General features: G+C 61.1%; 54 protein-coding genes (2 of these 54 cut by a window edge). 27 read left to right on the top strand and 27 right to left on the bottom strand.

Annotation, left to right across the window (positions count from 1 at the left end; genetic code table 11):
* The 3 genes in view from J5278_RS01335 to dnaQ are tightly spaced (at most 1 nt apart) and all read left to right on the top strand, a layout consistent with a single transcriptional unit that may run on beyond the window.
* Positions 1 to 288: the final stretch of a shikimate dehydrogenase gene (locus J5278_RS01335; protein WP_209185433.1), read on the top strand. It extends 576 nt beyond the left edge of the window; 288 of the gene's 864 nt are visible here — the last part of the coding sequence; its start codon lies off the left edge, out of view; it ends in the stop codon at positions 286 to 288.
* Positions 285 to 887 (top strand): dephospho-CoA kinase, encoded by a 603-nt coding sequence (gene coaE, locus J5278_RS01330; RefSeq protein ID WP_209185434.1) that lies wholly within the window; start codon positions 285 to 287, stop codon positions 885 to 887. The genes J5278_RS01335 and coaE overlap by 4 nt, the downstream gene beginning before the upstream one ends.
* A 1-nt stretch (position 888) precedes the next feature.
* Positions 889 to 1602, top strand: a complete 714-nt coding sequence (dnaQ, locus tag J5278_RS01325) for a DNA polymerase III subunit epsilon (protein ID WP_209185435.1) — start codon at positions 889 to 891, stop codon at positions 1600 to 1602.
* Between the two features lie 57 nt (positions 1603 to 1659).
* Here the strand turns inward: dnaQ and secB are convergent, their stop codons facing one another.
* Complete coding sequence (gene secB / locus J5278_RS01320; protein WP_111222128.1) at positions 1660 to 2136, bottom strand: protein-export chaperone SecB; 477 nt, start codon at positions 2134 to 2136, stop codon at positions 1660 to 1662.
* Positions 2137 to 2227: 91 nt separating this feature from the next.
* On the bottom strand, positions 2228 to 2734 hold the full coding sequence (locus tag J5278_RS01315) for an FxsA family protein (protein ID WP_142828708.1): 507 nt from the start codon (positions 2732 to 2734) through the stop codon (positions 2228 to 2230).
* A gap of 140 nt (positions 2735 to 2874) precedes the next feature.
* Between J5278_RS01315 and J5278_RS01310 the strand changes: the two genes are divergently transcribed.
* The 5 genes from J5278_RS01310 to gyrB all read left to right on the top strand — a co-directional run bounded on the left by J5278_RS01310 (position 2875) and on the right by gyrB (position 8208).
* On the top strand, positions 2875 to 3576 hold the full coding sequence (locus tag J5278_RS01310; protein ID WP_209185436.1) for a Tim44/TimA family putative adaptor protein: 702 nt from the start codon (positions 2875 to 2877) through the stop codon (positions 3574 to 3576).
* Positions 3573 to 4691: a murein transglycosylase A gene (locus J5278_RS01305; RefSeq protein ID WP_209185437.1), complete on the top strand. Its 1119-nt coding sequence runs from the start codon at positions 3573 to 3575 to the stop codon at positions 4689 to 4691. Before J5278_RS01310 ends, J5278_RS01305 begins: the two co-directional genes overlap by 4 nt.
* Positions 4691 to 5266 carry a Smr/MutS family protein gene (locus J5278_RS01300; RefSeq protein WP_142828703.1) on the top strand — a complete coding sequence of 192 codons (576 nt, stop codon included), beginning with the start codon at positions 4691 to 4693 and terminating at the stop codon, positions 5264 to 5266. Before J5278_RS01305 ends, J5278_RS01300 begins: the two co-directional genes overlap by 1 nt.
* On the top strand, positions 5263 to 5628 hold the full coding sequence (locus J5278_RS01295; protein WP_142828701.1) for a helix-turn-helix domain-containing protein: 366 nt from the start codon (positions 5263 to 5265) through the stop codon (positions 5626 to 5628). Before J5278_RS01300 ends, J5278_RS01295 begins: the two co-directional genes overlap by 4 nt.
* A 144-nt stretch (positions 5629 to 5772) precedes the next feature.
* Positions 5773 to 8208: a DNA topoisomerase (ATP-hydrolyzing) subunit B gene (gyrB, locus tag J5278_RS01290; protein ID WP_142828699.1), complete on the top strand. Its 2436-nt coding sequence runs from the start codon at positions 5773 to 5775 to the stop codon at positions 8206 to 8208.
* A 75-nt stretch (positions 8209 to 8283) separates the two neighbouring features.
* Here gyrB and J5278_RS01285 read toward each other — a convergent pair whose 3' ends face one another.
* Positions 8284 to 8883 (bottom strand): nitroreductase family protein, encoded by a 600-nt coding sequence (locus tag J5278_RS01285; RefSeq protein WP_142828697.1) that lies wholly within the window; start codon positions 8881 to 8883, stop codon positions 8284 to 8286.
* Between the two features lie 208 nt (positions 8884 to 9091).
* On the opposite strand from J5278_RS01285, the gene J5278_RS01280 reads away from it, so the two are divergent.
* The 10 genes from J5278_RS01280 (at position 9092) to J5278_RS01235 (ending at position 19085) form a co-directional block, all read left to right on the top strand.
* Positions 9092 to 10045, top strand: a complete 954-nt coding sequence (locus tag J5278_RS01280) for a glutathione S-transferase family protein (protein ID WP_209185438.1) — start codon at positions 9092 to 9094, stop codon at positions 10043 to 10045.
* A gap of 185 nt (positions 10046 to 10230) precedes the next feature.
* A complete protein-coding gene (locus J5278_RS01275) occupies positions 10231 to 11073 on the top strand; it encodes a fumarylacetoacetate hydrolase family protein (RefSeq protein ID WP_209185439.1) in 843 nt (280 codons plus the stop codon).
* A gap of 176 nt (positions 11074 to 11249) precedes the next feature.
* Entirely contained in the window at positions 11250 to 12521 is a 1272-nt protein-coding gene (locus J5278_RS01270; RefSeq protein WP_209185485.1) for a polyhydroxyalkanoate depolymerase, read from the top strand.
* A 142-nt stretch (positions 12522 to 12663) separates the two neighbouring features.
* Positions 12664 to 13098 (top strand): DUF2852 domain-containing protein, encoded by a 435-nt coding sequence (locus J5278_RS01265; RefSeq protein ID WP_142828691.1) that lies wholly within the window; start codon positions 12664 to 12666, stop codon positions 13096 to 13098.
* A gap of 76 nt (positions 13099 to 13174) precedes the next feature.
* The gene (locus J5278_RS01260) at positions 13175 to 13936 is read left to right on the top strand and encodes a M48 family metallopeptidase (RefSeq protein ID WP_209185440.1); all 762 of its coding nucleotides are present in this window, start codon (positions 13175 to 13177) and stop codon (positions 13934 to 13936) included.
* A gap of 75 nt (positions 13937 to 14011) precedes the next feature.
* Positions 14012 to 14680, top strand: a complete 669-nt coding sequence (locus J5278_RS01255; protein WP_209185441.1) for a phosphoribosylanthranilate isomerase — start codon at positions 14012 to 14014, stop codon at positions 14678 to 14680.
* Between the two features lie 2 nt (positions 14681 to 14682).
* Positions 14683 to 15903 carry a tryptophan synthase subunit beta gene (gene trpB / locus J5278_RS01250; protein WP_142828685.1) on the top strand — a complete coding sequence of 407 codons (1221 nt, stop codon included), beginning with the start codon at positions 14683 to 14685 and terminating at the stop codon, positions 15901 to 15903.
* Between the two features lies 1 nt (position 15904).
* Complete coding sequence (gene trpA / locus J5278_RS01245) at positions 15905 to 16744, top strand: tryptophan synthase subunit alpha (RefSeq protein WP_142828683.1); 840 nt, start codon at positions 15905 to 15907, stop codon at positions 16742 to 16744.
* Positions 16745 to 16792: 48 nt separating this feature from the next.
* The gene (gene accD / locus J5278_RS01240; protein ID WP_142828681.1) at positions 16793 to 17701 is read left to right on the top strand and encodes an acetyl-CoA carboxylase, carboxyltransferase subunit beta; all 909 of its coding nucleotides are present in this window, start codon (positions 16793 to 16795) and stop codon (positions 17699 to 17701) included.
* A 31-nt stretch (positions 17702 to 17732) separates the two neighbouring features.
* Positions 17733 to 19085 carry a folylpolyglutamate synthase/dihydrofolate synthase family protein gene (locus J5278_RS01235; protein WP_142828679.1) on the top strand — a complete coding sequence of 451 codons (1353 nt, stop codon included), beginning with the start codon at positions 17733 to 17735 and terminating at the stop codon, positions 19083 to 19085.
* A gap of 51 nt (positions 19086 to 19136) precedes the next feature.
* Here J5278_RS01235 and trxA read toward each other — a convergent pair whose 3' ends face one another.
* The 12 genes from trxA to J5278_RS01175 form a co-directional block, all read right to left on the bottom strand.
* The gene (gene trxA, locus J5278_RS01230; protein ID WP_111222142.1) at positions 19137 to 19457 is read right to left on the bottom strand and encodes a thioredoxin; all 321 of its coding nucleotides are present in this window, start codon (positions 19455 to 19457) and stop codon (positions 19137 to 19139) included.
* 75 nt (positions 19458 to 19532) lie between these two features.
* Complete coding sequence (addA, locus tag J5278_RS01225; protein WP_209185442.1) at positions 19533 to 23084, bottom strand: double-strand break repair helicase AddA; 3552 nt, start codon at positions 23082 to 23084, stop codon at positions 19533 to 19535.
* Positions 23077 to 26274, bottom strand: a complete 3198-nt coding sequence (gene addB / locus J5278_RS01220; RefSeq protein ID WP_209185443.1) for a double-strand break repair protein AddB — start codon at positions 26272 to 26274, stop codon at positions 23077 to 23079. Before addB ends, addA begins: the two co-directional genes overlap by 8 nt.
* Positions 26271 to 27008 carry a nucleotidyltransferase family protein gene (locus J5278_RS01215; RefSeq protein WP_209185444.1) on the bottom strand — a complete coding sequence of 246 codons (738 nt, stop codon included), beginning with the start codon at positions 27006 to 27008 and terminating at the stop codon, positions 26271 to 26273. Before J5278_RS01215 ends, addB begins: the two co-directional genes overlap by 4 nt.
* Positions 27009 to 27020: 12 nt before the next feature.
* Positions 27021 to 28529, bottom strand: a complete 1509-nt coding sequence (gene tsaE, locus J5278_RS01210) for a tRNA (adenosine(37)-N6)-threonylcarbamoyltransferase complex ATPase subunit type 1 TsaE (protein WP_247749241.1) — start codon at positions 28527 to 28529, stop codon at positions 27021 to 27023.
* 5 nt (positions 28530 to 28534) lie between these two features.
* Positions 28535 to 31117 carry a PAS domain-containing sensor histidine kinase gene (locus J5278_RS01205; protein ID WP_209185486.1) on the bottom strand — a complete coding sequence of 861 codons (2583 nt, stop codon included), beginning with the start codon at positions 31115 to 31117 and terminating at the stop codon, positions 28535 to 28537.
* A gap of 200 nt (positions 31118 to 31317) precedes the next feature.
* Positions 31318 to 32718: an adenosylhomocysteinase gene (gene ahcY / locus J5278_RS01200; RefSeq protein WP_142828668.1), complete on the bottom strand. Its 1401-nt coding sequence runs from the start codon at positions 32716 to 32718 to the stop codon at positions 31318 to 31320.
* A gap of 168 nt (positions 32719 to 32886) precedes the next feature.
* A complete protein-coding gene (locus J5278_RS01195) occupies positions 32887 to 33162 on the bottom strand; it encodes an HPr family phosphocarrier protein (protein ID WP_111222148.1) in 276 nt (91 codons plus the stop codon).
* Positions 33163 to 33181: 19 nt separating this feature from the next.
* Positions 33182 to 33583: a PTS sugar transporter subunit IIA gene (locus tag J5278_RS01190; protein WP_209185446.1), complete on the bottom strand. Its 402-nt coding sequence runs from the start codon at positions 33581 to 33583 to the stop codon at positions 33182 to 33184.
* A gap of 154 nt (positions 33584 to 33737) precedes the next feature.
* Positions 33738 to 34184 (bottom strand): HPr kinase/phosphorylase, encoded by a 447-nt coding sequence (locus J5278_RS01185; protein WP_209185447.1) that lies wholly within the window; start codon positions 34182 to 34184, stop codon positions 33738 to 33740.
* Positions 34184 to 35959, bottom strand: coding sequence for a sensor histidine kinase (locus J5278_RS01180; RefSeq protein ID WP_209185448.1), 1776 nt, complete (start codon positions 35957 to 35959; stop codon positions 34184 to 34186). Before J5278_RS01180 ends, J5278_RS01185 begins: the two co-directional genes overlap by 1 nt.
* A gap of 77 nt (positions 35960 to 36036) precedes the next feature.
* Positions 36037 to 36771: a response regulator transcription factor gene (locus J5278_RS01175; RefSeq protein ID WP_202617211.1), complete on the bottom strand. Its 735-nt coding sequence runs from the start codon at positions 36769 to 36771 to the stop codon at positions 36037 to 36039.
* A gap of 353 nt (positions 36772 to 37124) precedes the next feature.
* Here J5278_RS01175 and J5278_RS01170 point away from each other — a divergent pair, with 353 nt between their 5' ends.
* The 4 genes from J5278_RS01170 (at position 37125) to J5278_RS01155 (ending at position 41286) form a co-directional block, all read left to right on the top strand.
* The gene (locus J5278_RS01170; RefSeq protein WP_142828811.1) at positions 37125 to 38735 is read left to right on the top strand and encodes a phosphoenolpyruvate carboxykinase; all 1611 of its coding nucleotides are present in this window, start codon (positions 37125 to 37127) and stop codon (positions 38733 to 38735) included.
* Between the two features lie 118 nt (positions 38736 to 38853).
* Positions 38854 to 39291 (top strand): alternative ribosome rescue aminoacyl-tRNA hydrolase ArfB, encoded by a 438-nt coding sequence (arfB, locus tag J5278_RS01165; protein ID WP_142828663.1) that lies wholly within the window; start codon positions 38854 to 38856, stop codon positions 39289 to 39291.
* Positions 39292 to 39352: 61 nt separating this feature from the next.
* On the top strand, positions 39353 to 39961 hold the full coding sequence (locus J5278_RS01160) for an alpha-ketoglutarate-dependent dioxygenase AlkB (protein ID WP_142828661.1): 609 nt from the start codon (positions 39353 to 39355) through the stop codon (positions 39959 to 39961).
* Between the two features lie 26 nt (positions 39962 to 39987).
* Positions 39988 to 41286, top strand: a complete 1299-nt coding sequence (locus tag J5278_RS01155; protein ID WP_209185449.1) for a glycosyltransferase family 87 protein — start codon at positions 39988 to 39990, stop codon at positions 41284 to 41286.
* Here the strand turns inward: J5278_RS01155 and coaA are convergent.
* The 7 genes from coaA to hisB are packed head-to-tail and all read right to left on the bottom strand — an operon-like array spanning position 41174 to position 45840.
* Positions 41174 to 42169, bottom strand: a complete 996-nt coding sequence (coaA, locus tag J5278_RS01150) for a type I pantothenate kinase (protein WP_209185450.1) — start codon at positions 42167 to 42169, stop codon at positions 41174 to 41176. The genes J5278_RS01155 and coaA overlap by 113 nt on opposite strands.
* Positions 42166 to 42489, bottom strand: coding sequence for a phosphoribosyl-ATP diphosphatase (locus tag J5278_RS01145; RefSeq protein ID WP_209185451.1), 324 nt, complete (start codon positions 42487 to 42489; stop codon positions 42166 to 42168). The genes coaA and J5278_RS01145 overlap by 4 nt, the downstream gene beginning before the upstream one ends.
* Before the next feature lie 19 nt (positions 42490 to 42508).
* The gene (gene hisF / locus J5278_RS01140) at positions 42509 to 43297 is read right to left on the bottom strand and encodes an imidazole glycerol phosphate synthase subunit HisF (protein WP_209185452.1); all 789 of its coding nucleotides are present in this window, start codon (positions 43295 to 43297) and stop codon (positions 42509 to 42511) included.
* On the bottom strand, positions 43294 to 44043 hold the full coding sequence (hisA, locus tag J5278_RS01135; protein ID WP_209185453.1) for a 1-(5-phosphoribosyl)-5-[(5-phosphoribosylamino)methylideneamino]imidazole-4-carboxamide isomerase: 750 nt from the start codon (positions 44041 to 44043) through the stop codon (positions 43294 to 43296). The genes hisF and hisA overlap by 4 nt, the downstream gene beginning before the upstream one ends.
* Positions 44044 to 44071: 28 nt before the next feature.
* A complete protein-coding gene (gene hisH / locus J5278_RS01130) occupies positions 44072 to 44722 on the bottom strand; it encodes an imidazole glycerol phosphate synthase subunit HisH (RefSeq protein WP_209185454.1) in 651 nt (216 codons plus the stop codon).
* 3 nt (positions 44723 to 44725) lie between these two features.
* Positions 44726 to 45205 (bottom strand): DUF2628 domain-containing protein, encoded by a 480-nt coding sequence (locus J5278_RS01125; protein WP_209185455.1) that lies wholly within the window; start codon positions 45203 to 45205, stop codon positions 44726 to 44728.
* 26 nt (positions 45206 to 45231) lie between these two features.
* Positions 45232 to 45840, bottom strand: coding sequence for an imidazoleglycerol-phosphate dehydratase HisB (hisB, locus tag J5278_RS01120; RefSeq protein ID WP_209185456.1), 609 nt, complete (start codon positions 45838 to 45840; stop codon positions 45232 to 45234).
* 211 nt (positions 45841 to 46051) lie between these two features.
* Between hisB and hslV the strand changes: the two genes are divergently transcribed.
* The 4 genes from hslV (at position 46052) to J5278_RS01100 (ending at position 49711) form a co-directional block, all read left to right on the top strand.
* On the top strand, positions 46052 to 46582 hold the full coding sequence (hslV, locus tag J5278_RS01115; protein ID WP_209185457.1) for an ATP-dependent protease subunit HslV: 531 nt from the start codon (positions 46052 to 46054) through the stop codon (positions 46580 to 46582).
* Between the two features lie 45 nt (positions 46583 to 46627).
* Complete coding sequence (gene hslU / locus J5278_RS01110) at positions 46628 to 47935, top strand: ATP-dependent protease ATPase subunit HslU (protein ID WP_209185458.1); 1308 nt, start codon at positions 46628 to 46630, stop codon at positions 47933 to 47935.
* A gap of 161 nt (positions 47936 to 48096) precedes the next feature.
* Positions 48097 to 48462, top strand: a complete 366-nt coding sequence (locus J5278_RS01105) for a hypothetical protein (RefSeq protein WP_209185459.1) — start codon at positions 48097 to 48099, stop codon at positions 48460 to 48462.
* A gap of 295 nt (positions 48463 to 48757) precedes the next feature.
* The gene (locus J5278_RS01100; RefSeq protein ID WP_209185460.1) at positions 48758 to 49711 is read left to right on the top strand and encodes a DUF1402 family protein; all 954 of its coding nucleotides are present in this window, start codon (positions 48758 to 48760) and stop codon (positions 49709 to 49711) included.
* Between the two features lie 193 nt (positions 49712 to 49904).
* Here J5278_RS01100 and J5278_RS01095 read toward each other — a convergent pair whose 3' ends face one another.
* Entirely contained in the window at positions 49905 to 50579 is a 675-nt protein-coding gene (locus tag J5278_RS01095; RefSeq protein WP_142828638.1) for a L,D-transpeptidase, read from the bottom strand.
* Between the two features lie 174 nt (positions 50580 to 50753).
* Here J5278_RS01095 and J5278_RS01090 point away from each other — a divergent pair, with 174 nt between their 5' ends.
* Positions 50754 to 51242 (top strand): MmcB family DNA repair protein, encoded by a 489-nt coding sequence (locus J5278_RS01090; RefSeq protein WP_142828636.1) that lies wholly within the window; start codon positions 50754 to 50756, stop codon positions 51240 to 51242.
* A gap of 4 nt (positions 51243 to 51246) precedes the next feature.
* On the opposite strand, the gene J5278_RS01085 is transcribed toward J5278_RS01090, so the two are convergent.
* The 4 genes from J5278_RS01085 to J5278_RS01070 form a co-directional block, all read right to left on the bottom strand.
* Positions 51247 to 51828 (bottom strand): ActR/PrrA/RegA family redox response regulator transcription factor, encoded by a 582-nt coding sequence (locus J5278_RS01085; RefSeq protein WP_142828634.1) that lies wholly within the window; start codon positions 51826 to 51828, stop codon positions 51247 to 51249.
* Between the two features lie 84 nt (positions 51829 to 51912).
* On the bottom strand, positions 51913 to 53223 hold the full coding sequence (locus J5278_RS01080; protein ID WP_219258298.1) for an ActS/PrrB/RegB family redox-sensitive histidine kinase: 1311 nt from the start codon (positions 53221 to 53223) through the stop codon (positions 51913 to 51915).
* Positions 53224 to 53251: 28 nt separating this feature from the next.
* Positions 53252 to 55717 carry an ATP-dependent helicase HrpB gene (hrpB, locus tag J5278_RS01075; protein WP_209185462.1) on the bottom strand — a complete coding sequence of 822 codons (2466 nt, stop codon included), beginning with the start codon at positions 55715 to 55717 and terminating at the stop codon, positions 53252 to 53254.
* On the bottom strand, positions 55714 to 56162 hold the 3' portion of the coding sequence (locus J5278_RS01070) for an ornithine cyclodeaminase family protein (protein WP_209185463.1). Its footprint extends 505 nt past the window's final position; the window shows 449 of its 954 coding nt (coding positions 506–954); its start codon lies beyond the right edge, outside the window; it ends in the stop codon at positions 55714 to 55716. Before J5278_RS01070 ends, hrpB begins: the two co-directional genes overlap by 4 nt.

Here is a 56162-nt window from a genome sequence, read left to right as displayed (position 1 = left end):
GGCTTGTTCATCAATACCACCTCCCTTGGCATGGATGGAGGAGGCCCGGTGCCAGCAATCGATTTCACGACGATGGCGAGGGACGCCGTTGCCACAGATATCGTCTACGTGCCGCTGAAGACGGAAATTCTTGTCCAAGCCGAACGGCAGGGAATCGCCACGGTCGATGGTCTCGGCATGCTGCTACACCAGGCGGTGCCGGGATTTGAAAAGTGGTTTGGCCAGCGCCCTGAGGTTGATGACCGTCTGCGGCAGTTGGTTATCGCAGACATGGAAGCGCACAAATGATCCGGCTTGGCCTGACGGGCTCGATCGGCATGGGCAAGACGACAACGGCCAGGCTGTTTGCCGATGCCGGCATTCCGGTCAACGATGCCGACAAGGCGGTGCACGAACTGTACGCGGGCGAGGCGGCACCTTTGATCGAGGGAGCTTTTCCGGGAACCGTTGCAGGCGGTATCGTTGACCGGCAGTTGTTGTCTAGGCAGCTGGCGGCCAACCCGGCTGGCTTCAAGACACTCGAAGCCATAGTCCATCCGCTGGTGCGCCGCCGCGAACTGGCATTCCTGGGTGAGCAGGCCCTGGCCGGCGCCGATATCGTTGTGCTCGACATTCCCCTGTTGTTCGAAACGGCAAGCGCGGATCGCGTCGATCGCATCGTCGTCGTTACTTGTGATCCACAGCTTCAGCGCCAAAGGGTTCTTGCGCGACCGGGCATGACGGAGGAGAAGTTCAATATGATTCTCTCTCGGCAGATGCCGGACGCCGACAAGCGCGCGAGGGCGGATTTCTTGATCGATACCGGAAACGGTATCGAGGCGGCCCGCAGCCAGGTCGCGGCGATCATTGCCGCCTTGAGGGCGGGCACGACGGACAGGGATTTGTGACATGCGCGAAATCATCTTCGATACGGAAACGACAGGCCTCGACAGCCGCACCGACCGCATCATCGAAATCGGTGGCGTCGAACTGTTCAACCATTTTCCGACGGGACGCACCTTTCACATGTACGTCAATCCGGCCGGCCAGAAAGTCCATCCGGACGCGCTGGCGGTGCACGGCATTACCGACGAGTTCCTCGCCGACAAGCCACCCTTTGCCGACGTCGCCGGACCGATGCTCGAATTCTTTGGCGACGCCAAGTGGATCGCCCACAATGCAAACTTCGACATGGGCTTTATCAACGCAGAGCTGGCGCGTCTCGGTATGCCGTCGATCCTGCCTGAGATGGTTATCGACACCCTGTCTCTTGCCCGTCGCAAAAACCCGATGGGTCCGAATTCTCTCGATGCCCTCTGCCGCCGTTATGGCATCGACAATACCCACCGCACCAAGCACGGCGCGCTGCTCGACTCGGAATTGCTGGCCGAAGTCTATATCGAGATGATCGGTGGCCGGCAGACTGCCCTGGGTCTCAGCTCCGATAAAGGCGGCCAGAGCGGTTCAGATAACCGGATGGAAAATGACGACGTGGTTGTCGCGGTGCTTGCGAGACCATCTCCGCTGCCGGACAGGGTAAGCGATCTGGAGCGCGAAGCACATCGGGCGCTGCTCGCCAAGCTCGGAGAAAAGAGCATTTGGCTGAAATACGGTTCTGCCTGATAGATATAAAAAATGCCCGGACAAGCCGGGCACATGTCTCATGATATCGATCGAGGATCAGTTCGGAACGGAGCTGACCTGCGCACGTGTCTGTTCTTCGGCAACGCGCTGGGTGAACATCGTCGCGAAATCGATCGGGTCGATGATAAGCGGCGGGAAGCCGCCGTTGCGGGTGACGTCGGCAATGATCTGGCGCGCGAACGGGAACAGCAGGCGTGGGCATTCGATGAACAGCAGTGGCAGCATATGCTCCTGCGGAAAGCCAACGACCCGGAAAACGCCGCCATAAACCAGCTCGGTGTGGAATACGGTCTTGCCATCATCCTTGGCATCGGCATTCAGCGTCAGCACGACGTCGAAATCGGTGTCAGAGAGCGGGTTGGCATTGACGTTGACGTTGATATTGATTTCCGGCGGCTTGTCGCGGGACTGCAGCGAGCGCGGCGCACCGGGATTTTCGAAGGACAGATCCTTCGTGTACTGGGCAAGAACGGATAGGCTGGGGGCGGTCTCGCCGTTGATTTCGTCGGCCATGGCACTTCCTCGCGGCTCAAAATGGTGTCGCCATCTAACATTTCATGCCGGGGCTTACAACCCTTCGGCAGCCGGCCCAAAACAGGGGCGCTCAGTCCTTCAGACGCTTGTGATCGGACCACGGAGAGCCTGGATTCGGGCCGCGCCGAAAATCATCTGCGTCGAGATCGACCACGGGCCCCGAGCTGTTCGGCTTTTCCGGCGCGCCGCGCGAGCGATTGAACGCCGGCGAAGACCCCAGGATGACGATGCGGCGGCTGAGAAACTTCCAAGCGAGATCGCGCACGCCAGGAATGAAGAGAAGCAGGCCGAGGATGTCCGTGAAAAAGCCGGGTACCAGCAGCAGGAACGCAGCCACCACCACCATCGCACCATGCACGAGATCGCGGGCAGGCGCTGCGCCGTCGCGGCTTGCCATCGAGAGCCGCCTCAGGATGCTCAATCCTTGGGACCGGAGCAGGAAAGCGCCGACAACAACACTGAGGACGACGAGGCCGAGCGTGGCCCAGATACCGATCGCCTTGCCGACCACGACGAAGCCGGCGATCTCCACCAGGGGGAGCAGCAGGACGAAGGCAGGCAGAAGCGAAAGGCGCATGGTCTCTTCCTCGAATGAGTAACTCGGCTGCCGTTCAGCATAGCAGATCACAAAGATGAGGACCTGCTATTTGAATGATGGCATTATGCTGACTATATGGGTGTTGAAACTTCGAATGTGAACAGTGGTGCCGGAGCGATATGGGTTCGAATGACTTTGTGACGATTTTCTTTCTGGTCGCAGCGGTGCTGATCTTCCTTCAGTTGCGCAGCGTGCTTGGTCGCCGCACGGGCACCGAGAAGCCGCCGCGTGATCTGTACACTCCGCGCGATGCTGTCAAAGGTCCCGATGCACCGGATACCGGCAAAGTCGTTACCCTGCCGCGTCGCGACGCCGTCGATGACGAAAATCGCTTTGCAGCCGTCGACGCCTTCGCCAAGCCTGAAACGCCGCTGAACGCGCAGCTGCGCGAAGTGGTGAAGATCGACCCGTCCTTCGATCCGAAGGAGTTCGTCAAGGGCGCCCGCATGGCCTACGAGATGATCGTCATGGCTTTTGCCGATGGCGACCGGAAGGCGCTGAAGGGTCTGCTGTCCAATGAGGTCTACGAGGGCTTCGACGCAGCGATCGCCGATCGAGAAGCACGCGGTGAGAGGGTCAAGTCCAGCTTCGTCGGCATCGACCGGAGCGATATCGTGAGTGCCGAGGTCAAGGAGACCGATGCATTGGTCACCATTCGCATCGTCAGCCAGATGATATCGGCGACATACGACAAGGCCGACGTGCTGGTCGATGGCGATGCAGAGCAGGTGTCGGAAGTCAGCGACCTCTGGACATTCGCACGCGACACGCGCTCGCGCGATCCGAACTGGAAACTTGTGGCGACCGAATCCGAACAATGAGTGTCCGATCCGACGATTTTTTGCTGGAGCCGACAACCTTTGACGATCTGAAAGGCTGGGGGGATGACGATCCCTCCGGCCTTTTCGATGCCATGCGGGCCTGTTATCGGCACGTCACTGAGACAAAGTCCTACCGAGCCGGGTCGCTCGGGCTGACGACGGCGGACCTGCTGCCGCTGCTGGAAGCGGCAAATGACATCGAGCCAGCCGACGCAGCAGAGGCCAGGGCTTTTTTCGAAGCCAATTGCCAGCCGTTTTTCATACGCCGAAGCGGAGACCGGAGCGGGTTCGTCACGGCATTCTTCGAGCCGGAGATAGAAGTGTCCGCAACACCGGATGCCGTCTATTGCTATCCCTTCTACCGCCGCCCGGACGATTTGGTCGATCTCGACGACAGCAACCGACCGGCCGGGCTGGACGCGTCCTACATGTTCGCGCGTCTGAGGTATGGCGAGATCGATGCCTATCCGGACCGCGGCGAGATCACCTCTGGCTATCTTGCGGGCAAAGGCCTTGAGATAGCCTGGGCCAAATCCAGCGTCGATGTGTTCTTCGTGCATGTCCAGGGTGCCGCGCGGCTGCGCTATCCGGATGGAACGCTCTGCCGTATCACTTATGCCGCCAAGGCCGGCCATCCGTTCTCGGCTGTCGGTCGGCTGCTGATCGACCGTGGCGAACTGGACCGCGCGACGATCTCGATGCAGACGATCCGGGACTGGCTCTACGCCCATCCGGGAGAAGTCGACGAGGTTCTCTCACACAATCGCTCCTACATTTTCTTCCGCGAGGCCGATGTCGCCGATCCGCAGGCCGGGCCAATCGCAGCGGCCAAGGTGCCGCTGGTGGCGGGCCGGGCGCTCGCCGTTGACAGGCTGATCCATACCTTCGGCTTCCCCTTCTTCATCCGCTCGGAAAGCCTCACCCACCTGGACAACGGCGGACCGTTCCAGCGGCTGATGCTGGCGCTCGACACCGGTTCGGCAATTGTCGGCCCCGCACGTGGCGACATCTTCACCGGCTCGGGCTATGAAGCCGGAGAACTGGCGGGCACCGTCCGTCATGACGCCGATTTCTACATTCTCGTGCCCAGGGCGGCTGCCGCGAGGTTCAGCTGATGGCGAAGGACCGCAAGCTCAGCCCGGAGGAACGCATTCTCTGGAGCAAGGTCGCCAAGAGTACCCGGCCGCTGCCGCAGCATATGGCCGAGATGCAGGCGCTCGATATCTTTCTGACCGAGCAGCAGGCCGCCGAAGCGCAGCGCGATGTATCATCACCTCCGCCTCCGAAGATGCCGATTTCGCAACAACCCCTGCCGATGCCGCAAAAGCCGCAGCCGTCCGCCAGCAAGCACCATCCGCTCGAGCGGCCGGTGAAGCGCAAGATCGCCAAGGGCCGGCTTCCGCTGGAAGCAAGGATCGACCTGCACGGCCTCTACCAGGACGAGGCGCATGATCTGCTGCTCGATTTCCTGGTTCGGGCCCATATGCGCGGTCTGCGCCATGTGCTGGTCATAACAGGCAAGGGAAGCTCGATGGGCAGCGAAGGCGCTCTGAAGCGGGCAGCACCCTTGTGGTTCTCCAAGCCCGACTTCCGCTATCTCATCTCGTCCTATGAAACGGCGGCCCAGCATCACGGCGGCGAAGGCGCCCTCTATATCCGCCTGGCAAGGCGTCCGGGAGATGCGCCATGACGCCATTCGGCGAAGCGGTGCGCAAGCTCCGCGAACGCAAGGGCGTGACGCAGAAGGAAATGGCGGCCGCGCTCGACGTGACGCCCGCCTACCTCTCGGCGCTGGAACACGGCAAACGGGGTCTCCCGACCTTCGTCATGCTGCAAAGGATTGCCGGCTATTTCAATATCATCTGGGACGAGGCCGAGGAGCTGTTCATGCTGGCGCGCGGTTCCGACCCGCGTGTCGTGATCGACACGGCGGGGATGGCGCCGCAATATACGGCGCTCGCCAATCGCCTTGCCGGACAATTTCGCTTTCTCGACCAGGATGCTGTAGAAGCACTGGAGGCCATCCTCGAAAAGGCTCGGAAAACTGGCTGAAATCAGCCTTAATCCCCTGCTTTATAGGTATTTTCGGGGCCATGTATTTGGCATTGACTATGAAATACCCCTATAGTTCGGGGAGGAAAAACGATGATTCGCAAGGATCGTCGCGACCTGCGATAACACGAAAGACTTCAAGCCATGACCGATATTCCCGCGACCGAAAATGCCGCCAATCCTGAATATGGCGCTGACTCCATCAAGGTCCTGAAGGGCCTCGATGCCGTGCGCAAGCGGCCCGGCATGTATATCGGCGACACGGATGACGGCTCCGGCCTGCATCACATGGTCTACGAAGTTGTCGACAACGCCATCGACGAAGCGCTCGGTGGTCACGCCGACCTGGTAACCGTAACGCTCAACCCCGACGGCTCGGTGACGGTGACCGACAATGGTCGTGGTATCCCGACGGATATCCACACCGGCGAGGGCATATCCGCTGCCGAAGTGATCATGACCCAGCTGCACGCCGGCGGCAAATTCGACCAGAACTCCTACAAGGTGTCCGGCGGTCTGCATGGCGTCGGCGTCTCCGTCGTCAACGCGCTGTCGGTCTGGCTCAAGTTGCGCATCAAGCGCCAGGGCAAGATCCACGAGATCAGCTTCACCCACGGCGTCGCCGACGCACCTCTGGTGACGCTTGGCGACAGCGGCGGCGAAACCGGGACGGAAGTCACCTTCCAGCCCAGCACCGAAACCTTCACGATGATCGAGTTCGACTTCGCGACGCTCGAGCACCGGCTGCGCGAACTCGCCTTCCTCAATTCCGGCGTCCGCATCCTGCTCACCGACAAACGTCATTCAGACGTCAAACAGGTGGAAATGCTTTATGACGGCGGCCTCGAAGCCTTCGTCGTCTATCTCGATCGCGCCAAGAAGCCGCTGGTCGACAAGCCCGTTGCCATCCGTGGCGAAAAGGACGGCATCGTCGTCGAAGTGGCGATGTGGTGGAACGACAGCTACCACGAGAACGTACTCTGCTTCACCAACAACATCCCGCAGCGCGACGGCGGCACCCATATGGCCGGTTTCCGTGGCGCCCTGACCCGTCAGATCACCTCCTACGGCGAGACCTCCGGCATCAGCAAGCGCGAGAAGGTGACCCTGACGGCAGACGACTGCCGCGAAGGCCTGACAGCCGTGCTCTCGGTTAAGGTCCCGGATCCGAAGTTCTCCTCCCAGACCAAGGACAAGCTGGTTTCCTCGGAAGTTCGCCCGGTCGTCGAAAGCCTGGTCAACGAGGCGCTCGGTACCTGGCTCGAAGAACATCCGACCGAGGCCAAGATCCTGATTGGCAAGGTCGCGGAAGCCGCCATGGCCCGCGAAGCCGCCAAGAAGGCCCGCGAACTCACGCGCCGCAAGGGCGCCCTCGACATCGCCTCGCTGCCGGGCAAGCTCGCCGACTGCTCAGAGCGTGACCCTACCAAGTCCGAAGTCTTCCTCGTTGAAGGGGATTCCGCCGGCGGCTCGGCCAAGCAGGGTCGTTCGCGCGAAAACCAGGCGATCCTGCCGCTGCGAGGCAAGATCCTCAATGTCGAGCGTGCACGCTTCGACAAGATGCTCGGCAGCCAGGAAATCGGTACGCTGATCATCGCGCTCGGCACCGGCATCGGCAAGGACGAGTTCAACGCCGACAAGCTGCGCTACCACAAGATCATCATCATGACGGACGCCGACGTCGACGGCGCCCATATTCGCACGCTGCTGCTGACCTTCTTCTTCCGCCAGATGCCGGAGCTGATCGAGCGCGGCCACATCTACATCGCCCAGCCGCCGCTCTACAAAGTGTCGCGCGGCAAATCGATCCAGTATCTGAAGGACGAGAAGGCGCTGGAAGAATATCTGATCGGCCAGGGCCTCGACGACGCCAGCCTGCGGCTCGGCAGCGGCGAAGTCCGCTCCGGCCAGGATCTGCGCGAAGTCATTCAGGACGCGCTGCGTCTGAGAGCCCTGCTCGAAAACCTGCATTCCCGTTATAACCGCGCCGTCGTAGAGCAGGCGGCAATTGCCGGCGCGCTCAATGCAGACGTGGTCAGCGATCCCGCCCGGGCCGCGACGATCGTTGCCGAAGTTGCCCGTCGTCTGGACATTATTGCCGAAGAAACGGAACGTGGCTGGATCGGCGACATGACCGACGAGGGCGGCTTGCGTCTGGAACGCACCGTGCGCGGGGTCAAGGAAGTCATCACCCTCGACATGGCGCTGATCGGCTCGTCCGATGCCCGCCATATCGACCAGCTCGGCCCACGCCTGAAGGAAATCTACGACGTGCCGCCGAAATTGGTGCGGAGAGACGGCGAAACGGAAATCTCGGGCGCCCGTGCGCTGCTGGAAGCCGTCTTTGCCAGCGGCCGCAAGGGTCTGTCGATGCAACGCTACAAGGGCCTCGGTGAAATGAATGCCGAGCAGCTCTGGGAAACGACGCTCGATCCGAACGTGCGCTCGCTGCTGCAGGTTCGCGTCAACGACGCCGTCGATGCCGACAGCCTGTTTGCCCGGCTTATGGGCGATGAAGTCGAGCCGCGCCGCGAGTTCATCCAGGACAATGCGCTCAACGTCGCCAACCTCGACATCTAATCTACCAGCGACCAGACATGGAAAAGCCCGCGCCGCAAATCTGCAGCGCGGGCTTCGTTTTGTCGGGATCAGGGATTACTTGGCGATGAACTTGCCGTTGAAGGCGACCTCGGCCAGCGGCTTGCGCGGGCTCGGGACTTCGCGTTCGCGCAGGCCTTCAGGCAGCTGGTTCTTGTCGCCGATCTTGCCGATGGCGACGGCGCATTCGACGCGGAAACCGTCCGGAATGCCGAGTACGCCCGGTACCTTGTCGAAGTGAACGCCGGTCATGCCGTGCGCTTCATAGCCGGAGAGATGGGCCTGCAGGGCAATGTAGCCCGATGCGGTGCCGGCGTCGAAGGAGTGGCTGTAGATCGGCTTCTGGTCGTCGGCACCGAGTTCGCCGGAATGCGTGCGGGAAACGATGAACAGCAGCGCGGATGCAGACTTAACCCAGCTCTGGTTGAAGTCGATCAGCAGGCTGAGGAACGTGTCCCACTGCTCCGAGCCGCGCAGCGCGTAGACGAAACGCCAGGGCTGGTGGTTGTAGGAGGAGGCTGCCCAGTGGCCGGCTTCGAGGATCGTCAGCAGATCTGCTTCCGGCATGGTCTCGTTGTTGAATGCACGGGGCGACCAGCGATCCAGGAAAAGGGCGTCGATCGGATGGTTGGATTCGCGGCTGTTGCTGCTTGTCATGGTTTTTCTCTCTGAAACGGTCTGCGCTGGGAGCAGCGCTTGTGTTTGGATGGAGTGCCCGACGATGTATAGCGTGCCGCCCGCCATAGTCCAGATCGCCAGCGCTTCTGCGGATGGCGCAAGGGTGACGGTCTGTTTCAACAATGTGTGATGTGGCCTTCGCAGGGACCGGGTAGAACAGCAATTCTCGCACGCGAAGGAGAAGAACATGCTGGTCGACGGAAAGTGGACGGAAGATTGGCAGCCGGTGCAGGCAAAGGACGAAAAGGGTGGCTTTGTCCGCCAGACGTCCAGCTTTCGAAACTGGGTGACGCCGGATGGCAGCGCCGGCCCGACCGGTACCGGTGGGTTTGCTGCCGAACCGGGCCGCTATCACCTTTATGTTGCGCTGATCTGCCCCTGGGCATCTCGGACGCTGATTGGCCGGGCGATGAAGAGCCTGGAAGCTGCCATCGATATCTCCATCGTCGAACCTGCCCTCACAAAGCAGGGCTGGCAATTCGGCGACTATCCCGGCGCGACCGAGGACAGCGTCAACGGTGCCCGCTATATCCACGAACTCTATACCATGGCTGATCCGCATTTTACCGGAAGGGCGACAGTTCCCGTCCTCTGGGATACCCGGATGAACACCATCGTCAACAATGAATCGTCCGACATCCTGCGGATGATGAATGACGGCTTTGGCGGTCTCGCAACCCTCTCGACCGATCTTTATCCGAATGACCGGCGCGAAGAGATCGACGCCTTCAATGCGCGGATCTACCCGTCGCTCAACAACGGCGTCTATCGGACCGGCTTTGCGACGACGCAGCTCGCCTACGAGGAAGGTTTCCGGGATGTCTTCGACTGTCTGGATTGGGCCGAACTCCAGTTAGAAGGCAAGCGCTTCCTCTTTGCCGATCACCCGACTGAAGCAGATATCCGTCTGTTCGTGACGCTGGTGCGCTTCGATGTCGCCTATCACGGCATTTTCAAATGCAATCTCAGGCGCCTCTCCGATTACTCAAATCTCAGCGCTTTCTGCCGCAGCATGCTCGATTGGCCCGGCATCGCGGAAACGGTAAGTTTCGACCACATCAAGCGTGGATATTACTCGATAGAGACGCTCAATCCATCCGGCATCGTTCCGGTTGGCCCCGCGCTCAAAGAGCTGTTCTGATTGCCAAGCCATCGGATATTACACTTAGGCAAGTGATATATCCTTTCCCATCGCGTCGCTTTGCCGGTTGCCTTCACGGGCTGTCGGCGTAAAGTTCGACACGCAATCCACGGGTGACACAGGTGAATGTTTCGTTCATATATGGCGAAACGCGCTTCTGAAGACATGGCAGGAAGGACAATACGATGAAACTGATGCGAGTCGGCGAGCCCGGCAAGGAAAAGCCGGCCCTCCTGGACAAGGAAGGCAAGATCCGCGATCTGTCGGCGCATGTTGCCGATATCGGCGGAGAGGCGATCCATCCGGATAGCCTGGCAAAGCTTGCCCAGATCGATCCCGCCACATTACCGGAACTGGCAGCAGGCCGTATCGGCGCTTGCGTCGCGGGTACCGGCAAGTTCATCTGCATCGGTCTCAATTTTTCGGACCACGCCGCAGAGACCGGCGCAACTGTGCCGCCTGAGCCGATCATATTCATGAAGGCCACTTCCGCCATCGCTGGTCCGAATGACACGGTTCTCATTCCGCGCGGCTCTGAAAAAACAGACTGGGAAGTCGAACTCGGCGTCGTCATCGGCAAGACGGCTAAGTATGTCAGCGAAGCCGACGCACTCGATTATGTCGCCGGCTACTGCGTTTCGCATGACGTCTCGGAGCGCGCTTTCCAGACGGAGCGCTCCGGCCAGTGGACCAAGGGAAAGTCCTGCGACACATTCGGCCCGATCGGCCCCTGGCTGGTCACGAAGGATGAAGTTGCCGATCCGCAAAATCTCGGCATGTGGCTGAAAGTCAACGGCAAAACTATGCAGGATGGATCGACCAAGACGATGGTCTACGGCGTCGCACACCTGGTTTCCTACCTCAGCCAGTTCATGTCGCTGCAGCCGGGCGACGTCATCTCGACCGGTACGCCCCCAGGCGTCGGAATGGGAATGAAGCCGCCGACTTACCTGAAGGCCGGCGACGTGGTCGAACTAGGCATCGAAGGTCTCGGCGACCAGCGCCAGACGTTCGCCGCGGACGTTTAAGTTCAACGACCACAAACCACACCATGCCGGAGATCAATTCTCCGGCATTTTAATTTATAGGCACTCAACTGTGTCTAACTTTGGCAGAATGTGATAGGGACCTCGATAATACTGCCGCTGATCCGCACGAAGGACCAGCCATTCTTTCGGCCGCAGTCGAAAAGGTAATGTCGGTCATGTACTATCATCTCTACGAACTAAACCATGCGGTCATGGCGCCCTTCCGGGCTGCTGCCGGCATGATGCGCCAGGCTTACGATAATCCGCTCAATCCCATGGCCGAAACCGCGTTCGGCAGGACGATATCTGCCAGTCTCGAGGTCTTCGAGCGCAGCACGCGGCGTTACGGAAAGCCCGAGTTCGGGCTGGCGCAGACAGTCATCGACGACAAGCCCGTGGTCGTCACCGAGGCTGTCGTCTGGCAGAAGCCGTTCTGTCGTTTGCTCCATTTCGAAAGGGACCTGCCAGTCCCCCGTCCGTCCGATCCGCGGATCCTGATCGTGGCGCCGATGTCCGGCCATTACGCGACGTTGCTGCGCGGTACGGTGGAGGCGCTGTTGCCCGGCGCCGATGTCTATATCACCGACTGGACCGATGCCCGAATGATACCCGTCGAAGAGGGCGACTTCGATCTCGACAACTACATCGACTATATCGTCGCCATGCTGCATCACCTCGGACAGGATACCCATGTCGTGGCCGTTTGTCAGCCATCCGTGCCGGTGCTCGCTGCAGCCGCCCTCATGGAAGAGGCTGGCGATCCGCTGTCGCCCGCGTCCATGACGCTGATGGGCGGTCCGATCGATACGCGCATCAATCCGACCGGTGTCAACAAGCTCGCCATGGACAAGCCCATCGAGTGGTTTGCCGATAATGTGGTGATGAACGTTCCGTGGCCGCTGCCGGGCTTTGGGCGGTCGGTGTATCCGGGCTTCCTGCAGCTTTCCGGCTTCATGTCGATGAACCTCGACCGGCACGTCATTGCCCAGAAGGATTTCTTCATGCACCTCGTCAAGAACGACGGGGAGCCCGAAAAGCATCGCGAGTTTTATGACGAGTATCTGGCGGTCATGGACTTGACCTCGCAGTTCTACCTGCAGACGGTCGAGCAGGTGTTCATGAAACACGCCTTGCCGAAGGGCGAGTTGCACCATCGTGGTCACCGCGTCGATCCATCTGCGATCCGCAAGGTGGCGCTCTTGACGGTCGAGGGCGAAAACGACGACATCTCCGGCGTCGGCCAGACCCAGGCAGCGCAGACAATCTGCAGCAACATCCCCGACGCGATGCGCATGCACTATTTGCAGCCAGATGTCGGTCACTACGGTGTCTTCAATGGCTCTCGCTTCCGCCGCGAAATAGCGCCGCGCATCCTGGCTTTTGCCAAGGCGCACTCGAGAACTGCCGATGTCCCGAAGCGGAAGGCCAAGGGCTCAAAAACGGCCTAGGCGCGAAAAACGGGATTTTCGATCCGGAATGATGAGTATTTGCGATTTTAAAGCACTTCCTTATTGAAGCCGGAGCCCGTTATTACCACATCGATTTGAGCGGCTCCGGCATTCAGCCGGCCGCCTTACGAGGTATTTCACGATGAATCAGTCAGCATTGATTCGGCCGGAGTGGACCCCGGCGACCATCGCGCTCATGGTCCTGGGCTTCGTGGTTTTCTGGCCGCTCGGTCTTGCTATGCTCGCATACATCCTCTTCGGCGATCGCCTGAGAGGCTTCAAACGGGACGTCAACCAGGCAGCCGATGGCATGTTCAGCGGTTTCCGCCGCAACGGCCGTCGTTACCGTCAGCAGTTCAACAGCGAGAACGTCGCTTTTGACGACTGGCGCCAGGCAGAACTCGACCGCCTGGACCAGGAGCGCCGCAGGCTCGACGAGACCCGCGCCGACTTCGACAACTACGTGCGGGAATTGCGCCGCGCCAAAGACCAGGAAGAGTTCGACCGCTTCATGCGTGACCGCACAGCGGCGCGACGCACGGATCAGGGCTCCGGCCAGGAGTTCCGAACCTCCTGACGCATTCGACAGCCGGCATCGCGAGATGCCGGTTTTTCTTTGCAAGACGCTGCAGCGAATCATATAAACCGGATCGATGTTTCCGCTTCTTTCAAAAGTCCGCAAGACTGCCCGGCCGCCGCCTGCTCCGGAGACGAGGACGCTCGACCTTGCAGGAAGGCAGATGCCGCTGACGATCCGCAAGCACGAGCGCGCTACCCGTATTACACTGCGCATCGAGCCGGGTGGCCGCGCCTTGAAGATGACCGTGCCGCATGGCGTGCCGCCGCGCGAGATCAACGCCTTTCTCGACCGCCACCAGGGCTGGCTCATCACCAAGTTGTCGAAGTTCGAGCCTGATGCGAAGCTGCGCGATGGCAGCGAGATCCTGATCCGTGGAGTGCCCCACCAGGTTGAGCATTCAGGCAGCCTGCGTGGCATCACCGAAATCCTCGAACTGGACGGCGAGCGCATCCTGCGTGTCAGCGGAATGCCGGAGCATGCCGGGCGGCGCATTGCAGCCTTCCTGAAGAAGGAAGCGCGCGCCGATCTGGAACGCCTGGTGAAATTGCACGCCGGCACCATCCGCGCCGATGTGGCATCGATCACCATGAAGGATACGCGCAGCCGCTGGGGCTCCTGTTCGTCGCAGGGCAATCTCAGCTTTTCCTGGCGGATCCTGATGGCGCCGCCCGAAGTCATCGACTATCTGGCTGCCCACGAGGTGGCGCACTTGAAGGAAATGAACCACGGCCCCCGCTTCTGGGCGCTGTGCAAAGAGCTTTGCCCGCACATGGAAGAAGCAAAAGCCTGGCTGAAGCGGCATGGCACCCACCTTCATGCCATCGATTTCGGCTAGCGCGGCAGGCTCTGAAATCCAGCAACTGTCGCGAATGGGCTCGACTCTTTTGCCATTTCGTGTCACTTGCCTGCCATGAAACCCGATATCAAGATTTGCGGATTGAAGACGGCCGAGACGGTCGATCGCGCTGTCGCGCGCGGCGCCACACACATCGGTTTCATCTTCTTTGAAAAAAGCCCGCGCTACATCGAGCCCGATCTGGCAGGCGTGCTGGCTGACCGCGTTCGTGGCAAGGCCCTCATCGTCGCCGTGGTGGTCGATCCGGACAATGACGATCTCGATGAGATTATGAACCTGGTTAGGCCCGACGTGCTGCAATTGCATGGCCATGAAAGTCCCGAGCGGGTTCTGACCATCAAGGCCCTCTACGACGTGCTTGTAATGAAGGCCTTTTCCGTGCGGGATGCCGAGGACCTCAGGCGTGTGGAGGCCTATATCGGCATCGCAGATCGCTTCCTGTTCGATGCCAAGGCACCCAAGGGTTCGGAACTGCCTGGCGGAAACGGCGTTGCTTTCGACTGGAGCCTGATGGCGTGGCTTGACGGCCGCGTCGACTACATGCTTTCGGGAGGCCTCAACAAAGACAACGTCGCCCTTGCGCTCGCCTCCACCAAGGCCTCGGGTATCGATATATCGTCCGGTGTGGAAAGTGCGCCGGGCGTCAAGGATCTGACCATGATCGACGAATTTTTCGACGCGGTTGCCTCGGCTCGCATGCCGGCAACAGCCTCAGGGAGTTGACAGTGAACGAGACGCCAAACGTAAATTCCTTCCGCGCCGGGCCAGACGAAGATGGCCGCTTCGGTATCTTCGGTGGACGATTCGTCGCAGAGACGCTGATGCCGCTGATCCTCGCCCTGCAGGCCGAGTGGGAAAATGCCAAGACCGATCCGACCTTCAAGGCCGAGCTCGATTATCTCAACACCCACTATATCGGTCGCCCAAGCCCGTTGTATTTCGCCGAGCGGCTCACAGCCGAGCTTGGCGGCGCGAAGATCTATTTCAAGCGCGACGAACTCAACCACACCGGATCGCACAAGATCAACAATTGCATCGGGCAGATCCTGCTCGCCAAGCGCATGGGCAAGACCCGCATCATCGCAGAAACCGGCGCCGGCCAGCATGGCGTGGCTTCGGCTACCGTTGCTGCTCGCTTCGGGTTGCCCTGCGTTGTCTACATGGGCGCAACCGATGTCGAGCGCCAGGCGCCGAACGTGTTCCGTATGAAGCTGCTCGGTGCCGAGGTCGTTCCCGTCACATCCGGCCACGGTACCCTGAAAGATGCCATGAACGAGGCGCTGCGCGACTGGGTCACCAACGTCGACGACACCTACTATATGATTGGAACTGCGGCCGGACCGCACCCCTATCCGGAAATGGTTCGCGATTTCCAGTCTGTGATGGGCCGCGAAGCCAAGGAACAGATGATGGCCGCAGAAGGCCGCCTGCCGGACATGCTGGTGGCAGCAGTCGGCGGTGGCTCCAATGCGATCGGCCTGTTCCATCCGTTCCTCGATGACAAGAGCGTCCAGATCGTCGGCGTCGAAGCCGGCGGCAAGGGCCTGGAGGGCGAGGAGCACTGTGCGTCGTTGACGGTCGGTTCCCCGGGCGTGCTGCATGGCAACCGCACCTACCTGCTGCAGGACAGGGACGGGCAAATAAAGGAAGGCCACTCGATCTCCGCCGGCCTTGACTATCCCGGCATCGGCCCGGAGCATTCATGGCTGAAGGATATGGGCCGCGTCGAATACGTGCCGATCATGGACACCGAGGCTCTGGCAGCCTTCCAGATGCTGACTCGCCTCGAAGGTATCATCCCGGCACTCGAGCCTGCCCATGCGCTGGCCGAAGTCATCAAGCGTGCGCCGAAGATGGATAAGGACCAGATCATCGTGATGAACCTCTGTGGCCGAGGCGACAAGGATATCTTCACCGTTGGCAAAATTCTCGGCGTGGAGCTCTGACATGACCGCACGGATGGACAAACGCTTCGCCGACCTGAAGACCGAGGGTCGCCCGGCGCTGGTTACCTATTTCATGGCTGGCGACCCAGATTACGAAACGTCGCTCGGCATCATGAGGGCGCTGCCGGAAGCAGGCTCCGACATCATCGAGCTCGGCATGCCTTTCTCGGACCCGATGGCCGATGGTCCGGCAATCCAGATGGCCGGTCAGCGGGCGCTGAAGGCAGGCCAGACGCTGAAGAAGACGCTGCAGCTTGCCGCCGATTTCCGTAAATCCGATGACGCCACGCCGATCGTACTGATGGGCTACTACAACCCGATCTATATTTACGGCGTCGAGAAATTTCTCGATGACGCGCTGGCATCCGGCATCGACGGCCTGATCGTCGTCGACCTACCGCCGGAAATGGATGACGAGCTCTGCATCCCGGCTATCCGCAAGGGCGTTAATTTCATCCGTCTGGCAACACCGACGACGGACGACAAGCGCCTGCCGATGGTGCTTCGCAATACTTCGGGCTTCGTCTACTACGTATCCATGAACGGCATCACCGGCTCGGCTATGGCCGATCCGTCACTTGTCTCGGCTGCCGTCCGCCGTATCAAGAGCCATACCGACCTGCCTGTTTGCGTCGGCTTCGGCGTCAAGACGGCCGAGCATGCGCGGGTCATCGGTGCGGCTGCCGATGGCGTCGTCGTCGGCACTGCGATCGTCAATCAGGTTGCGAATTCGCTGACCGCGGATGGCAAGGCGACTGCCGATACCGTGCAGGCGGTGGCAACCCTTGTTCGTGGTCTTTCAACCGGAACCCGCTCGGCGCGCCTTGTTGCCGCCGAATAGTTCCCCCACATTGGCCTTGGTCAATTCAGTCATTCAGGAGATCTCGATTTGAACTGGATCACGAATTACGTTCGCCCGCGGATCAATTCCATGCTGGGCCGTCGCGATGATATCGCCGAAAATCTCTGGATCAAATGCCCGGAAACCGGAGAAATGGTCTTCCACAAGGATCTGGAAGACAACAAGTGGGTCATTCCTGCTTCCGGCTTCCACATGAAGATGCCGGCAAAGGCCCGCCTGATCGATCTGTTCGACAATGGCGAGTACGAGGCCCTGGTGCAGCCGAAGGTCGCCCAGGATCCGCTGAAGTTCCGTGATTCGAAGAAATACAGCGACCGTCTGAAAGACAGCCGCGTCAAGACCGAGCAGGAAGACACGATTCTCGCCGGGGTCGGCAAGCTGCAGGGACTGAAGATCGTTGCCGTCGTGCACGAGTTCAACTTCATGGGCGGATCGCTCGGTCTCGCTGCCGGCGAGGCGATCGTCAAGGCATTCGAGCGCGCTATTGCCGAGAAATGCCCGCTGGTGATGTTCCCGGCTTCGGGTGGTGCCCGCATGCAGGAAGGCATCCTATCGCTGATGCAGCTGCCGCGCACGACGGTCGCAGTCGACCTCCTCAAGGAAGCAGGCCAGCCCTATATCGTCGTATTGACCAATCCGACGACCGGCGGCGTCACTGCCTCTTATGCGATGCTGGGAGACATTCACCTGGCCGAACCCGGTGCCGAAATCTGCTTCGCCGGCAAGCGCGTCATCGAACAGACGATCCGCGAAAAGCTGCCGGAAGGCTTTCAGACGTCGGAATATCTGCTCGAACACGGCATGGTCGACATGGTCATTAAGCGTCATGATATCCCGGATATGCTGGCACGACTGTTGAAGATCCTGACCAAGCAGCCGGCGACCGCCTCGCTTGAACCGAGCGAGATCGTGCTGCCGATGGCTGTCGGCGCCTGAGTCGACGAAGACCGAAAAGCGGAGGTGCGGAATGGGCTCCATAGATCACTCCACCAAGAGCCAGGCCGAACAGGTGATCGACGAGCTCCTGGGCCTGCACCCCAAGGGCTTCGACCTTTCGCTCGACCGCATCACGCGGCTGCTTGAGCTTCTCGGCAACCCGCAGACCAAACTGCCGCCGGTGATCCATGTCGCCGGCACCAACGGCAAGGGCTCCGTTACAGCGTTCTGCCGGGCGCTGCTCGAAGCGGGCGGCAAAAGCGTTCATGTCCATACGTCACCGCATCTGGTAAACTGGCATGAACGCTATCGCATCGGCGTCAAGGGCGGTCGAGGACAGCTCGTCGACGACGCCGTCTTTGCCGATGCACTGCGCCGCGTCGCTGATGCCAATGCCGGCCAGAAGATCACCGTCTTTGAAATCCTGACCGCAGTCACCTTCCTGCTGTTCTCGGAACAGCCCGCCGATGCGGCGATCATCGAGGTCGGTCTCGGAGGCCGCTTCGATGCGACCAACGTTATCTCCGACCCCGCCGTGTCCGTCATCATGCCGATCTCGCTGGATCATCAGCCTTATCTCGGCGACCGCGTCGAGTTGATTGCCGCTGAGAAGGCGGGGATCATGAAGCGCGGGCTTCCGGTCGTCATCGGCCACCAGCAATATGATGCTGCGCTAGAGGTCTTGACGACGACGGCCGAGAGGCTGCATTGCCCGACGGCAGTATTCGGCCAGGACTTTTCGGCCCATGAGGAATACGGACGGCTGGTCTACCAGGACGAGTTCGGCCTTGCCGATTTATCGCTGCCACGTCTGCCGGGACGCCACCAGCACGCTAACGCTGCTGCCGCCATCCGTGCCGTCAAGGCCGCCGGCTTCATCGTCACTGACGCCATGATGGAAAAGGCGATGACTACGGTCGAATGGCCCGGCCGACTGCAGCGCCTGACTGAAGGCAAGCTCTTCACTCGCGCGCCGAAGGGTGCCGAAATCTGGGTGGACGGAGGGCATAATCCGGGTGCTGGCGAGGTGATTGCCGAGGCGATGGCCGGCTTCGAGGAGCGTCAGGCCCGACCGCTGTTCCTGATCACAGGCATGATCAACACCAAGGATCCGATAGGTTACTTCAAGGCGTTTGCGGGTTTGGCGGAGAAAGTGTTCTGCGTGCCGATCGCCCATAGCGATGCGATGATCGATCCCGTCGTTCTCAGCCATGCGGCCTATGATGCCGGACTGGTCGCCGAGCCGATGTCGTCGGTCGGCGATGCGCTCGACGCAATCATGCGTGCTATGTCCCCGGATACCCTGCCCCCTCGCATCCTGATGGGCGGCTCGCTCTATTTGGTTGGCGAGGTATTGGCCGAAAACGGAACTCCACCGCAATAAAAAAACCCGGACAATGCCGGGCTTTCAACTCTGGTCGCTCTGGCGACGCAATCAGGCGGCGTTGGAAATCCAGCTTGCCAGCGCAGACTTCGGTGCAGCACCAACCTTGATATCGGCAACTTCACCAGCCTTGAAGAGGGCGAGCGTCGGGATCGAGCGGACGCCAAACTTGGCGGCGAGTTCGGGATTTTCATCGATGTTAAGCTTGGCCACCTTGACCTTGCCGGCCATCTCAACGGAAATCTCTTCGAGGCTCGGAGCAATCATCTTGCACGGGCCACACCATTCAGCCCAGAAATCAACCACGACTGGTTCTGCAGAATCTAGAACTTCCGCTTGGAAGTTCGAGTTATCGACTTTCACGGTAGCCATAAAAATGCTCCTTCACCGGAATTAACTGTTGAACCACATGTGATGTTGCGGTGCCGAATTTCAAGCTTTGGTATTTCACTTTGTCATGAGTTCGGCAAGCGCCGATCTGAGAGCTGCCTCCGACAGCGTGTGGACAGTCGCGTTCTCGGAGTAGACCAGCACGCAATCGATGCGCTTGCCCGGATAGAGCGGCGCCAGGATCTCGCGGTATATCGCCAGCTGAGCCTTGTGCGCGAAGGGTATGGCTTCGGCTGTAGCCGGCGGCACGCGATTGGTCTTGTAGTCGAGGATCACCACGCGATCGTCCAGCACCGCCAGCCGGTCGATACGGCCGGAGACCGCATAGGTCTGACGGTCGAGTGCAAGCGTCCCCATAATGGAAACTTCGGCTTGTGCGTGGCTACTGAAAACCCCCAGCAGGTCCTTGTGCGCCATCAGCGCCAAAACTGAGGCGACCAGCGCCTGGCGCTCCGTTGCCGGCCAGAAGCGCGTCGTCCGTTCGGCGTAGCGCGCGGCGGCCTCAGCGCGTTCGGCTGGAGGCAGATCCGGCAGCATCTGCACCATACGGTGGACCAGTCGGCCCTTTTCCAGCGCACGATCGGATGCACCCTTGTCGCCGAACAGCGGGGAAGCGACCGCCAGATTCCCGGCTTCGTCATCGATGATGGTGCCTGCTCCCGACGGGCTCAGCGGACGCGGGAGATGGCGGGGGGACGGAAGCGGTTGCAGCAGGGCAGGCGGCAGCGCCGTTTTGTCCCTTCGTGCCTCCGTCGACACTGCGGTTTCGAGATCTTTTGCCATTCCCCCGACGCGCCAGCGCAGGCCGGTCCAATCGCCGTCAGGTCCGGTGAAAGTGGCCTCAGTACAACGCTCGGGATGTTGTGCGAGGGTGGTCGCGATCATGCTGTGCCAGATGTCGGGGTTCTGTCGCACGCCGCGATAGCCGCAGACGATCAGTCTGTCAGCGGCCCGCGTCATGCCGACATAGAGCAGCCGGCGATATTCCTCCTCTGCCTGGCCCTGGATACGGCTGGCATTGGCCTGGGTCAGCGTGTTGCCGAGCGAACTCAGCGGCAGCCAGGCCGGCATCGGCACTTCTTCGCCGCGCCCCTCCAGCAGCCGCAGCTTCGGCAGATGGCTGGAAGTGAAGGATTTCGAGCCGCCATCGACGAGAAAGACAATCGGCGCCTCCAGCCCCTTGGCGGCATGCACCGTCATGATCCGCACCTCGTTGCGGCCCTTGTCCTGTTCGCGCTTGACGACCGGTGCTTCCAGTTCCAGCGTCGAGACGAAGGATTGCAGGCCGGGCAGCCCGGATGTCTCATGGTCGAGCGCGAATGTCAGGAACTCGTCGAGGATATCGCTGACTTCGCTGCCAAGCCGAGCCAGGAACTGACGCCGACCGCCATGGCTGCCGAGAATTCGCGCAAAGAGATCGTGGACCGAGTAGGTCTTCGACAGTGCCATGAAGAGTTTCAGTCGCTCGACTGCATCGGCAAAGGTATCGTTGCCGTCGGCTGCAAAGGCTTGGAGATGCTGCCAGACGCTGGTGCCATCGCCGCGCAGCGCCGCCACCATGAACACGTCGTCCTCGGAGAGGTCGAAAAGCGGGCTTTTCAGCACCGCCGCCAGCGACAGGTCGTCCTCCGGCAATAGCAGGAAGCGGCCGAGCGCCAGCAGATCCTGGATGGCGATATGGCTGGTCAGCACCAGGCGGTCGGCGCCGGCGACGGCAATGTTGCCACGTTTCTTCAGCGCACGGGTGAGGGCATTGACGAAAGCATCGCGCTTGCGCACCAGCACGAGGATATCACCCGCCTCTATCAGCCGCGTCTTACCCTTGTCGATAATGCTCTCGCGGCCGACCAGTGTATCCATCACATGAGCCATACGCCGCGCGAGAACTGCGGCCGGCGCGCTTTCAGGCGTCGAATCGAAGGGCGCCGTCCAATCCTCTTCCTTGGCGGCAGGCTCCGGCGCGATCATGTGCCAAAGGTCCACTTCCCCCGGATGACCGATACGACTGGAGCGATGGACGACGGCCTCATCGGTGGCGCTGAGGCCCCTGGCATTGTCCGGCGTCGAAAAAACGTGATCGACGGCTGATAGCACGTCAGATGTCGAGCGGAACGACAGCGGCAGCCGCACCGGCGAAAACGCCTGGCCACTGGCAAGCACGCGACGCCGCGTACGGTCGCTCTCCTCGGAGAAACGCTCCGGTCGCGCGCCCTGGAAGGAATAGATCGACTGCTTCTCGTCTCCGACCGCAAACAGCGTCCGCAGCGTCGGCCGGGCGCTGGCGCCGGAGAAAAAATCTTCCGCCAGAGACTGGATGACACTCCACTGGATCGGGCTGGTATCCTGCGCCTCGTCGACGAGAATATGGTCGATGCCCTGGTCGAGCTTGTAGTGGATCCACGGGCCGACACCGCTGCGCATCAAAAGATCGGCCGTTTGGGTGATCAGGTCCTCGAAATCGAGCTGGCTGCGCTGTTTCTTGAGTTCGGCATAATCGGCGTTCAGCCGGTCGGCAAGCGTCAGCGCGGCGCGTGTAGCGCGGTACATCTGCATGCGTTTCAGCCTGTCCCGGCAGTCCACGACATGGGCGCGCGCCGTCACGATGGCATCCGTCAGCTCCGGCGCCTCGGCCAGCATTGCCTTGACAACGAACTGGCCATCGGATTTTGGCTCGCCCTTGGCGGTCAGCATGACCTTTTCAAGGATTTCCACACGCTCGTTGGGATCTAGCGCGCGCATGACCAGCCTCAGGCCGTAGGCGATCTCCTGGGCCTTGCTCCCACCCTTGCTGTCCGCGAGCTCAAGATAGCGGTCCAGCATCGCACCTGACAGTCCCCTCAGCGGCCAGAACTGCTGTGCGATGTCGGCTTCCGTCTCGGTCGCCGACAGCCCCAGCCGCTGGCGCATCACCTTATCGAGGCCGCCGCGCTGTTCCGCATCGAGCGCGAAGCGACGGATGGCGTTACGGTGGGCAATGATCTCGCCCAGCAGCGTCTCGAGACCGGCTTCGTCCCCGAGATCGAGCACATGAGCAAAGGCCTCCGCCAGAGCAGCATCGTCTTCAGGCGTCGTTGCGGTTAGCAAGGAGCGTCGGGCGTCCGCCAGTAGCGTCGTCGCAGCGCGGTCGTCGAGCACCGAAAAATGACCGGCGACATTGGCTTCGAGCGGAAACTGGTGCAGTAGCGCCTCGCAGAAGGCATGGATAGTCTGGATCTTCAGCCCGCCCGGCGTTTCCAAGGCCTTTGCAAAAAGCCGCCGCCCCTCTGCCAGCTTGAAGACGTCCGGCACAGCACCCTCGACATCGGTAATGCGCTTGATCAGTGCTTCGTCCGGCAGTGTTGCCCATTCGGCAAGCCGGTCGAAGACGCGGTTCGACATCTCAGATGCTGCTGCCTTGGTGTATGTCAGGCACAGGATCGCCGAAGGCCGCGCGCCGGCCAGCAGCAGCCGGATCACGCGCTGCGTCAGGACATGCGTCTTGCCGGAGCCGGCATTGGCCGAGACCCACGCAGACCGGGTCGGATCGGAAGCCAGCGATTGCTGGACGGTCGTCCAGCCGATCCAGCTGCCGGCATCGTCGCCTTCCGGAAGCTCTGCGAGTTCACTCATCGTCTGCAGCCTCTTCCGCTTCGGCTGTCGACCATTCCGACACCCGCGCCAGATGGTCGTAATCGCCGCCGAATTCCTGCTGCTGGGCCGGGATCAGCCGCGAGGCGAAACCTTTTTCGCCGGATCGCAGCAGCAAAACGAACTGGCTGAGCTGTTCGATCGATTCGTGGCCGAGATCGAGCGCCGATTTCGGCTGTGTCCGGGCGCTGGCCTTGGCGAGCTCGTTGTTGACCTGATCCTCCCTGAATCGATCGCCCGGCCGTAGGCGCACGTAAAGCAGGTTTTCCGGCGTCAAAGTCCCGACATCGCGAAAGGCACCGGCCTGCAGCGCGTAGGCCTCGAGTGCCAGCTGCGGATCGAGCAGCGCCCGGGCCTGCTGCGGCGTAGGATTGAAGCCGGTCTTGTAGTCGATGATATCGGCCGCCTTGCCGCCCTTCAGGTCGATCCGGTCGGCAACGCCGGTCAGCCGGATGCCGGCGGCTTCGAGATCGACGGCGGCGCGGACTTCGGTAAATGTCTGGCGGATCTGCGGCTGCCGGGCCTTTTCCCAGTTGAGAAAGGCACGTGCGACCTCGCGAAAGCGCGGGCGCCAGACTGCATCGATATGCGGCGGCAACTGCTCGGCGTCGAACAGCTCCGTCAGGATGCGCTCCATTGCCTTCAAGGCATCCGGCGCCGTTGCCAGATGGCCCTCGCGGGTGAAGCGATCGACAATCCGGTGATAGAGCGTGCCGCGCTCGGCAGCGCCGGGGTCGCTGTTGAAAGGATTGACCGGGTCGAGCCGGAGGACGCGGCGGGCATAGATCGCGTAGGGATCGCGCCTCAGGCGTCCGACCTCGCTGAACGAATAGCTTTTCGGCTGCATCGCTGCCGGTGGCTTGGGCGAGGGGCGCTGGGCGGGTGCCTGGCGGTCGCCGGCATCGATCAGTGCTGCCCAGTCGCGAAAACAGTCGCCGCGCACCTTCAGCTCTTCTGCAAATTCCTTGCCGCCCAGCGCCATCAGCCTCTGCAGCCAACGCGAGGCGACTGTGGGCGTAGAGCCCTGGCGCAACGCTCTAGAATAGATGAGGTCCGCCGTGCCGTTTGCCATCTCGAAGTCATGGGCCAGCTGGCCGATGCGTCGCTCCGGCGGCTCCAGGCCGATCTCCGTCTTCATCATCCGCGACACGAATGGATTGTTGGCCGTCTGTCCGGGCCACGAGCCCTCGTTCAGGCCGCCGAGGATGAGGGTGTCGACGCTCTGCAAGCGGGCTTCCAGCGTGCCGAAGATGAACAGCCTGGGATGGCTGAGCGCCCGGGGCTTGACGGCCTGGCCGGCGGAAAGCGCCATCATGATGTCGATCCACTGCGGGCCGTCGGCTTCCATCTGGCCATCGGTCGCCATCACTTCGCGCAGCACGGTCGCCAGCGCATCGCCCGCTTCGGAAGACCAGAGCGCCGCAAGGTCGCCCTTCTCGTCGGCAACCACCGCTTCCAGAGCTCGCCCGGTGCGTTCGGCCCATTCCGACAATGTGAAGCTGGTCGTCAGCCGCCGATCCTCAGGACGGCGTCGGAGCAGGGCGCCAGCCAGCGGTTCGGTCGCGAGCCGCACACGATTGGCAAGTAAGGCCGCAATGTCAGCCGCTTCCGGCGGCAGGCTGTCGCGCCATCTCGGCGCATGGCGATCGTTCTCCTGGTCCGCCAATCGCTGTTCCAGAAGAGGCTCCAGCGTATTGATGTCGACCTCGCCGACGCCTCCGCGCAGGGCCAGCAACTCCAGCGCGTCGACGGCATGATCCAGCACGGATCGTTCCAGCCCGAAGCTCGCAAGGGGGTGTTTGAGCAGGCTGACGATGGCAACGGGGTCGCCGGGCCTGAGCGTTGCCTCGAGCAGCAGCGTCAACAGGCTGCCTTGCGGGGTGGAGGACAGGGGCGTGCCTGCCGAATCATCGGCAACGATGCCGAAGCGGGCAAGTTCAGCCGTCACGCGACGCGCCAAGTTCCGGTCGGGCGTAATCAGCGCCGCCTGGCTTTCATTGCCGTTACGGCCAGGCTTTTCCAGCGCCAGCCGCAGGGCAACCGCGATGGCCGTCGCCTCTTCGCGCTCGTTCGCAGCCTCGATCAGCGAGACATCGGCGAACGCCGCGCGAAACGCGCCGGGCGGCAGCGTCTTTTGCCAATCTCCCCAACCGCTCGTAGCCTTGGCTGGCGCCAGCGCACGGGACAGGATTTCGGCACGCCGCTGCAGATCGACCGGCGCCGTCTCTATGGTATCGACCTCGGCCCGCTCCGTTTTCAGTTGCCGCAACAGGTGCGCAAGGCCGTACTGTGGATGGCTGCGGCTGGCCGGATCGACCCGATCGGCAATGCCGGCAATCGGCGCGACCATGGCCCAGTCCTCATCGGACATCGTCTGGTCGAGACCCGGCAATACGATGACGCCTTGCGGCAGGGCAGCGACGGCGGCTATCAGCTCGGCGGTGGCCGGCACGGAACCGGTCGAACCGGCGATGATGATCGGCCCTGTGGGCTGCGCGGTCGCCAGTCGTTTGGCCTCGGCGCGCAGGATGGCATTGCGATGCCGGGCTGGCGAGGACCGGCCAAGTTCGTCCAGGCGGGCCGGCCAGAAGGCGCTGGCGATCTGCAGAAATTCGGCTGTCAATTGCCACCAGAGAGCATGATCCTGGGCATCCAGCGTCGCGAGATCAGCCCAGTCGCGGTCTTCCGTCTCGATCGAATCGATCAGTTCGGCAAGATTGCGCGCAAGCCAGATCGCATCGGCCGGGCTGGCAGGCGCCACGAGCGGTGAATCGGAGTGGATGTCACGGACGATCTGCGGCAGCTTGTTGCGCCAAGCGAGGATCAAGCGGGCCAACTCCAACAGCCGGGCGGTGTTCGAGAGTGGCTGCAGCAGGTCGGCGGTAGCTGGCAAGTCCTCGTCGAAATAGCCGCTATCTTCATCGGTTTCGCCAAGGGGCCGGATAACGGGGAGGATCGCCGATTGGCCGCCGAGCAGATCGACAAAAGCGGAGCGCAGCACGCGGGCTGCACGGCGTGTCGGCAAATAGATCGTTACCTTGGCAAGGGACAGCGGATCGGCAGGATCGTGGCGAAAGTGTTCGGTCAGCCGCCCGTCGCACAGCGCTGCTGCAAGCGTCGCAAGGAAGGGCAGTCCCGCCGGTATCGTCAGGATGCGCTGCCGGTGCTTCATGATAGCTCGCTTGTGCCGATGCGACGGAGCGTCTCTTCCGCAGCTTCTATTGCATCCGGCGTCCCGACCGTCAGCCATTCGCCCTCAAGTATCACGCCGTAAAGCCTGCCGCTCGCTATGGCCCGGTCGAAATAGAGGTTGAGGTTGAAGGCTTCGTCCGGCGCGTCGTCGAACAGTGCAGGATGCAAGGCAATTGCGCCGGCATAAACCACGGGATTGGGCATTCCCTCGCGGTAGCGCGTCAGGCAACCATCGGCAGCCATAGAGAAATCCTTCTTGCCGTCATGGCCGGTCGTCTTTTCCAGCGGGACGCAAAGCAAGGCCATGTCCATGGTGCCCGCATCGAAGAAGTCCGCCAATCGCTCGAGGTTCGTTGGCGCCCCAGGCGTTTCGCCGATCCAGAAAAGGTCGGCGTTCATGACCAGAACCGGGTCGCGGCCGAGCAGCTTCAGGCCTTTGGCAAGACCACCGCCGGAGTTCATCAGGCCTCCGGTCTCGTCGGATACCACGATCTCCAGTCCCTCACGAGCTTGGAGATAAGCTCGCATCTGATCAGGATGATGATGAATATTGATTGCGACCCTGTCGACCCCTGCGGCGACCAGAAGGTCGAGCACATAGTCGAGCATCGGCTTGCCACCAATCTTCACCAGCGGCTTCGGGGTGTGGTCGGTAATCGGGCGCATGCGGGTTCCAAGCCCCGCTGCGAGCACCATGGCCTGTTTAATGGTCATCTGATCCGGTATTTATGATTCGCCTGCGCCTATACCAGCCCTTGCGCACCAATCGCGCAAGGGGGCAAGCGTTTCGTGCTCAAATGCACCCTGCAGGTAGGTGAGGGTACGCGGCATATGCTGGAGATAGCCCGGCTTTCCATCCCGCTGCTTCAACCTGACCCACAGTCCGGCCAGCTTGCAGTTGCGCTGCGCCGACATGATAGCCCAGCTTTTCAGGAACAACGGCTCGTCGAAGCCTGGCTGGGCGCGACGGAGCGCCAGGTAGTCACCCATCAGTTGCTCGAACAGCGGCCGCTCGATGGTGACGCGGGCGTCCTGTACGAGAGATGCCAGGTCATAAGCCGTCGGCCCGATCATTGCGTCCTGGAAGTCGATCAGGCCGATGCGGCGAATACCGACGTCCTCGCCACGCCAGATGATGTTCGGGGAATGCAGGTCGCGCAGCAGCAGGCTCTTTTCCGAGGCGGCGAGCTGGTCGATGAGATCGTCCCAGATTGCCAGATATTCTGCGCGTTCCGTGGTGCTGGCAGCTTCGCCGCGTTTCCAGGGCAGGTACCAGTCGAGCAGCAGGCGGGCTTCCATGCCCATCGCCGTACGGTCGAAATCCGGAATATGGTGGACATGATCTGAAGTCACCACGATATCGCGAGGCAGGGTTAGCCCGTGCAACTGTGCCAGGCAGGCGATGCCGGCTTGATATCGCTCCGGGATGGGTCTTCCGTGCGTGTCGAGAATACCATCGGTGCCGAGGTCCTCGATCAGCAGAATGCCTTGCTCGTAGTCGACATGATAGATTTCCGGCGTGGCGAAACCGTTGTCCCGCAGCGTGCCCGCGATCGCCACGAAGGGATAAGCGTCTTCGGCAAGGTGCGCGATCTTGGGGTAAGGTTTGCCGTCCAGCACCGGGGGTCCCTCCGGACGGCGTGGCCAGTCCATGAGGATGATGCGCTTGCTTCCGTCGGCAGGGTAGATCGATTCATAAGCGCGCATCGACGCATCGCCTGTCAGGAAGCGACGTTCGGCGCCTGCAAGCCCGCTCTCGTCGAGAAACGAGCGGATATCCAACACGCGCCGGATGCGGGCTGCCTGGCCTGGCGGTGCCGATATAGTCGCGCGGCGCCCTTGGCCTTCGGTCTCGAGACGAAGTGTAATACGACTTGCGGGTAATTCCGTCTCCGCCATTTCAGGCCATTCGACCAGGCAGATACCGGTATCGAGCGCCTCGTCGAAACCCAGTTCCACGAGTTCCGTCGGATCGCCGAGACGATAGAGATCGAAATGCGAAACTGGAATGCGCAGCGCATAGCACTGGACAAGCGTGAACGTCGGGCTAGACACTTCCAGGCCCTCGTCGTCGGCCATCGCCCGCAGGAAGGCGCGTGCCAGCGCCGATTTGCCTGCGCCAAGATCGCCGCTCAGCGCCAGGCAGTCGCCCACCGTAAGCGCGAGCGCCAGATCTTCGCCGAGTTGGCGTGTCGCCGCGTCATCTTGCAGAAAGACCGAGATCGGGGCGTCCATGGACGTCACTCGGCAGCGGCAATCGATTGCGGCACGTCTGCAGACGGAATGCGGCAGCGCACGATGGTTCCCTTGCCGGGCTGGCTGTCGATGGAAACTTGGCCGTTATGCAGGCTGACGAAGCTTTCGACGATCGACAGCCCGAGACCGGCGCCGCTGCGCTTTCCGCCCTTGCCGTTGGACGCGAAGCGTTTGAATACCGTTCCCATTACGTCTTCCGGGATACCCGGGCCTTGATCGGCAACAGAAAACAGGAAGTCGGTGCCGTCACGGTGGCATTTCAGCGAAATGACCGAGCCTTCGGGCGCAAAATTGGCGGCATTGTTGAGAAGCTTCAGCAAAATCTGCTTCAGGCGCTGCTGGTCGGCAACGACGCTGCCAAGTTGTGCTGGGACAATGATTTCCAGCGTTACGCCACTCTCCTGCAGCCTGTCCGCGATTTGCAGCGAGACGTCATCCAAAAGGTCATCGAGCAGGATGTTACTGCAATTGAGCCGCATGATACCAGCATCGACGGTCGCCAGATCGAGAATGTCGTTGACGAGCGTCAGCAGCACCGAAGAAGATGTGGCGATATGGTCGATATACTCGGCCTGCCGCTCGCTGAGCGGTCCGATACCGGGCGTCTTCAGGAGGTCGGTAAATCCGATGATGTTGGTCAGCGGCGAGCGCAGTTCGTAGGATACGTGCTGGACGAAATCGTTCTTCAGCTCGTCTGCCTTGCGCAGCGCCTCGTTCTTTTCCGTCAAGGCGCGCTCGGCGCGGACGCTGTCCGTCATATTGACGAAAGTCAGCATCGTCTGGGCATTCGGCAGCGGTGTCACCGCATAATCGAGCACCAGCCCGGAGAATAGCTCGAGCGTCCCTTGCGAAGAAGGTCGCTCGTCGTTGAAGCTGGTGATCTGTTCGGCAAAGGATTTCCAGCCGTCCGGCTTGTCATAGGAGGCGAGGCAGGCATCGGCCACCATGCGGATATGGGTTCCGGGCTTGGCTTCAGTCTCGCTGATGCCCCATAGCGCGCGGAACGCCGGGTTGGACAGCCGCATGCGACCGTCGGGCCCGAACACCGCCACACCTTCCGAAAGGTGGTCGATGGTCTCGCCCTGGACTTTGACGAGCGTATTGTAGCGTGTTTCGAGATCCACCTGCTCGGTGAGGTTTTCGAACACCCAGGTGGCGCCACCCTGGGGATGCGCGGTCGCGAAAACGCGCAGGATCTGGCCGTTCGGCAGATGCCAGAGGTCGGATTGCGTATCCAGCGCCCGGTAGACGGAGAGCACGCTTTCCTTCCAGGTCTTCCAGTTCAGCGGTTCCGGCAGCTTCTTGGCAGCGCGCAGCCGGTCCAGCAGTTCGCTGTTGTCGGGCTTCGATTCCAGGAACGAGATATCGAGTTCCCAGAGCTGCACGAAGGCCTGGTTGTAGAATTGCAGACGACGGTTGCCGTCGAAGATGGCAACGGGTGTCGCGAGATGGTCGAGCGTCTCGGCATGGCTCTTCAGCGTGCGCTGTAGTTCGGCGCGTACAGCCTCTGTCTCCGACACGTCGATTGCCATGCCTGCCGAACCGCTGCGGGCGCGCACGTCGACCACGTCGAAAAACGTACGGTTGCCGCGGACGACAGTCGAAATCTTGTCGTGGAAAGGCGAGTCGGGCGTTGCGGAGGCGCGGATGCGTTCGCGGGCGATGGTGCTCAGGAACTCACGACCCTCGCGGATCGCTTCCTCCGGTGAAACGGCTTCCACGGCTTCGCCATAGGCATGATTGACCCATGTCAGCTTGCCGTCTGGATCACGCTGCCAGACGGGAAGGTCGATGGCATCGAGCAGGTTCTGAAAGGCCGAGATGGACGTCAGCAACCGGTCCCGCTCGATCTTGATTTCAGCCAGTTCGGCACGGAGGTTGTTCAGCGCGACAAATCGCACAAACGCTCGCCCGCCGGAGATCCGGCCCTGCGCTTCGAGAATTTCGTCGCGGTTGGTTTCGACGACCATGTCAAAGCCTTGGCCGCTGCTGCGCAGTTTGTCGATTGCCTTGTCGAGATCGCCGGCCGACCATGATTTCATCCAGCGCCCGAATGCCAGAAACTCGTTGTCTTGCGGCGCGCCGGTCTCGACAGGAAGCTGACCCAGCAGTTCCGGCCGTGTGTTGGGCCCGTCCCAGATGACGATGCGGCGGTTCTTGTCGGCGATCAGCGCCTGGTAGCGGGAGATGCGCTGGTTGGCGTCTGACAAGGCTGTGCGGATCTCGCGGCTTTCCGTCTCGAGGTTGCCACGCTGGCGGACGAGCCACAGCGTCGACAACAGGGCGGCAGAAACGACGCCGATCACTACAGAGAAGGTGACCATTTCCGACGATGTGAACAAGCGGGCGGCGGTCGGCATCTGCGCCTGGGCGAGCGCCGGGCCTGCGAGTGCCGCGATGGCGGTTCCGGAAGCAAGAAAGGAAAGGATGGCGAGGAAGCGCGACGATTTACGCGGCGCGCGCTGGCGATTGCAATCAGCCGCCTGTATTCCGTCTTGCCTTGGCAAGCCTGGACCGCAGGGTCGCGCGTCAGCCTGCTCTGGCAGGCTTTCGTTCATTTCCATCAGCGGTCTGTCTCCGTCCTGTAATGTGCCGTATCTCGACAAGACATCCCAATTTCGCAGGGTCCCGAAGCTCGGTTCAATGCGAATCAAGTCCCAAAAGGATACAGTTTTAACGATTCCGCGAAAAGACTCCTGCCCAAAAAAGAAGCCGCAGCATTTGTCAATGCTGCGGCCACAAGATGTTGTGGATATAGAGAGTAAAATTAGTACCTGTAGTGGTCAGCCTTGAAGGGGCCCTGAGCCGGGACGCCGATATAGGCAGCCTGCTCCGTCGAAAGTTCGGTCAGCTTGACGCCGAGCTTGGCGAGATGGAGGCGGGCAACCTTTTCGTCGAGGTGCTTCGGCAGAACGTAGACGTCGTTCTTGTATTCGCCAGGCTTGGTGAACAGTTCGATCTGGGCCAGCGTCTGGTTGGTGAACGATGCCGACATCACGAAGGAAGGATGACCGGTGGCGTTGCCGAGGTTCAGCAGGCGGCCTTCCGACAGCAGGATCATGCGGTTGCCCTTGGGGAACTCGATCATGTCGACCTGCGGCTTGATATTCGTCCACTTCAGGTTCTTCAGCGAAGCGACCTGGATTTCGTTATCGAAATGGCCGATGTTGCCGACGATTGCCATGTCCTTCATCTCGCGCATATGCTCGATGCGGATAACGTCCTTGTTGCCGGTGGTGGTGATGAAGATGTCGGCCGAAGAGACCACGTCTTCGAGCGTAACGACTTCAAAACCGTCCATGGCAGCCTGCAGGGCGCAGATCGGGTCGACTTCCGTGACCTTGACGCGGGCGCCAGCGCCGAGCAGCGAAGCGGCCGAACCCTTGCCGACGTCACCGTAACCGCAGACAACGGCAACCTTGCCGGCCATCATCACGTCGGTACCGCGGCGGATACCGTCGACGAGCGATTCCTTGCAGCCGTACTTGTTGTCGAACTTCGACTTGGTGACGCTGTCATTGACGTTGATTGCCGGGAATGGCAGCAGGCCCTTCTGGCTGAGTTCGTAGAGGCGATGAACGCCTGTGGTAGTTTCTTCGGTAACGCCCTTGATGGCATCGCGCTGCTTGGTGAACCAGCCGGGCGAAGCGGCCATGCGCTTCTTGATCTGTGCCATGAGGATGACTTCTTCCTCGGAGGTCGGCGTCGACAGCACATCTTCGCCGGCTTCGGCGCGGGCGCCGAGAAGGATGTACATGGTGGCATCGCCGCCATCGTCGAGGATCATGTTGGAAAAGCCACCGTCGGCCCACTGGAAGATCCGGTCGGTGTAGGTCCAGTAGTCCTCAAGGGATTCACCCTTGATGGCGAAGACCGGAATGCCCGAGGCGGCAATCGCGGCGGCAGCATGGTCCTGGGTCGAGAAGATGTTGCAGGAAGCCCAGCGAACTTCCGCACCCAGCTTGACCAGGGTTTCGATCAGCACGGCCGTCTGGATGGTCATGTGAAGCGAACCGGTGATGCGCGCGCCCTTAAGCGGCTGCGTCGGGCCGAATTCCTCACGGCAGGACATCAGTCCCGGCATTTCGGTTTCGGCAATATCGATTTCCTTGCGACCAAAGTCGGCAAGCGCGATATCGGCGACAACGTAGTCCTTGTCAGTGCTCATTGAATTCTCCAGCCTGGACAGGGCACCCGGACCACCGGCTTGCGGCGACGGAATGCGTGGGGGATTTTTGGGGCGCAGTCGCGCCGACAGAGACCCCGTCTAGCAGGCCGGACGGCAAAATGCAACCATCATATAAAGAAGTCTTTATGTCTTTATATGATTTACCGTTTACATTTCCTCGCCAAATTTATTGGCAATCAGGGCATCCAGGGCGTTCAGCGCCTCTTCCGCCTGGTTTCCGCTGGCGGTGACCAGCACGCTGCAGCCTGGGCTTGCAGCAAGCATCATCAGGCCCATGATCGAATTTCCCCCCACGGTCGTTCCATCCCTGGACACCGTGATAGCGGCATCGAAGGCTTCGACGGTCTGGACGAATTTTGCCGAGGCGCGAGCATGCAGGCCACGTTTATTGATGATGAGCAGTTCGCGGGAATGCGATGTCATGGGCGAGATAGCCGCTCCGTCACTTGCCGCTCAAGACGCGGCTGGCCACATTGATATATTTCCGTCCGGCTTCCGATGCTTCGACCAGCGCCCTTTCCATATTGTTTTCGCCGCGCACGCCAGCCAGCTTTATCAGCATCGGGAGGTTGACGCCGGCAATGACTTCCGTATGGCCGCTGTTCATCACCGAGATCGCCAGGTTGGAGGGCGTGCCGCCAAACATATCTGTGAGGATAATCACTCCGTGGCCGTCATCGGCACCGGCGACGGCCTGGATGATGTCCTGTCTCCGGCGATCCATATCGTCTTCCGGGCCGATGGAGACGGTTTCGATGAATTTCTGCGGACCAACGACATGCTCGACGGCATGACGAAACTCTTCAGCCAGCTTGCCATGTGTGACAAGCACAAGTCCGATCATGATATTACTGCTCCCATCGCATAAGCAAACAGGTGGCCCTTATCGCAACGCAGCAATCGCGTCCACCGGTGGGGGGACATCTTGGCCATGAAAAGCCGAAGTGCAAGCGTAAAATGCGGAGATTGGCCCTCATCCTTTGCTCGGGTTGCCGCCATCAGAAGCACTGCGGATGCATCGCCATGATGATGGCAAGCGGATTGATACTTGTTTTTGAAAGGTGGATCGCCGGCAGAACGATGCCCTCGGAGACCTCGATCTCGGCACCTTCCGGCGGAAGCCTTTCGGCGGTCGCAAGGTCGACAGGCAAGACTGCGAAATGCATCTGGTTGGAAAGGACGCTGCCGATCCGGAGGATCCCGGTGCCGCGGATCTCGATGAGCCCTGCGATGGACGGTGGACATTCGGCAATGACGCTGCCGTCGCGACGCGCGACAAGCACGCGATCGTCAGCTACGAGCGCCGACGACAGCCCCAACTGTCTGGCCGATGCGAGACAGGCAAAGGCGAGGGCCGATTTTCCGATGCCGGAGGGTCCGAGAAAGAGCAGCCCGGTCGCGCCGACCACGATAGCGGTGCCGTGGATGTTGATCGCCTCTCGCATCAGGCGCTGGCCTCGGCGGGGAGGGACAGGATAAAGCGAGCGCCGCGCGATTTTCCGGTGTCGGCATCGATGATGTTTTCCGCCCTCAGCGAACCGTTATGCGCCTCGGCAATCTGCCGGCTGATCGACAGGCCGAGCCCGGAATTCTGTCCGAATCCTTCGGCTTCAGGTCTGTCTGTGTAGAAACGCTCGAAAATCCTGTCGATGTCTTCCGCCTGGATGCCGGGACCGTTGTCTTCGATGTGCACCAGGCAACGTGTTCGCGTCCGTGACAGGCGCACGACGATCTTGCCGCCGTCGGCTGGGACGAAGGACCTGGCATTTTCGATCAGGTTGGTGATGATCTGGCTGATGCGCAGTTCGTGACCGTTAATGAGGAAGCGTGTTTTTGCTCCCGGCTTGCGGTCGACGACATAGTCGATCTCTACGGCTTTCTTGCTATGGCGTACCTGCTGCGACAGGTCGACCATGTCACGCAGCAGGACTTCCATGTCGATCTGCTCGGCATCGCTGCGCGCCAGTTCGGCATCCAGGCGCGACGCGTCGGAGATGTCGCTGATCAGGCGATCAAGCCGCCGGACATCGTGCTGGATGACATCCATCAACCGCTTTTTGGAATCGTCGTTGCGTGCGAGCGGCAGCGTTTCGACGGCGCTGCGCAGCGACGTCAGCGGGTTCTTGAGCTCGTGGCTGACATCGGCCGCGAAGCTTTCGATGGCGTCGATGCGGTCATAGAGGGCAGTCGTCATTTCCCTGAGCGCAATCGACAGATTGCCGATTTCGTCTTGGCGAGCGGAAAAATCGGGGATTTCCTCGCGCACTTTCGAGCCTCTGCGCACCCGGATGGCCGCAGCCGACAGTCGCCGTAGCGGATTGGCGATCGTCGATGACAGCAGCAGCGACAGCGCCACATTGACCAGCGTCGCGACGCCGAAGACGCGCATGATAGCCAGTCGTTCTGCGTGAACGATCTTGTCGATATCGCCGGCCTGGGTGGACAGAAGCAGGACGCCAAGCACGGCGCGGGCGCGCTGCACAGGGACGGCGACGGAAACGATCAGCTCGCCCTTTTCCGTGCTGCGGACAACTGCGCCACGCACACCGGTGAGTGCGTTCATCACCTCGGGATAGATGGAACCGTCGCCGCCAGGGGCTTCCTTGTAGACCGGCAGGTTGGCCGGTTGCAGCATCTTGTTGAGAAGCCCGCTGAACCAGTCCGACCAGCTCTGGACTTCGTCGTCGACCGGCGGCAGATCGTAACGCAATACTTGGCCGCGCGAATAGAGATGACGCGAATCCAGCAGCAGGTTGGCATCGGCATCGAAAATGCGAGCCCGGGTGCGGGTCGGCGAAATAAGCCTCCGTAGTACCGGTGCTACCTTTTCCGGATCGATCGGGAACTCCAGGTCATCGTCGTTGGGCGCCGGCGTGATGCTCTGGCCGGCCTGCAACTCGAGTAGCTTTTCCGGATCGATGGTGATCGAGTTGGTGTCGACCGAGGCGGATGCGGAGACTGCGCCGGCGATGATTTCGCCTTGCGTCAAAAGGCTTTCGACGCGGGCATCGATCAGGCCCTCGCGAAACTGGTTGAGATAGAGAATGCCGCCAACCAGCACGATGAGCGCCGCAAGGTTGAAGAAAAGGATGCGGCGCGTGAGACTGGAAAAAACGGCGTTGCCGAAAATGCGGCGGATCAGCGTGAACGGATGCGTCCAGCGGCTGCCGGCCTGTCCCTCCGCCTCTTCCGTATCCCTATGCTGCACAAGCTGTGCCACGCCGCGGCCCTTTCGAAGGGCGTGGCCGGTATTTCCGCCAGCTCACCCCATACGTATCCGCCATCGAAGCTTCAGCCTCAGGCAGCTTCGCGGAAGCGATATCCGACTCCGTAGAGCGTTTCAATCATATCGAAATCCGTATCGACCATCTTGAATTTCTTGCGCAGCCGCTTGATGTGGCTGTCGATCGTCCGGTCGTCGACATAGACCTGTTCGTCATAGGCAGCATCCATCAGTGCATCGCGACTTTTGACCACGCCGGGCCGCTGTGCAAGCGAGTGCAGGATCAAGAATTCCGTCACGGTCAGCGTGACCGGTTCACCCTTCCAGGTGCAGGTATGGCGTTCCTGGTCCATGACCAGCTGGCCGCGCTCGAGCGAGCGCGCCTGCAGCACGGCGCCGGCCTTCGGTGTGCCACCGCTATTACCGGCTGTCGCCGAAGCTTCGCGGTTGGAGGCGCGACGCAGGACCGCCTTGACGCGTTCCACGAGCAAGCGCTGCGAGAAAGGCTTGGTGATGAAGTCATCGGCGCCCATCTTCAACCCGAACAACTCATCGATTTCCTCGTCTTTCGAGGTGAGGAAGATGACCGGGATGTCGGATTTCTGACGAAGGCGACGAAGAAGCTCCATGCCGTCCATGCGCGGCATCTTGATATCGAAGATCGCCAGCTGCGGCGGCCGCGCCAGAAGCCCGTCAAGAGCGGAAGCCCCGTCCGTGTAGGTCTCGACCTTGTATCCTTCGGCTTCCAGAGCGATGGAGACCGAGGTGAGGATATTGCGGTCGTCGTCTACGAGCGCGATTGTCAGCATGCTGTTGGTCTCCGTCATCTAAGCGCATCTCCCGGAATTGGACCCCGACCCAGGCGGTCTGCCGAATTGATCGGCCTCAACCAGGCGCGCTTATGGAGGATAAAGGTGGAACAAATTGTGGCAAAGATAAAGGGTCGATATTTTCGAGGACATTCTCGGGTACCAAAAGTTGTGGCGATAAAATTACCAAACGACAAAATTCAAACGATTTAAATAATGTGACAGAAATTTAAATCGATTAAATATTTGAAAACATTGATCTTTTAAGATTTTTCTCTCTTGCGTCTCCAAGTTTTTGCTCTTAAGGCTGTCATCATTCAATGGCGATTGCCGGAACAGGGGATGAAATGGCGATGCAAGTTTTTGGAGACCACAACCCGGCAGTCGGTCTGGAAACAATCGGATTGGGCAGCGTCGCCAGCGTTCGATACAATCTGCCCGAAGCGCAGCTTTACGAAGAGGCGATTCGACGCGGCGAGGCCGAATTGACCGCCCACGGTGCGCTTCGTGCGCTGACAGGCCAGCACACCGGCCGTTCCCCAAAAGACAAGTTCGTGGTCCGCGACGAAACCACGGAGGACCAGATATGGTGGGACAACAACAAGCCCATGTCGCCGGCGCACTTTGCGCAATTGCACCAGGACATGCTTGCCCACGCCGGCGGGTTGTCCCTGTTCGTGCAGGACCTGGTCGGCGGTGCCGATGTCGACTACGCGCTGCCGTCGCGCGTGATCACGGAATTTGCCTGGCATTCGCTGTTCATTCGTAATCTGTTGATCCGGCCGGATAGGGCGACCTTGGCAAACTTCGTGCCCAGGCTGACGATCATCGACCTTCCCAGTTTTCGCGCAGATCCGGAACGCCATGGTTGCCGGACGGAAACCGTGATCGCCTGCGACTTCACCAGGGGCCTGGTGCTGATCGGCGGCACGTCCTACGCTGGCGAAATGAAGAAGGCCGTCTTCACGGTGCTGAACTACCTCTTGCCGGCCCGCAACGTCATGCCGATGCATTGCTCGGCAAATGTCGGTCCAGATGGAGACGCCGCTGTCTTCTTCGGGCTGTCGGGCACCGGCAAGACCACGTTATCTGCCGATCCCAGCCGTACGCTGATCGGCGATGACGAACATGGCTGGGGCGAAAATGGTATCTTCAATTTCGAAGGCGGCTGCTACGCCAAGACCATCCGATTGTCGGCAGAAGCAGAGCCTGAGATTTACGACACTACGCGCAGGTTTGGCACGGTTCTGGAAAATGTCGTGCTCGATGCAGAGGGCGTGCCCGACCTCGACGATGGCTCGCTGACGGAAAATACCCGCAGTGCCTATCCGCTGCACTTCATTCCGAATGCCTCGGAAAGCGGCATGACCGGCCACCCACAGACGATTATCATGCTAACCGCCGACGCATTTGGCGTCATGCCTCCGATTGCCCGGCTGACACCCGACCAGGCCATGTATCATTTCCTGTCCGGCTACACCGCCAAGGTCGCAGGAACCGAAAAGGGCGTCACCGAGCCGGAAGCTACTTTCTCGACCTGTTTTGGCGCCCCGTTCATGCCACGTCATCCGGCCGAATACGGCAATCTCCTGAAAGAGCTGATTGGCCGTCATGGCGTCGACTGCTGGTTGGTCAACACCGGCTGGACAGGTGGCGCCTATGGCACCGGCCGCCGCATGCCCATCAAGGCAACACGGGCACTGCTCGCTGCCGCACTGAAGGGCGACCTGGACAAGGCGGAGTTCCGCATCGATCCGAACTTCGGTTTTGCCGTGCCGGTTTCGGTCGCGGGCGTAGATGGCAATATCCTCGATCCGCGCTCCACCTGGGCCGATCCTGCAGCCTACGATGCCCAGGCCAGCAAGCTCGTGCAGATGTTCGTTACCAACTTCACGAAGTTCGAGCAACATGTCGATGGGGGAGTGCGCGACGCAGCACCGGGCATGCGGGTTGCCGCCGAATAGGCATCCGTATTTGGTGATTCACGTGAAACCCGGCGGTCTTTCCGCCGGATTTAGCTTTTGCGCGCTCCCCTGTTTTCAAGCGTCCGGCAATATGGGATAGACGGGCCTGGAGAGACCAATGGCCAGCGACGCACTTTACATCAACGACCGGATCACCATCGCCGGCTGGGAACTGACGGAACAGTTCGTTCTTGCCGGTGGTCCCGGGGGCCAGAACGTCAACAAGGTGTCGACTGCTGTTCAGCTGTTCTTCACCCTCGTCAACTCGCCGTCGCTGAGTGAACGTGTCAAAGCCAATGCCATCAAGCTGGCTGGCCGGCGGCTGTCGAAGGACGGCGTGCTGATGATCGAGGCAAGCCGTTTCCGAAGCCAGGACCGTAACCGGGAGGATGCCCGCGACCGCCTGAAGGAACTGATCCTCGAGGCGGCGTTGCCGCCTCCGCCGCCCCGTCGTAAGACCCGGCCTACCAAGGGATCCGTCGAACGCCGGTTGAAGGCGAAGTCCGGGCGCTCCGAGGTAAAGAAATTGCGCGGAAAATCCGACGGCAGCGATTGAGCACTGTTTGTCGGCATTCGTCACCCCAAATCACTGTCAGGATGATCGCGGAGCACCGACCATGATGCTGTCGAACGGAATTCGTCACCTGCCGGGTTATCTCGATCGCACTGCGCAGGAGGCGCTGGTCGAGCAGATCCGCGCGGTTGTCGCCGAGGCGCCGCTATTCGTTCCGGCCATGCCCGGCACCGGCAAGCCGATGTCGGTGCGCATGACAAACTGCGGCCCGCTTGGCTGGGTCACGGACAAGCAGCGGGGCTATCGGTATCAATCGACCCATCCGGGCACCGAGCGGCCATGGCCGGCAATCCCGGAGTCTCTGCTGGCGCTTTGGGTCGAGGTGGCCGGCTATGAAAAGCCGCCGGAAGCCTGCCTCGTCAATTTTTACGACGACGACGCAAAGATGGGTCTTCATCAGGACAAGGACGAGCAGGATCTGGGCGCACCCGTCGTCTCCATCTCGCTCGGCAACAGCTGTCTCTTCCGCATCGGCGGGGCCTCCAGGACTGACAAGACATCGTCCATCAAGCTTGCCAGCGGCGATATCGTCGTGCTGGGAGGCGAAGGCAGGCTCTGCTTCCACGGTGTCGACCGCATCTACCCGTCAACCTCGACGCTGCTCAGGAGCGGCGGTCGCATAAACCTCACATTAAGACGCGTGAAGCCATAGTTTGCAGGAAACCCGGGGACCTCGACATGACTGACAGACATGCATTTGCGCGGGGACTCGCCGTGTATGTCGTGGTCTTAGGCCTGTATCTCGGTGTCCGACAACTTTTCCTTTTATGGACTTTAGACGCGCACGGCCTTTCCGAGGTTTCGCAGAAATTACCGTACTGGGATTTCACCAATCTCTGGGGCGGTGCCGTCTTGGCGCTCAGGGGACAGGTTGCCGATCTCTTCAATGTCGATATTTATAGGCATGACTTGAGGGCCTTGATATCACCGTTCATGCCGGACCAGGAATGGAGTTACCCGCCGTCCTTCCTGCTGTTGGGTCTGCCGCTTGCCGGTTTACCGCTGCTGCCCGCCTATCTCGTCTGGACATTTGCAACATTGTTGCCGCTGTTCGCCTCCCTGCAAATGCTCTCGCTTCCACTATGGGTGCGCCTTCTAGTCATCATATCTCCGGCCGCTGTGATGAACGTGATATTTGGTCAAAACGGCGCGCTAACCGCTGCCTTGCTGCTATCCGGACTGCTACTCGCGCCGTCTCGACCCGTCATTGCGGGCATTATCCTTGGTCTGCTGACAGTAAAACCACAGATAGGGCTATTGGTACCGTTCTGCCTGCTGGCAAGCGGAAACTACCGCTCCATCGTCGCCGCAGCCGTGACCGCCTCGTTTCTGGCCGTGATAGCAGGTGCCGTATTCGGCTGGGAAAGCTGGGTGCTGTTTTTCACCAAGACGCGGCCGATGATGACCGCAATCCTCGAGGCGCCATACCCGCAAGGCTATCAAAGCAACGGCATGACGTCCTTCCTCCTCTCCCGATCGCTGGGACTGGGGGTCGGCGCTGCCTATGCGGTACAAGCCGTCTTTTCCGCTGCCAGCATCGCGGCGGCATGTTGGCTTTGGCGGCCACGCCGCCGCGTCGATCATGCCACGCGCACCTGTCTCACGGCGGTTCTGGCGATCGTCGCCACCCCTTACGGCTATGTTTACGATGCAATACCGCTGAGTGTCGCGGCGGCGCTGTTCTTCTGTAAACGTCGGGAACCGACCATCTTGTTGGGGGTCGCCTGGTTTTACCCGCTGGTCAATCATATCCTCGTCCGGAGCCTGCCGCTGATTGGCGTCCTCGTGCCGACGATTGTTGCCGCCTGGACATGCTGGAATATCTGGCGGGACGAACGCCGGATTGGCGATTGTCCGGAAACCGCTAAAGCTTGCGGAGAGCCACCTGTTCGATCAGATGATCCTGACCCTTGCGCAGGATCAGGTCCGCCCGCGGTCGCGTCGGCAGGATATTCTGTCGCAGGTTCCGCAAATTGATGTTCTTCCAGAGGCCTTCGGCCGTCAGGAGAGCCTCTTCCTCGGTGATCGACGCATAGCGATGGAAAAACGAGTTCGGGTCACGGAAGGCCGTTTCACGCAATTTCATGAAGCGTCGCACGTACCATTTGCGGACCAGCTTCTCGTCCGCATCGATGTAGATCGAAAAGTCGAAAAAATCCGACACCATCGGCACGATCTTCCCATCGGCCGGCAGATGTCGGGACTGCAGCACGTTTATGCCTTCGAAGATGAGGATATCGGGACGGTCGACGATCTTGAATTCGTTGGGCAGCACATCGTAGACCAGATGCGAGTAGCAGGGAGCCGCCACATTGGGCCGGCCTGCCTTGATCGCCGACAGGAAGCGCAGCAGCGCCCCGGTGTCGTAGCTGTCGGGAAAGCCCTTGCGCTGCATCAGGTTGCGCCGCTGCAATTCCGCATTGGGGTGCAGAAATCCGTCCGTGGTGATCAGGTCGACCTTCGGGCTGGACGGCCAGCGGCCAAGCAGTTCCTTCAGGATACGGGCCGTTGTCGATTTGCCGACTGCGACCGATCCGGCGATGCCAATGACAAAAGGCGTCTTGGCGACATTTTCGAGGCTGAGAAAGCGATTGCGCTGTTCGAACAGGATTTGCGACGATTCGACGTGGGCCGAAAGCAGCCGGGATACGGACAAATAGATGCGCCGGACCTCATCGAGGTCGATCGGATCGCCCATCGACCGCAGTCTGTCGACTTCGTCGGCCGTCAGGGTCAACGGCGTATCGGCGCGAAACTTCGCCCACTCCCCGGACGAGAAGAAATGATAGGGCGAATAGGCGTTGGCCTGAAAATGGTCCAGCGGTTCGGGCGCAGATGCGGGCTTGCTGAGTGACGTCATGAGCTCTGCCGACCGGCCTTTTCAGTGAGGCCGGATTGCAGAGTGCGTCTTTCAAGCTCGGCTAGAACGTCATTGAGAGGGATCTCGGCGATCTTCAGCACCACCATCAGATGGTACAGGAGATCAGCGGCCTCATAGGTGAGGTTCTCGCGATCGTTGACAACGGCAGCCATCACCGCCTCGATCGCCTCTTCGCCGAGCTTTTTGGCAGCCTTGGCCTGGCCTCCCGCGACGAGCTTGGCAGTCCAGGATTCTTCGGCGCCCGCCCGAGAGCGGTGGTCGACGATCTTTTCCAGATCGGAAAGGGTAAATCCGCTCATTTCGCCTCGTTTCCCCCGGTCAGTCGAGCCGCATGGCTATGCCATGCTTCGACATATAGCGCTTTGCCTCGCCGATCGAATAGGTGCCGAAGTGAAAAATCGATGCTGCCAGAACGGCAGTGGCGTGACCTTCTGTGACGCCGGCAACAAGGTCGTCCAGCGTGCCGACGCCGCCGGATGCAATGACCGGCACGCGCACGGCATCGGCAATCGCCCGCGTCAGCTCCAGATCGTAGCCACTCTTCGTGCCGTCCCGATCCATAGACGTTACCAGCAGTTCGCCGGCGCCGCGTTCCACCATGCGCGCAGCAAATTCAACCGCATCGATGCCTGTCGCATTGCGCCCGCCATGGGTATAGATCTCCCAGGCGCTCACATTATCCTGGCCGACGCCCTGGCTGCGGCGACGCTTGGCATCGATCGAGACGACGATGCACTGGTTGCCGAATTTGTCTGCGGCTTGCGCGACGAAATCCGGATTTGCAACGGCGGCGGAGTTGATCGCCACCTTGTCGGCACCCGCCAGCAGTAGCCGGCGAATATCGGAGACGGCGCGGACGCCGCCGCCGACGGTGAGCGGCATGAAGCAATGCTCTGCCGTCTGGGCTACGACCTCGAAAATGGTATCGCGACCGTCGGAAGAGGCTGTGATGTCGAGGAAGCAAAGTTCGTCGGCACCGGCCGCGTCATAGGCCTTGGCGGCTTCGACGGGGTCACCGGCATCGATCAGGTCGACGAAATTGACACCCTTGACGACGCGTCCGTCCTTGACGTCGAGGCATGGGATGATGCGCGCCTTGAGGGTCAAAGTGCCACCTCCGTAGTGCGAGCATCCTTGATCAGCCTGAGCGCTTCGGTCGGATCTATCCGTCCATCGTAAAGCGCTCGGCCGGAAATCGCGCCTTCGAGCTTGGCTGCGTCTGGTTGCAGCATGCGCCGGATGTCGTCGATCGACGCCAGGCCGCCGGAGGCAATCACGGGGATGGAAACTGCCCCGGCCAGTTCTAATGTCGATGGCCAGTTGATGCCGGCGAGAATGCCGTCGCGGTCGATGTCCGTGTAGATGATCGCGGCGACGCCAGCGCCTTCAAATTTCCGGGCGAGGTCTATGACGCCGAGTTCCGAGGCTTCGGCCCAGCCCTCGACAGCCACCTTGCCACCCTTGGCGTCGATGCCGACCGCGACTTGGCCCGGAAAGTTGCGGCAAGCTTCGATGACCAGCGCCGGATCGCGCACTGCAACGGTTCCAAGAATGACGCGGGCTAGACCGCGCGAAAGCCAGCTTTCGATATGCTCCAGCGTCCGAATGCCGCCGCCGAGTTGCACCGGATTACTGGTTGCCTTGAGAATGTCATCGACAGCGTTGCCGTTGACGCTCTTGCCTGCAAACGCACCATTGAGATCGACCACGTGCAACCACTCGAAACCCTGGTCCTGGAAGGTCTTTGCCTGTGCTGCCGGGTCCGGATTATAGACAGTGGCCTGGTCCATGTCGCCGAGCTTCAGCCGCACGCACTGGCCGTCCTTGAGGTCGATGGCGGGAAAAAGGATCATCGTATCGGTCCGTTCAGGGCGCGCGCCATCAGGGCTGCCAGCGCAGGAAATTGGAAATCAGGGTAAGGCCGAGCGTCTGGCTCTTCTCAGGGTGGAACTGGGCCCCCACCATATTGTCCCGCCCGACGAAAGCCGTCATCGCGCCGCCGTAGTTCGTGGTGGCGATGATGTCACCGTCGTCAGCCGCTGCCAGGTGATAAGAATGCACGAAATAGGCATGCAGGCCGTCCTGCCCCGTCTTTATGCCGTCGAACAGCGCATGCGGACGACGCAGGTCGAGCGTGTTCCAGCCGATCTGCGGGATTTTCAGCGACGGATCGGATGGCGTCATTTCCACGACGTCGCCCTTGATCCAGCCGAGACCTTGCGTGGTGGTCTTCTCCAGCCCGCGCGACGACATCAGCTGCATGCCGACGCAAATGCCGAAGAAAGGCCGAGCCTTATGCTCGACGGCTTCCGCCAGCGCCTCGGACATGCCGTCCACGGCGCCAAGCCCGCGGCGACAATCGGCGTAGGCGCCAACGCCCGGCAGCACGATCCTGTCGGCAGAGGCGACGCGCTCGGCCTTGTCGGTCAGCTCGATGTCGGCGTCGATGCCAATTTCTCGGGCAGCGCGCTCGAAGGCCTTGGTGGCCGAGCGCAGGTTGCCCGAGCCGTAGTCGATAATGACAACGCGCATTGCTCAGCGTCCTCCGTCGTAGCCGATGAGGCCGAGGGCAGCACCCTTGTGTGGGTTGCCAGCAGAGTTTTCTCGAATATCCCAGCGTGCAGCGCGGATATCCTCCGGCACTTCCTCCGAAAGGCCACTGAAATAGATATCTTCGGCCTCGGCGAGATTGCGCGTCGACACCAGGCCACCGGCAACGAAGCCGTTGGCCAAAAGGCGGCTGGCAAACAGCATTCGCCCTTCAACTGCAGAGAGGACACTGACCGCAAGCAGCAGCGACACTCCGGCAGCCCAGAGAGCGGGCGTCCGCATCAATTCCATCCCGATGCCTTGGAGAAGCAAGGCGCCTATCCCGAGCAGCCAGAAACGATGGCAGAGCAGCCAGATGCCGGGAAAGAAGAATGCGGTCAGCGAAAAGCCATCGCGTACGAAGCGCGTTTTCTCGTGATCTCTGCCCGGTCCGCTCTCGGGTGTCAGAACTATAAAACTCGCCATCGGGGCGCTCCGCTAAAAATTCCGGTTCAGGCGAGGGTGCCCTTGGTCGATGGCACGCGACCCGCCTGGCGGGGATCGATCTCGGTGGCCGTCCGCAATGCACGGGCCACGGCCTTGAAGCAGGTTTCAGCGATATGATGGTTGTTGGCGCCATAGTGGTTGAGAATATGCAACGTGATGCCGGCGTTCTGTGCCAGTGCCTGGAAAAACTCGCGCACTAGCTCTGTGTCGAAGCTACCGATCTTCGGCGCACTGAACTGCACGTTCCAGACGAGGAAGGGCCGGCCGGAGAGATCGACGGCGGCCATGGTCATCGTCTCGTCCATGGCAAGATCAATCGAGGCGTAGCGGGTGATACCCCGCCGGTCGCCCAGCGCCTTGGAGATCGCCTGGCCGATGGCAATACCGGTGTCCTCGACAGCATGATGATCGTCAACGTGGAGATCGCCTTTGGTCTCGATTTCCATGTCGATTAGCGAATGGCGCGATAGCTGGTCGAGCATATGGTCGAAGAACCCGACGCCTGTCGAGATTTTCGAAGCGCCGGTGCCGTCGAGGTTGACGGTAACCGAAACCGAGGTCTCGTTGGTCGCGCGGGAAATGCTCGCCGTGCGTTTGGCTGCGGTGTCTGCCATGGCCTGCTCCATCGGATAATGGCCGTCCATATCAGCCACATGCGAAAATATCCAGAAGTTCCCGCACAACGGGCGCGCCTTTGCGCCGTGAGGCGAACCGGAACCGAAAAGAGTGATATTTGCAATCGCCGGAAGCCCACTTACATAGGCTTCAACAGGGCCGATGCGCGGCTCACTGAAACCGCCCGATCATCGGGCAGACAGGTGCTTTATGACAACGATTATTACCGTCCGGAAGGGCAACCAGGTGGTCATGGCAGGCGACGGACAGGTCAGCCTCGGCCAGACCGTAATGAAAGGCAACGCTCGCAAGGTCCGTCGCATTGGCAAGGACGGCGAGGTCATCGCCGGTTTTGCCGGCGCCACAGCCGATGCCTTCACGCTGCTGGACCGCCTTGAGAAGAAGCTCGAACAATATCCGGGCCAGCTGATGCGCGCTGCCGTCGAACTTGCCAAGGATTGGCGGACAGACAAGTACCTGCGCAATCTCGAAGCGATGATGCTTGTCGCCGACAAGACCACTACCCTGGCGCTGACCGGCAACGGCGACGTGCTGGAGCCGGAACATGGCACCGTCGCTATCGGCTCCGGTGGCAACTATGCCTTTGCCGCCGCCCGCGCGCTGATGGACACGGATAGATCGGCCGAGGAGATCGCCCGCCGCGCGCTCGATATCGCCGCCGACATCTGCGTCTACACCAACCACAGCATCGTCATCGAATCGATCAATTCTGACTCCTGAGTTTTCTCTCCTGATCGTTTCCAGCCCCGATGGGAAAGCAGTATAATGACCAATTTCTCCCCCCGCGAGATCGTCTCCGAACTCGACCGTTACATTATTGGCCAGCATGAGGCCAAGCGCGCCGTCGCAATCGCGCTCCGCAATCGCTGGCGTCGCCAGCAGCTGGAGCCCGACCTGCGCGATGAAGTCATGCCGAAGAACATCCTGATGATCGGACCGACCGGTGTCGGCAAGACGGAAATCTCCCGTCGCCTCGCCAAGCTTGCCGGTGCGCCCTTCATCAAGGTGGAAGCCACGAAGTTCACCGAAGTCGGCTATGTTGGCCGCGACGTCGAGCAGATCATCCGTGACCTCGTCGAGGTCGGCATCGGCCTGGTGCGCGAGAAGATGCGTGCCGAGGTGGAATCGAAGGCCCACATGAGCGCCGAGGAACGTGTGCTCGACGCTCTCGTCGGCGCCACTGCCTCGCCGGCCACCCGCGAAAGCTTCCGCAAGAAGCTGCGGGACGGTGAACTCGACGACAAGGAAATCGACATCGAAATCGCCGATACTGCTTCCGCCGGTTCGGGTTTCGAGATCCCCGGCATGCCTGGCGCCAATATCGGCGTTCTCAACCTGTCTGAAATGTTCGGCAAGGCCATGGGCAACAAGACCAAGAAGGTCCGCACCACGGTCAAGGCTTCCTACGCCGATCTGATACGGGATGAATCTGACAAGCTGGTCGATAATGAAGTTGTCCAGCGAGAAGCGGTACGCTCGGCCGAGAACGACGGTATCGTTTTCCTCGACGAGATCGACAAGATCGCTACCCGTGAGGGCGGCATCGGCGCGGGGGTGTCCCGCGAAGGCGTCCAGCGCGACCTGCTGCCGCTGGTCGAGGGCACCACCGTGTCGACGAAATATGGACCTGTTAAAACGGACCATATTCTGTTCATCGCATCGGGCGCCTTCCATGTCTCCAAACCATCGGACCTGCTGCCCGAACTCCAGGGCCGCCTGCCGATCCGCGTCGAGCTTAAGCCGCTCAGCAAGGATGACATGCGCCGCATCCTGACCGAGACGGAGGCAAGCCTCATCCGCCAGTACAAGGCGCTGATGGACACCGAAGGCTTCTCACTCGATTTCACCGATGACGCGCTCGACGCGTTGGCGGATGTCGCCGTACACCTGAACTCTTCGGTCGAGAATATCGGTGCCCGTCGCCTCCAGACGGTGATGGAGCGCGTGCTGGACGACATCTCCTACAATGCACCTGATCGCGGCGGTGCGTCGCTCACCATCGACGCGGCCTATGTTCAGAAACACGTCGGCGATCTCGCCGCCAACACCGATCTGTCGCGTTACATCCTTTAGCGCCAGCGCTGCCCTCGGTCCCCTCCTTGTGTCGGGACCGGGGGCCCACGATGAACGCGGCATTCATCGGCCATTAAGCTAAATGAAATATATTAGTCACTATGAGTTGGCTTCGATTCGTTGGGTTCAGGCCCAGTTCCCGAGCCTTCGTGGAGGTGGCAATGTTTAAGAAGACCGTTCTATCAATGCTGATCCTGGCGTCGGTCGCCGGAGGCGCGCTTAGCACCGCAAGCACTGCCGAAGCCCAATACCGCCGTCCTCCGCAGGACGATGGCTGGGACCGTGGCCCGCCACCCCCGCAGCGGCGCCATCACCACAATAACAATGGCGGCATCATTGCCGGTGGCATCGCCGCCGGCGTACTTGGCGGCCTGATCGGCGGCGCTTTGGCCAATGGCAACGACGGTGGCTATGGTTACGCACCGCCGCCCCCACCTCCGCCGCCCCGCTGCTGGTTCGAGGATCGCCCGGTTCAGAACCAATATGACGACGGCTGGCACCGGGAACAGATCCGCGTCTGTAACTAAGGTCGCGCTTTCGCAGCGCAGCGCCGACGCATCGATATCCAGTTTGTAGCAAACGACGGACGCGACCTGACACGCTGCAGGTCGCGTCCTTTCTGTTTGACAGACTTTCGACCTCTGCAGTCAGCGCCCGACGTTATTCCTGGTTTTTCAACCATAACCTCTCGACACCGGGCCGTTAACTTTTTAGGTGATGGTCAGTTTCCTTGGGGCGTCGGCGTCGGGTTGGCATTATTCGGCCAAGATTGTGATCCACGCCTCCGGAAAGACCGATAAACCTTCGACGGGGCAGCCAATCGTGCGACGCATTCTCATTTCCCTCCTGGTTGCCGTCCTGAGCCTTGGCTCGATCCCTGCAAATGCTGCCGGTATCCTGACTGTACCCCCCGGTAACCGCAATGCCGAGCAACCTGACATCCCGGGCGCCTCTGTTCGCCGCACCAAGGGCACCAATTCCAGTTTCGATCGCAAGTACCAGAAGGTCCGCCAGTTGCTGGCAACCGACAGCAAGCTGATGTCGAAGATCAAAGCTGTGTCGCGCGCCTATGGCATCGATCCCATCCATGTCGTCGGGGCACTCGTCGGCGAGCATACCTATAATGTCGATGCCTATGACGGCCTGCAGTCCTATTACGTCAAGGCTGCTTCCTACGCCGGCGAAAGCTTCAAGTTCGCCTACAATGGCGAGAACGTCGATGATTTCGTCGCCCGTCCACAGTTTGCCAAGTGCAACGGAAAAAGCGATTCCTACAGCCTCTGGACATGCCGCGAGGATGTCTGGAACGACGCCTTCAAGGGAAAAACCGTCGACGGAAAATCTTTTCCCAACAATCGCTTCAGCGCCGTATTCTTCCAGCCCTTCTACGCTGGCCAGACCTTTGGCCTCGGCCAGATCAATCCACTGACGGCACTGATGCTGTCTGACATGGTGTCGCGAACATCAGGCATCCCGAAGCTCGACGAGCGCAAGGCCGGCGATGTCTATCACGCCATCATGGATCCGGATATCTCGCTCGCCTTCGTTGCCGCCGCTGCCCGCCGCTCGATAGACGACTACCGCTCGATCGCCGGCATGGATATTTCCGGCAACCCGGGCCTCACCGCCACCCTCTATAATGTCGGAAATTCCCGTCAGCGCGCCACGGCCCTTGCCGCGCGCAACAGGGGCGCCAGCCAGCCTGTCTGGCCTGAAGAGAATTATTACGGCTGGCTGATCAACGACAAGCTGGATGATCTGAAGTCGCTGCTTTAATCTCTGCGCGACCCCGCACGCAAATCAGCGAGTTGAGCCAGCGGCGTTTTTCCCTGAGCGTCGATCTTTGCGAGGCCAGTGACACTGGCTGCGAAAAGGGAACAGTCATACTGCCCCCGCGACCCGATCCATACCAATAAAAAAGGCTGCCGGAAGTTATCCGGCAGCCGCTGATGTCGATGAGATGTGAAATCTACTGGATGACGACGACTTTGGTCGTATGGCCCGGGAGGACGCGGCTGTAGAGATCGATGACGTCCTGGTTGATCAGGCGAATGCAGCCCGAAGATGCTGCCGTACCGATGGATGCCCATTCCGGCGTTCCGTGCAGGCGGAACAAGGTGTCCTGGCCCTTGTCGTTGTAGAGATACATTGCACGGGCGCCGAGCGGGTTTTCGAGGCCTGGATTCATGCCGCCTTCAACAAACTTGGCGATTTCCGGCCGGCGCTCTGCCATTTCCTTCGGCGGGTGCCAATTTGGCCATTCCTGCTTCCAGGCAACGTAGGCGTTGCCCGACCAGGCAAAGCCAGCCTTACCGACGCTGATGCCGTAGCGCATGGCCTGGCCATCCGGCAGGATGTAATAGAGATGACGTTCGCGGGTGTTAACGATGATCGTGCCCGGCGATTCCGTTGTCTGATAGCTGATGATCTGGCGGCGGAACTCCGGCTTGACCTTCTGGATCGGGATAGCAGGAAGCGAGAAGCCAGAATCCTGGGTGACCCCGTAGTCGCCGTCAAACGTCTTCAGCGTTTCGACCGAAGAGCTAGGCGCGGTAATCGGCGCAGCCATCGCTGTGGAAGAATAGCCGGCCGCGGCAAACGCCGCGACAAGGCCCAATACAGTCATTGCATTGCTGAAGCGCATGGGGGTCTCTCGATTTTGTGTCCGGAATTCAGGGTTTTGCCAACCATCTCTGGGAAGGTTTATTTTCGATATCACCGCATTGCAAGCAAACGCGTCGCACAAATAATCGTGTGAGCCGCGATTTGGGAACCCATGGTTTTTTTGCAACAAAACTTGGTCTAGACTGGTTAAATCATGACGATTCTCAGCCTATACAATAACAATCCGTTAATAGATGGTCGCCAGTCCGAGCGGGCGATGCTGGTGCGCAAGGGCGCCCAGCGCCTGCTCCACGAGATGAGGCATGCAGTCCTGCCGGAGTTGACGCTCGCCGGCGGCAGGCGGGCCGATCTCATCAGCCTCAGCGAAAAGGGCGAGATCTGGATCATCGAGATCAAGTCGTCCGTGGAGGACTTTCGCGTCGATCGGAAATGGCCGGACTACCGGCTGCAATGCGACCGCCTGTTCTTTGCCACGCACAAGGACGTGCCGCTCGATATCTTTCCGCAAGAATGCGGCCTGATCCTGTCCGACGGCTACGGCGCCCACATGGTGCGTGAGGCGCCTGAGCACAGGTTGCCGCCAACCACCCGCCGCGCCGTCACGCTCAATTTCTCGCGCGTCGCCGCTCAACGACTGCTCGCGGCAGAATGGGCAATCGGCAAACCGCTTCCGATCGAATAGCCCGCTATTTAGGCGCCCGCTTGGCCAGGATCCGCTGTAGCGTACGCCGATGCATATTGAGACGCCGCGCCGTCTCCGAAACGTTGCGCTCGCACATCTCGTAGACCCGCTGGATGTGTTCCCAGCGCACCCGGTCGGCTGACATCGGGTTTTCCGGCACGTCGGCCTTTCCGCCTGGCCTCTGCGTCAGCGCTGCATAAACATCGTCGGCGTCAGCCGGCTTGGAGAGATAGTCCACCGCACCAAGCTTCACGGCGGTGACGGCGGTAGCGATGTTGCCGTAGCCGGTTAGGACGATCACTCGGGTGTCGCCGCGGCGCTGCCGAATGGCTTCGATGACGTCGAGGCCGTTACCGTCGCCCAGCCGCAGGTCGATGACCGCATATTTCGGCGGGTGGGCCTTCGATTTCGTCACGCCTTCCGCAACGCTGTCGGCCGTTTCGACGAGAAAGCCGCGTGCTTCCATAGCCCGGGCGAGCCGCCTCAGAAACGGGCCGTCGTCGTCGACGATCAGCAGGCTCGGATCCGGGCCGATATCACCGTCGCTGGAGGCAAGTGTCTCGATGTCGTGGTCTAGATCTGTCATTCCGTGATCCCGGCGGTTTTCCGCCTGCATATATCCTGCGTGTATATATATAGCGTCGTGAGCACTGGTCATAAGCCCGTCGGCTCAGTTTGTCGAATTGCTGTCTATCAAGACACGAGGCCATTCGATGCGGATCCGTGCCCCTGAAGTCTCCGCCTCGCGGTTTCCAAATGTCAGGGTTGCGCCGGAGCGCTCCAGCAGTGTCTTCGCAATAAACAGGCCAAGCCCGAGACCGCCTGCGGCATCGTCACGCTGCCGTGTCGTTACATAGGGCTCACCGATGCGGGTCAAGATATCGGGCGCATAGCCGACCCCGTCGTCTTCAATGGTGATCGCCAGAGTTTCGGCATCGAACGCTACCGTGACAGTCACCATCTCGCGGGCATAGTCGACAGCATTTTCCACCAGGTTGCCGAGCCCGTACATGATCCCGGCATTCCGGTTGAGCACCGGCTCGCCGGCCCTGGGGGTCTCCTCGACCAGCGTCAGCTTGATTCCGAATTCGCGATGCGGGGCGAGAATTTCCTCCATCATCGATGACAGCGTCAGATAGCGCATATGCGCCTCGTTTTCCGCTGACAACGTCGTAATCCGCCGCAGGATGTCGCGGCAGCGCTCGCTCTGGCTGCGCAGCAGCGCCACGTCCTCCCGGTAACGCTCGTCGTGACCGAGTTCCCGCTCCATCTCCTTGGAAACGATGCTGATCGTCGCCAGCGGCGTTCCGAGCTCGTGTGCCGCTGCCGCCGCCAGTCCGTCCAGCTGCGATAGATGCTTCTCCCGCTGCAGCACCAGCTCGGTCGCCGCCAGCGCATCGGCCAGCTGGCTCGCCTCCATGGAGACGCGATAGGCATAGAAGGCGGCGAAGGCCATCGTCGATGCGATGGAACACCAGACGCCGAGCTGCATGACCTCATTGATGGAGACGATGCCCCCGGCATACCAAGGGAGCGGGAAAGGCGAAAAGGCAAGCGACGTGATCGCCACCATCGCCGCAAGGATCAGCGTCATGCTGTAGCGGATGGGCTGGGAAGCGAAGGAGATGATGACGGGCACGCAGACCAGGATCGAAAACGGATTGGCAAGGCCGCCGGTGATGAACAGCAGGCCGCACAGCTGCAGCAGATCCAGTCCCAGAAGGGCGAAGGTGGCCGGCGCATCCAGCCGGTGCGTCGGCGGATAGCGCAAGGTCAGGAACAGGTTGATCCAGGCAAGGCAGGCGATCAGCACGCAGCAGGGCAGTAAGGGTAGTGGAAACTGCAGCCAGAAGGCGACGATGGCCACCGTCGCGGCCTGGCCACCGACGGCAAGCCAGCGTAGGCGGACCAGCGTCTGCAGCCGCACGCGCCGGCTGGTGTGGTGATTGCCCGGCAAGAGGCTTTCATTTTCGGCAATCATGCTGCTCACTCCTTCACGGCGGATGCACTCAAGTGCCGCGCGGCTTCACGCGGGTGGTCGGCGCGGCGGCTGCCGGATCCTCGGGCCAGGGGTGGCGAGGATAGCGACCGCGCATGTCGGCGCGCACGTCCTTCCAGGTTCCGGCCCAGAAGCCCGGCAGATCGCGCGTCGTCTGGATCGGCCGGTGCGCCGGCGAGGTCAATTCCAGCACCAGCGGCAAACGTCCGCCGCCGATGGAGGGATGCTGGCGAAGCCCGAACAGCTCCTGCACCCGAATGGTCAGCAGCGGCTCCGTCCCATCGTAATGGATGGGGTGGCGCTGCCCCGTCGGCGCCTCGAAATGCGTCGGTGCCATCCGGCCGAGTTCCCGTTGTAAATCATGCGGCAGCAACGACATCAGCCCGTTCGATAGTCCGCCGGTGGAAATATCGGATAGCCCCCGCGCGTCGCCCTGATACGGTACGAACCAATCGTCGAGCCGGATGAGCAGGGCCTCGTCGCTCATATCTGGCCAAGGCTCCCCGATCGTTCGGTGCAGAAAGCCGATCCGGTCGCGCAGCTGGGCGGCTTCCTTGGAGAAGGTGAGTACGCCAAGCCCGAGTTCGCGGATCCCCTCTGCCAGCGCCGCAGCTACCTCGCGCCCGGAGGGACGCGGCAGGGGCGTCTCATCGAGGACAATGGCCCCGAGCCGCGTCACCCGCCGGGCCCGGACTTGCCGGCTCGTCTTGTCGAATAGGCATTGATCTTCAGTCACGATGCTATCCGGCAGCTCGGTTTCGACATCGCCGCGCGTAATCTCGGCAGCACTGAGAATCCGGCCCTGCGCGGCACGACCGGTAAGGTCCGCGACGACAAGCATCGTTGCACCCGACAGCCGCTCCGTCTCCGGCAGCTCGGCACCACGGCCATTGGCCATGACGAACCGGCCGCGACCGCCCCGCTGCAGGGCGATACGATCGGGAAAGGCGTGCAGCAGCAGCGTTCCGGCCATCACCGGTTCGCCGCCGCCTTTGCTGCCCCCGGCAGTTGCCACCAGTCTTGCCACCAGTCGTCGCGCTGCCTCGGCCCGCTCGCTTTTTTCGCCCCGAAACCGCCGCAGCCGTTCCTCCAAGTCGATGCTTTGCCCTCCCAACCCCTGTTCGGTCAAAAGCACGGCCAGCATCGCCGCCTCGCGTGCCTGGCCGTTTCCGGCGGCTGAGATCACCATCGCCGCCAGGCGGGGTGGAAGTGCCATCGCCCGCATCGTCCGGCCGCGTGTGGTAAGCCCGTTAGCGTGATCGAGCCCTCCCAGTTGCCTGAGCAAGCTCCGCGCCTCGAAAAGCGTCCCGGCCGGCGGCTGATCGACGAAGGCGAGACTGCCGGGATCCTCGACGCCCCAGTGGGCAAGGTCGAGCGCCAGACTTGAAAGATCGCTGGAGAGTATCTGCGGCGGTGTAAACGCCGGCAGCGCCGCCGTCTGGCCGGGATGCCAGAGCCGGATTGCAATACCCGGCTCCGTCCGTCCGGCGCGTCCCGCTCGCTGGTCTGCCGAAGCGCGAGACACCCGCACCGTTTCCAGCCGGGTGACGCCGGTCGCCGGCTTGAAGACGCCCAGCCGCTGCAGGCCGCTGTCGATCACAACGCGCACGCCGTCGATGGTAATCGACGTTTCGGCGATCGAGGTCGCCAGCACGATCTTGCGCATCCCCGCCGCAGTCGGGCGGACCGCCGCGTCCTGCTCCTTCTGGCTGAGGTTCCCGAACAGCGGCGCTATCAGCGTCTCCGGCCCGAACCGTCCCTCAAGCCGTTCAGCGGTGCGGGTGATTTCCGCCTGGCCTGGCAGGAAGGCAAGGATCGAACCCTTTTCATCCCGGTGGGCAGCAACGATGGCGGCAGTGACACTGTCCTCGATCCGCTCGCCGGCAGGCCTGTCGCGGTAGCGCACATCAATCGGAAAGCTGCGTCCCATGCTCTCAATCACCGGTGGCTGGCCGAGCAGCTGTGCAACCCTCTCGATATCGAGCGTTGCCGACATCACCAGGATGCGTAGGTCGTCGCGCAAGGCAGACTGCACGTCGAGTGCCAGCGCCAGGCCGAAATCGGCGTCCAGCGAGCGTTCGTGGAATTCGTCGAAGATGACAGTCGAAACGCCTGCGAGTTCGGGATCGTCGAGGACCATCCGCGCAAAGACGCCATCGGTGACCACCTCGATCCGCGTCCTTGCGGAAATCTTCGTGTCGAGCCGCATCCGGTAACCGACGGTGGCGCCAACCTCTTCACCGAGCAGCGACGCCATGCGCGCCGCCGCTGCCCTTGCCGCCAACCGCCTAGGCTCGAGCAGGATGATCCTGCCGTCTCCGCGCCATGGCTGATCCAGCAGATAAAGCGGCACAAGCGTCGTCTTGCCGGCGCCGGGCGGCGCCGAAAGAACCGCACGGCCGACGTCGCAAAGCGCCGTGCCGATCTCGGGCAGGACCTCGGAGACCGGCAGGATAGGAAGTGCCGTCCGCGTCATGCCGCCAGTTCGTCCTTCAGGGACTCGTAGGCGAGGATGGCGCCGGCCAGGTCTTCGAGCGCCGCCCCGACAGATTTGAACAGGGTGATCTCGTTGTCGTCGCGACGGCCCGGCTTTTCGCCGCGCACCAGTTCCGCCAGTTCGGCGCGGATCGCGTCTGGCGTCAGCACGCCGCTTTCAAGCGGCTGGACGATATCGCCCGCCTCGTGCGTCGCCCCGGCAAGCGTATCGACAAAGACAGAGGCGCGGCGGATGGCGGTATCGTCTGCCTCGCGCATATCGGGTTTGTAGCCGCCGACCAGATCGAGATGGGCGCCTGCCTTCAGCCAGTTGCCGTCGATCAGCGGCTGGCTGGAGAGAGTGGCGCAGGAAATCACGTCGGCAGTACGTGCTGCCGCTGCAAGATCGCTGACGGCAATGGCCGGCAATCCCATGATTCGCGCCT

Origin of the sequence: Rhizobium sp. B21/90 (assembly GCF_019355815.1) — a bacterium.
Classification (GTDB): domain Bacteria; phylum Pseudomonadota; class Alphaproteobacteria; order Rhizobiales; family Rhizobiaceae; genus Rhizobium; species Rhizobium rhododendri.
This window is presented reverse-complemented; position numbering and strand designations above follow the sequence as displayed.

What these genes read in the sequence shown, in the direction of transcription:
- hisB (WP_209185456.1), bottom strand. Translation starts at nt 45,840, where the DNA reads ATGGCAGACACCGCAGCCAAACGCACGGCGAGCATTTCCCGCGCGACC.
- J5278_RS01195 (WP_111222148.1), bottom strand. Translation starts at nt 33,162, where the DNA reads ATGACATCGCATTCCCGCGAACTGCTCATCATCAATAAACGTGGCCTG.
- J5278_RS01095 (WP_142828638.1), bottom strand. Translation starts at nt 50,579, where the DNA reads ATGCGCTTCAGCAATGCAATGACTGTATTGGGCCTTGTCGCGGCGTTT.
- J5278_RS01315 (WP_142828708.1), bottom strand. Translation starts at nt 2,734, where the DNA reads ATGCGCCTTTCGCTTCTGCCTGCCTTCGTCCTGCTGCTCCCCCTGGTG.
- J5278_RS01155 (WP_209185449.1), top strand. Translation starts at nt 39,988, where the DNA reads ATGACTGACAGACATGCATTTGCGCGGGGACTCGCCGTGTATGTCGTG.
- J5278_RS01285 (WP_142828697.1), bottom strand. Translation starts at nt 8,883, where the DNA reads ATGACAAGCAGCAACAGCCGCGAATCCAACCATCCGATCGACGCCCTT.
- hisA (WP_209185453.1), bottom strand. Translation starts at nt 44,043, where the DNA reads ATGATCCTTTTTCCCGCCATCGACCTCAAGGACGGCCAGTGCGTGCGG.
- trpA (WP_142828683.1), top strand. Translation starts at nt 15,905, where the DNA reads ATGACCGCACGGATGGACAAACGCTTCGCCGACCTGAAGACCGAGGGT.
- J5278_RS01170 (WP_142828811.1), top strand. Translation starts at nt 37,125, where the DNA reads ATGCAAGTTTTTGGAGACCACAACCCGGCAGTCGGTCTGGAAACAATC.
- J5278_RS01275 (WP_209185439.1), top strand. Translation starts at nt 10,231, where the DNA reads ATGAAACTGATGCGAGTCGGCGAGCCCGGCAAGGAAAAGCCGGCCCTC.
- hslU (WP_209185458.1), top strand. Translation starts at nt 46,628, where the DNA reads ATGACCAATTTCTCCCCCCGCGAGATCGTCTCCGAACTCGACCGTTAC.
- J5278_RS01265 (WP_142828691.1), top strand. Translation starts at nt 12,664, where the DNA reads ATGAATCAGTCAGCATTGATTCGGCCGGAGTGGACCCCGGCGACCATC.
- secB (WP_111222128.1), bottom strand. Translation starts at nt 2,136, where the DNA reads ATGGCCGACGAAATCAACGGCGAGACCGCCCCCAGCCTATCCGTTCTT.
- coaA (WP_209185450.1), bottom strand. Translation starts at nt 42,169, where the DNA reads ATGACGTCACTCAGCAAGCCCGCATCTGCGCCCGAACCGCTGGACCAT.
- addA (WP_209185442.1), bottom strand. Translation starts at nt 23,084, where the DNA reads ATGAGTGAACTCGCAGAGCTTCCGGAAGGCGACGATGCCGGCAGCTGG.
- J5278_RS01280 (WP_209185438.1), top strand. Translation starts at nt 9,092, where the DNA reads ATGCTGGTCGACGGAAAGTGGACGGAAGATTGGCAGCCGGTGCAGGCA.
- J5278_RS01085 (WP_142828634.1), bottom strand. Translation starts at nt 51,828, where the DNA reads ATGACAGATCTAGACCACGACATCGAGACACTTGCCTCCAGCGACGGT.
- ahcY (WP_142828668.1), bottom strand. Translation starts at nt 32,718, where the DNA reads ATGAGCACTGACAAGGACTACGTTGTCGCCGATATCGCGCTTGCCGAC.
- J5278_RS01255 (WP_209185441.1), top strand. Translation starts at nt 14,012, where the DNA reads ATGAAACCCGATATCAAGATTTGCGGATTGAAGACGGCCGAGACGGTC.
- J5278_RS01295 (WP_142828701.1), top strand. Translation starts at nt 5,263, where the DNA reads ATGACGCCATTCGGCGAAGCGGTGCGCAAGCTCCGCGAACGCAAGGGC.
- J5278_RS01215 (WP_209185444.1), bottom strand. Translation starts at nt 27,008, where the DNA reads ATGACCATTAAACAGGCCATGGTGCTCGCAGCGGGGCTTGGAACCCGC.
- coaE (WP_209185434.1), top strand. Translation starts at nt 285, where the DNA reads ATGATCCGGCTTGGCCTGACGGGCTCGATCGGCATGGGCAAGACGACA.
- J5278_RS01105 (WP_209185459.1), top strand. Translation starts at nt 48,097, where the DNA reads ATGTTTAAGAAGACCGTTCTATCAATGCTGATCCTGGCGTCGGTCGCC.
- J5278_RS01305 (WP_209185437.1), top strand. Translation starts at nt 3,573, where the DNA reads ATGAGTGTCCGATCCGACGATTTTTTGCTGGAGCCGACAACCTTTGAC.
- arfB (WP_142828663.1), top strand. Translation starts at nt 38,854, where the DNA reads ATGGCCAGCGACGCACTTTACATCAACGACCGGATCACCATCGCCGGC.
- J5278_RS01175 (WP_202617211.1), bottom strand. Translation starts at nt 36,771, where the DNA reads ATGCTGACAATCGCGCTCGTAGACGACGACCGCAATATCCTCACCTCG.
- gyrB (WP_142828699.1), top strand. Translation starts at nt 5,773, where the DNA reads ATGACCGATATTCCCGCGACCGAAAATGCCGCCAATCCTGAATATGGC.
- hslV (WP_209185457.1), top strand. Translation starts at nt 46,052, where the DNA reads ATGACAACGATTATTACCGTCCGGAAGGGCAACCAGGTGGTCATGGCA.
- hrpB (WP_209185462.1), bottom strand. Translation starts at nt 55,717, where the DNA reads ATGACGCGGACGGCACTTCCTATCCTGCCGGTCTCCGAGGTCCTGCCC.
- J5278_RS01235 (WP_142828679.1), top strand. Translation starts at nt 17,733, where the DNA reads ATGGGCTCCATAGATCACTCCACCAAGAGCCAGGCCGAACAGGTGATC.
- J5278_RS01160 (WP_142828661.1), top strand. Translation starts at nt 39,353, where the DNA reads ATGATGCTGTCGAACGGAATTCGTCACCTGCCGGGTTATCTCGATCGC.
- J5278_RS01145 (WP_209185451.1), bottom strand. Translation starts at nt 42,489, where the DNA reads ATGAGCGGATTTACCCTTTCCGATCTGGAAAAGATCGTCGACCACCGC.
- hisH (WP_209185454.1), bottom strand. Translation starts at nt 44,722, where the DNA reads ATGCGCGTTGTCATTATCGACTACGGCTCGGGCAACCTGCGCTCGGCC.
- J5278_RS01270 (WP_209185485.1), top strand. Translation starts at nt 11,250, where the DNA reads ATGTACTATCATCTCTACGAACTAAACCATGCGGTCATGGCGCCCTTC.
- addB (WP_209185443.1), bottom strand. Translation starts at nt 26,274, where the DNA reads ATGAAGCACCGGCAGCGCATCCTGACGATACCGGCGGGACTGCCCTTC.
- J5278_RS01080 (WP_219258298.1), bottom strand. Translation starts at nt 53,223, where the DNA reads ATGATTGCCGAAAATGAAAGCCTCTTGCCGGGCAATCACCACACCAGC.
- J5278_RS01310 (WP_209185436.1), top strand. Translation starts at nt 2,875, where the DNA reads ATGGGTTCGAATGACTTTGTGACGATTTTCTTTCTGGTCGCAGCGGTG.
- J5278_RS01125 (WP_209185455.1), bottom strand. Translation starts at nt 45,205, where the DNA reads ATGGCGAGTTTTATAGTTCTGACACCCGAGAGCGGACCGGGCAGAGAT.
- dnaQ (WP_209185435.1), top strand. Translation starts at nt 889, where the DNA reads ATGCGCGAAATCATCTTCGATACGGAAACGACAGGCCTCGACAGCCGC.
- J5278_RS01090 (WP_142828636.1), top strand. Translation starts at nt 50,754, where the DNA reads ATGACGATTCTCAGCCTATACAATAACAATCCGTTAATAGATGGTCGC.
- tsaE (WP_247749241.1), bottom strand. Translation starts at nt 28,529, where the DNA reads ATGGACGCCCCGATCTCGGTCTTTCTGCAAGATGACGCGGCGACACGC.
- J5278_RS01185 (WP_209185447.1), bottom strand. Translation starts at nt 34,184, where the DNA reads ATGCGAGAGGCGATCAACATCCACGGCACCGCTATCGTGGTCGGCGCG.
- J5278_RS01260 (WP_209185440.1), top strand. Translation starts at nt 13,175, where the DNA reads ATGTTTCCGCTTCTTTCAAAAGTCCGCAAGACTGCCCGGCCGCCGCCT.
- J5278_RS01190 (WP_209185446.1), bottom strand. Translation starts at nt 33,583, where the DNA reads ATGATCGGACTTGTGCTTGTCACACATGGCAAGCTGGCTGAAGAGTTT.
- J5278_RS01300 (WP_142828703.1), top strand. Translation starts at nt 4,691, where the DNA reads ATGGCGAAGGACCGCAAGCTCAGCCCGGAGGAACGCATTCTCTGGAGC.
- trxA (WP_111222142.1), bottom strand. Translation starts at nt 19,457, where the DNA reads ATGGCTACCGTGAAAGTCGATAACTCGAACTTCCAAGCGGAAGTTCTA.